Source organism: Solidesulfovibrio fructosivorans JJ], from assembly GCF_000179555.1.
Taxonomy (GTDB): Bacteria; Desulfobacterota; Desulfovibrionia; order Desulfovibrionales; family Desulfovibrionaceae; genus Solidesulfovibrio; species Solidesulfovibrio fructosivorans.
Window position 1 is genome coordinate 112,578 of sequence record NZ_AECZ01000008.1, and the last position, 46,079, is coordinate 158,656.

Below are 46,079 nucleotides of genomic sequence, written 5' to 3' on the forward strand. Positions count from 1 at the left end.
ATCCAGGCCACGAAGCGGTCCCGTTGCGCGGGCCCAAGGACCTTGCCCAGGGCGATTTCGCGCATGGAGCGGGCCATGGCCTCGGGCGTGGACGTATCGTGCGGATCGCCGGGAATGGCGGCGTTGAGGTCGGGTTCGAGGTGGTCGAGACGGAAGGCCGTGTCGCCGAGACTACGCGCAAAGGCGTTGACCGCCCGGGTGCCGCCGAGTTGTCGGATGAGCAGATTGGCGGCCGTATTGTCGCTGACCTGCAAGGCCGCCGCGCACAGTTCGGCCACGGTCATGCCCCGCGCAACGTTTTTGCGCGTCACCGGCGCATAGGACAGCAGGTCCCCTTCCCCGTAGCGGATGCGCGTATCGAGCAGCGCCGGGTCGGCCAGGCTTTTTTGGAGCACCGCCGCCGCGACCAGAAACTTGAAGGTGCTGCAAAAGGGAAAGCGTTCCTGGCCGCGGTAGGTGAAGGCAAGAGCGCCCGAGGCATTGAGAAGGGCGACGCCGAGATGGCCATGGGCGCGCTGCTCAAGGGAGGCGATTTGGCGCGTTAAGGACGCGTCCCCGGCGGCAGCGGCATGCCAAGGGCCGGTCAGCTGCATGGCGCTCAAGAAGAGCAGAAGGGCCAAGAGGCGTGTTGCGCGCATAACTGGACACCTCGCAGCGTGTCTGCGGAAAGGGGGTTATTTGTCGGAAAGTTCCTGCAGCGCCTGCATCACGGTTTGGCCGCTCGGCAGGGTGGCATTGGGATTCTTGGCGGCCAGGATCTTCAGGGCGGCGATCGCGCCGGCCTTGTCGTGCTTGTCGTGTTCCAGAACGACGCTCTTGTTGTAGTACGCGATCACGTGGGCCGGGTTGATGGCGATGGCCTTGTCGAAGCTGGCCAGGGCTTTGTCGAACTGGCCGCTATCCCGGTACATGACGCCCTGGTCGGTCAGCACGTCGGGCTGGCGCGGGTCGAGGGTCAGGGATTTTTCGTAGGCGGCGATGGCCTTTTCGGGCTGGTGGGAGTCGAAATAGAGGTTGCCGAGTTGGGTCCAGGCGGCGGTATTGGCCGGTTCGAGCTGGGTCTGTTTTTCGATGGCCTTGATGCGGTCGACCATGGCCGTATCCACGGCGGGCTGGGCCGGGGCAGGAGCCTGGGCCACGCCGGGCGCGCCCGATTGCCGCCCCATCATGCCGTGAGCGGTGAATCCCAGGTAAAAACCAACCAAAAGGGCCAGGCAGCCGCCGAGGATGGCGGCGGTACGGCTGACAGTGGCCGTTGTTTGCTTTTTCTCTTCGCTCATGAGGTTCTCCTTGCGGCGTTTCGCCACGTGGGCCGGTGTCTAGCAATGTCGCGGGAAAATGTCACCGCATCAAAAAAGCCCGAAGCGGCGGGAAGCCGCTTCGGGCTGCGCGGAGACGGAGGGATGATGTCTGCGCTTTATCGAAACAACGCGGCTGGCGGGACCGGCCGCGTTGATGACGCATGGGAGGTTAGGATTCGACGGCACGCTTGAGGCGTTCGAACTCTTCCTCGGAGATGCTGCCCTCGGCCAGTCGGACGCGCAGGATGCGCAGCGCGTCGTCGCGGTCGGCCCGGGCGTTTTGTCGGGGGTGCGAATCGGGAATCAGGGTCCGGATGACCCAGATGGCCGCGATCACGATCACCACCAGCACGATCAGCCCGAAAAAGGGGAAACCGCCTCCGAAAGAAGAAAACGGGAATGAATTGAAACAACCCCACATAGTGTCGCCTGCATACTTTGTTGTCGCGTCAGGGGGCCGGTTGGATACCGACCCCCTTGTCATACGCTCGTTTTAGAAGCCGCCGCCGCAGGGGCCGTAGCCTGCGCCGCGATGGTGGAAGCCACCCATGCCGCGTCCGCCCCAACCCATGGGGCCGATTTCCTTGTTGACCTGGATGCGGAAGGTCGTGCGGGCGGCCAAAAGCTTGCCCTGCATGTCGCCGATTTCCTTGGTCAGGGCGTCGATCTTGGCCTGGTCGGGGTTCTGGGCCACGGCCAGGGCGTTGAGTTCGGCCCGCTTGACGCCGAGGTCGGCGCGCAGCTGGGCGGTCTTGGCCGCGTAGTCGTCATGCAGCTTCTGGAAGGCGGCCTGCTTTTCCGGAGTCAGCTGGGTCATGAAGCCGCCGCCGTAACCCGGACAGTCCGCAGGGCCGTAACCGCCGCCTCTGACGCCGGCGGGGCCGCCGGGGCGGGCCATGGCCAGGGAAGCGGAAAGGGCCAGGGTGGCCAGCGCGGTCAGGATGATGCCGAATTTCTTGCCGTTCATGTCATAAACCTCCGTATAATGTTGCGTGCGAAAGGTTGTGCCGCTTGGCCGGCTTGCTGCCGGTTTGGTTCCGCGGTGTTTGCAAGCGATAGAGCAGGGACCGTGCCATGTTTATTAAGTTAGTAAAATAAGTATGTTATGATATTGGCATGCGAAAGAGGACTGCGGACCTGGATAAAACGCGCACAATCGGGACGGAACGGAAGCGGTATCCTGTATTTTTTCCATACAGGGAAAGGTGGCCCGGCTGAAAAGAATAAATCAAATAAAATCTTCATGATGGTTGTTTGTGCGGGGAGTTTCGGCAGGAATTTCGAGGCACTTTGACAAGAAACTATCCACGTCATGGCCGGAACCGCCCATGCCCAAGGCGGCTTCGGCCCAAGGATCGGGGTCCTCGGGCAGGGGCTCGGCGGGTCGGGACAAAAACGGCCGCTCGAACATGGCCAGGCCGGCGCTTTCGCGGCCAAGCCGCCAGCCGACAAGCAAAAAAAGCAGGCACACAAAAGTCTGGACCAGCACGGCGATAAGGAAGTCGTGTTCCGTCATGGCATCTCCTGTCCGTCCTGGACGGCGGTCACGGCGTCTATGATCCGGGCCGCCGGCCGTGTTTCGGTTTCCCCGCCCCCCGGGGCCAGGGGCCGGGCCATGCACACATGGCAGGCTTCGTCGTAGATGTGGTCCTCGCCGGTGGTGTCGATGTCCTCCACATTGCGCCGGTCCGTGACCAGAAGCGGGATGGTGCGGATGAAGTGCTCGCACACGTCGTAGACCTGGAGCATGGGCGGGCCGTGGTCGCGGGGGCGCAGCCGCTCGTGGAACTGGCGGATCTTGGCCGTGCGCGAGGGATCGCCCGGGGCCAGGAACACGCCCGCCGCGGCAAAGACTTCGGCCGTGCTCGGGCCCTGGCCGCCGCCGCGATAATCGGGTTTTTTGGCGAAACAGTCCGGCCCGGCCAGCCTCGTTATGGCCCGGCCGGCGATGCCGTGGCGGGTTTCGCGCTCGCGGATGCCGTCGGCGATGCGCGAATCGGTCAGGCGCAGGCCCTGATTGGGCGAGCCGTTGGTGCCGTACCACTCGGCGAAGCGCAAAAGCCTCCCTTCCCCGTCCACCCACCACCAGCCCACGGAAAAGGGCGCGCCGTAGCCCCAGTCGAAAGTCATGAAAAGCGGGGCCGTCTCCGGCACGGGCCTGGGTTTGACCACATGCAGCCGCCTGGAAAAGGCGAAGGCCTGGCCCATGAACACGTCCCAGTCGCCGTCGCGGTAGGCCGTGCGGTACGGTTCGGGCAGGGCGTCGAGGCGTTTGGCATAGCCCGGGTCCCGGGCGAGCAGGATGGCGTTGTCGGCAAGCCTTCCCGGAATGTGGCAGCGCAGCATGCCCCCTTCCGCATCCGGGGCGCGCCGTGGCGTCATGGGCGGGGCAAAGTCCACGAACCGGGCCTTGACGAAAGCATGCCCCACGCCGCCGGGGTTGGAGGCGCAGACGATGCCCGGAATCTTGTGGCGCATTTCGGGAGGCGCTTCGAGGGTGCAGCGCAGCCGGCCCCGCAAATAATCGTACATGAATTCGGTAAAATGGGTCAGCTCGTCGATGAGCAGCAGATGGATCTCCGCACCCTGGTAGGCGAAGACGTCCGCTTCCCGGTGGCAGCTGCAAAAGGACAGGATCGAGCCGTTGATGAATTCGAAGCGGCTCTTGGAGGCGCGAAAGGCGCCGCTGGCCTTGGGGAACTGGGACAGGGCCGGCAGAACATGGTTGCGCTCCAATTCGGGCTGGGTGCGGCGAAAGAGAAAGGCCCGAAGCCCCGGCACCCGCAGGCAGGAAAGCAGGGCCTCGAAGCGCAGGGCATGGCTTTTGCCGGGGCCGGCCGCGCCCCCGAAAAGGATTTCGTTGGCTGGGCAGGCGTGCAGTGCGGCCTGGCGCGGCTGGGGCTTGTAATCGATGACGATGCGATCGCCATGGCGCGCGGGATTTGCCGGTATATCGTCAAAATGTCGCAATGCAGCGCTCCACGAGTTTCAGGGAAAGGAAAAACACTTTGGAATAAAAGGGATTTTTTCTGGCACGGTTTGGGCAAGCGCCAGAGTGAACAACAGGTCTACGACCTGGAGGTATCGGTCATGGCTAAGGTTTGGCCCAAACGTCCGCTGGTATTGGCCCTGGTGCTGGCGATTGCCGTCTGCGTCGGGGCGGCGGCATCGGCCGGCCGGCGGGGAGCGGGGCTTGGCGCCTATGCCAGGGTGCTCAAGGCGGCGGAGGCTTCCCGGCAGACCGCCCCCGACCCGGTGGCCGACTGCCTGATGGCCGCCCGGCTGCTCCAGGCCGCAGGCGGCGACGGGGCAACCGTGGACGCGACGGATTTCGAGGCGTTGCGGGCGTATTGCCGCGCGCAAGCGCGGGAGGCGGCATCGCCCAAGGCGGATGCGGGCGGGAAGCACCTGTGAAAAAGGGGGGAGCCTCTCCCGCGCCTTCCCCTGCCCCGGCTCTTACCGGGGCGCGCACCGCGTCTTTTTACCGGCTATGATGCGCAAGAGTTCCCCCCGTCACCCCTGGCGGCTTCCGACGACGTTTCGGGCAGGGGATCGGGCGGCGGCACGCAGGTGACCACGGTGACGGGGCGCGCGCCGGAGGCTTCTTCGGCGGCTTCGCGTCCGCCCAGATGCCGGGCCAGGGCGGCCAGGGCCTGGGTCTTGCCGTGGAGCTTGATGCGCAACCCCTTGCCCGCTTTGCCGGCATTTTCCACGATCTCGGCCACGCAGGCGGTCTGATCGGGCGTAAGCTCCCGCGAGGCCCGAAGCGTGACGCCGCCCGCGTCCCAGTCCACGAATTCCCTGATATCGGCAAAGGCGATGCGGGCCAGTTCCAACACCACCCGGTCCTGGGTGATGCCGAGGCGTTTGCTGCGCTCTCCCATGGCCTCCTCGATGGCGGCGCGGACGTGGGGCAGGTTTTTGACCCGGTTGCCGGCCGCGACGGCGTATTTCGCGTTGTAACCGGCCCGCAGCGCCGCCGCCGCCGGGCGCAGGTCGACCAGATATTCCTCGACGAAGCGGCGTTGCCGGTCCGTCAGGCGGGTTTCCCGCCCGGATTTGCTCATGACGGCTCTCCTCGTGTGGGCGTTTGATGGCAGTGTCTGTGGGGCCTGGTCCAAAAAAGGAGCAAACAAGCAGGCATGTCGGTTGGCGGGGAGGGGGTGTGGCGGACACGCGCGGCGCATATTTGAAGAATACGCCTTCGCGTCCGCCACACCTCCTCCCCGCCCCTGGCCGCCCGCCCCATATTTGGGCGGATTCCAGCGTTCGGTTCCCCCTGCTTCCCCGCAGCCTGTATGATTCCGCCTGGCAACAGGGTTGGTGGAAGGGAAAAGGATAATCTCCGTCAACCACACCAAAAAAGTGAAAGTTTTTGGGAGGGGAGAGCGCGAGAGGGGAACCCTTTTTTCAAAAAGGGTTCCCCTCTCGCATGCATTCCCGCCCTCCGTCCTCCCTCCTCCCCTAATGCAGGCGCTCGGACGGGCCGGTCCAGCGCCACAGGGCCAGGATGTCGGCCAGGGTGAGGTGGGGGTTGAGGGCGAGCAGGCCGTCGAGGCTGACGGCGCGGATGGGGGCGTGCGGCATGGGAAAGACCTCCATGGCGGGTTGGGGACGTCAGGCCGCGAGATCGCGTTCTTCCAGGATGGTCAGGCGGGTGGCGTGGTTGTCGAGCCGTTCGACGGCCCGGTCCATTTCGGCCCGGGTGGGATGGCCCAGGGCCATTTCCAGGCGGCAGTCGGCCTGGCTTTTTTCCAGCTCGCGAAGCCTTTCGTCGAGGCTGTCGAGGCTGCGGGCCACATCGGCGATCCAGCGGCGGGTGAAAAAAAGAGCCAGCCCGGTCAGAAACGAGATCCAGGCCGGCAGGAACACGTTTTCAAGAGCCATGGCCGTCGGTTGCCTCCTTGGCGTTGCCGGTCGCCGCGTCGGTTGCCGGCACGGACCGGGTGAAAAGCGGCAGCGCGCGCTCGGCCAGGTCGATGCCGGCCTGGGAACCGATGGCGGCCAGGGCGATATCGGTTATGGACTGGATTTCGTCCGGCGTGAGGCCAAGGCCCCATTTGCGGTTGGCGGCCACGGCCGCGATGGCGAAGACGGCGGCCAGGAGCTTTCGCGAGGCCAGGCGCTGCATGGAGCTCATGACAACCGCCTCGGCGGCATGGGCCGGGACTGGGGTTCGCCGCAAAACGGGCAGGCCGGCGGGCCGTCGAAAGCCGCGCGGTAGGCGGATGCGACAAACACCGTGCCGCAGTCCGGGCAGGCGCGGTAGACCTTGTCGCTGACGAAGCACAGCGTACCGTCCTCGGTCACGCTGGCATAGTGCGAAAGGGTCGCGCCGCCGATCGAGGCGGGAAATACCGGCAAGGTCGTATTCGTCGTGTGCATGGCGCACCTCCCATGGCTCCAAAGGGATCATGGAAGGCGGACAGCGACCAGACAGTCTATGTCAGAAACAAAATAAGCGTTATTTTTTGGCCAAGATTCAGGTGGAACAATCCTTTACAAGTACGATGGCGTCGGGCACAGGAAATGAAACCGTCTCCGAGGAGCCTGCCATGCACCCCCGGCCGTACTTCCCGCGCCGCCTTTCCCTGGTCTTGTCCCTGGCCATCCTTTTGACGGGCGCGGCCCTTTTGGCCGGCTGCGGCGCGGGCGTGAGGCCAGCGGGCGACGGCAGGGGCGCGCCGCCTATGTCGGTCAAGGAATTCTACGAGTTCTGCTCGACCCTGCCCACGCCGGGGGCCTGCCTGTCCGATCCCATTTGCGTGCGTTATCGCACGGAGTTGACCTCGCCCCCGCCGGACCTCACCGGTTGCCTGTCGTTGTGCCGACAAACCCAAAACGCGCTCTACGTGGACAACCTGACCAACGGCTGCGGCCCCGTCCTCGATCGCGCCGCCGACCTGTGCGACCAGTTCTGCCGCCGCCGGGCCTCACGCTGACGATTTCATTATTTCCCCCTCACTGGCCTTGCGCAGTCGTGACGGGGCGTTGCGCGCCGCGCGGCGGCGCGCAACGCTGGGCAGTCCTTTTTTGTCCAAGATGTGGTTGCGGGGAGGCATATGCCCGCGTATAGTGGCAGGAATCGAAAAATTTCCATGCCGGTTCTCCCGCGAGGAATGCCATGGTCGGGCCGCGACAGGGCGATACGGATGCCGTTGGTGGCAAGACGGCACAACCCGCTGCGCTTCGGGCGTTTTCCACGGCGCTTTGCGCCTTCCAGGATTTCGTCCATGGCCAGACGGTTCTTTCCTATCGCACCGACGCGGCGGATCGCCTGACCTGGGTTTCGCCGGGCGCCCTGCGCCAGCTCGGCTATGAGAGCGCGGAAGCCCTGGTGGGGCGTAAGGCCGGGGAGGCGCTTTATCACGATCCCGGGCAACGCCAGGCGTTGCTCACCGCCCTGAGTTCGGGCGTCGTGCCCATGTGCCAGGAGGAGTTCTTGCGCCGGGCCGACGGCTCCTCATTGACCGTGCGCACCCGGGCGGCGCCGCGAGCGCAGGGCGGGATGGAGGCGCATTGCCTGGTGCTCACCGGCGAGATCGAGGCCCGCATCAGCCTGGCCAAGGCGCTTCGGGAGATGGAAATCGTCTTCGACAATGCGCTGGTGGGCATGATTTTGTCCCGAAATCATCGTATCGAGAAGGTAAACGCCCGCGGGGCCGAAGTGTTCGGCCACCCGCCCAGCGATCTTGTCGGTACGGACGCGTCATTCCTGTTCGCCACGCCTGAAACGTATGCGGATTTTTACCGCGCCTCGACCAAGGATCTGCGGGAATCTGGCATGCACAGCGGCGAGTACCGGATGCGCCGGGCCGACGGCGCCACGATCGTCGTGCGCTCCCACGGCAAGAGCCTGTCCCCCGAAGCGCCGGAGGAAGGCGTTGTCTGGGCCTTTGACGATGTGTCCGCACAAAGGCGGCTGGAAGCGGAGCTGCGCGCGTCCAAGCAGGCGGCCGAAGCGGCGAGCGTGGCCAAGACCCAGTTTCTGGCCAACATAAGCCACGAGCTGCGCACGCCGTTAAACGGCATCATGGGGCTGACCCAGCTCATGCTCGACGGCGTGGCGGACGACGAAACCCAGGAATATCTGGGCATCATCCGACAATCCGCCTCCATTCTCATGCACATCGTCGGCGATTTGCTCGACCTGTCCAACGTCGAGGCCGGCCGGTTGATGCTCGTCATGCGCGAATTCGACCCGCAGGCGGAATTGCTTCCCCTGCTGCGCAATTTCTCTACCCAAAGCATGCTGCGGCCCTTCTCCTTTGGCTATCATTTCGATCCGTTGTTGCCTGCCCGGCTCATCGGCGACCCCAACCGCATCAAGCAAATCTGCATCAATTTGATCGACAACGCCTTCAAATACACCAAAAAAGGCACCGTGAGCGTGCGCATCGGGCTTTGGGAGAATCCGGGCAACGAACCGCCGCCCGACGTCGCGCCGGAACGCATCCGGCTGCATATCGCCGTCTCCGATACGGGCGTGGGCATCGAGCCATCGCGCCAGAGCGCCATTTTCGAGCCCTTCGGCATCGGCGAGGACTATCTGACCAAGAAGTACAGCGGCGCGGGGCTGGGCCTGACCGTGGCCCGCCGGCTGGCCGGCATGATGGGCGGCGACATCACCGTGGAATCCGAGCCCGGCCAGGGCAGCACTTTTTACCTGACCCTGGAGTGCGGCCTGCCCGAAGCCGGCCGGAAGCGGGACGCGGGGAAAAAATCCGTTGTGCCCAAAATCCCGGCCGGAGCCGGGCTGCGCATCCTTTTGGCCGAGGATGAGCCGGTCAACCGGATTTTTACCGTGCGCGCCCTGACAAAGCTCGGCCATCAGGTGGAAACCGCGGTCGACGGCCGGGAGGCCCTGGCCCTGCTCGGCCGCGCGCCCTTCGATCTGGTGCTCATGGACATCCAGATGCCACGGCTAAACGGCCTCGACGCCACGCGCATGATCCGTTCCGGCCAGGTGCCGGGGCTGTCCGCGTCCATCCCGGTGGTTGCCCTGACCGCCTACGCCATGGATTCGGACCGGGAACGCGGCCTGGAGGCCGGCATGGACGAATACGTCACCAAGCCCTTCGAACCCCAGGAGCTGGTGGCGGCCATGGAGCGGGCCTTGCGGAAGGAATAAGGGAAATGAGGAAGCGATATGCGAGAGGGGGACCCTTTTTGAAAAAAGGGTCCCCCTCTCGCGCTCTCCCCTCCCAAAAACTTTTTAACGGTTACAGTTGTGGTTACGGTAAGGCTCTGTGCCCGTTGAGAGTCTTTGGGAAGGGGGTCCGGGGGGAACCCTTTCTGCAGAAAGGGTTCCCCCCGGTCTTCCTCTTCTCAATGAACGCGCGCCACAATGCGGCGCAGATGCCGGTCGGACAGGCCGAACTGGTCGCGCAGGGCGAAGAGGTCGGCCCCGGCCTGGTACATGCGCCGGATTTCGTTGTCGCGGCGTCTCTTGCGCGAACTCGTGCCGTTGGGGATATCCAGCCGGCACCCCCCCCATTCGGCGATGAGGGCGTCCAGGGCGGCCCGGGCCGCGGCTTGGCCCAGGCTTTCCGCGAGCTTTGCTTCCAGTTCGAATTCGCGCATCAAAACCGTCTCCGTGACAAGGTGGCATGGCCGGGCTTGTGCTGACGGAATCTACGAGTATTCCTAACTGGAATATTTGTCAAGAATAATATTCCAAAAAAGGAATGGACATTCCCCCCCGGGCTAAGGCAAAAAACAAGGATGATGCGCGTTATGCCCCCTGCCGCCCTCTCCGAATCCGGTTCGCCGCGTTCTGGAGAAGAACAGTGCTTCTGGAAGGCGCTGGTCGATCTGGCGGCCATGGAGAACGCCAACCAGGCGGGTCTGGCGGCCTTTGTCGGCGTCAGCCAGGGGTATGTCAGCAAGATACTGTCGGGCAAGCAGATGCCAAAGCATGGGCTGCGCCGCCGGTTTGCCGCCTTTTTCGAGCTGTCCTACGAGGAGATGCTGGCCCTTGGCCGGGAGCGTTTGGAAAATCAGGCCTACTTGCCCGAGGGGGAAGGCTCGCGGCGCTACCATGTCCGCGAGCCCCAGTACGGCGGCGAGGCGACGGGCCGGCCCGCTTCGACCGGCGCGGACAATGCCGCGCTCAAATCCATGCTGCGCGACATCCGGGCCAGGGAGATGCACCAAGTCTATTATACCGAGGTGCCCCTGCGCGAGGCAACGGGCTCCATGGGCGGCGGCTCCACCGAAACGGGCGACCGGACGCTCACCTACCTGAGCTTTCGCACCGAATGGATACGCTCCAAGGGCAACCCGGAATACATGACCGTCATCCGGGCCTTCGGCGACAGCATGGACCCCACCATCACCGACGGCAGCGTGGTGCTCATCGACGAAGGCCGCCGGCAGTTCGTGAAAAACAAGGTCTATTACCTGCGCTACAACGGGCAGATGTACATCAAGCGACTGGTGGAGCGCGAGGGGCATCTGGCCATCGCTTCGGACAACGACCCCAATGTGCTTCTGGTGTCCGATGCCGACGATTTCGAGATCATCGGCCGCTGCATTTGGACGGCCAAGGATCTGGATTGAGCCGCAAGATGTTTCCTAAGGAATATTTGTGGCCGTCATATTCCAAAAAGGAATGCTTTTGACGACAGCCTCGCGACGGAGCGTCGTCGAAACGCTTCGTCGCGAGGCCCGGCGCGCGCGTTAGCAGTCCGAACCGACGCAATTATCCCTGAACGCGGACACCATTTCCTCCAGGGCGTCGACCTGCCTGGTCATGTTCTCCACCACGCTCGAGGATTCCCGCATGCCCCGGGCGATATCCCCGGACAGGCGGCTGACGTCCTCCTCGGCCCGGCTGATCTGCTCGCTGGCCGCCGATTGTTCCTCGGCCGCCGTGGCGATGCCCTGCACTTGCTCCGAGGTCTCGTCGACCAGATCGACGATGGCGCGCAGCGCCGCCTCGGATTCCCCGGCCAGCTCCGTGGCGTTGGCCACGGCCGCTGTGGCCTCGTCGACCTTTTGCATGCTGTCCCGCGCCCCGGTCTGGATGGCGCCGATGGATGCCCCCACTTCCTTGGTGGCGACCATGGTCTTCTCGGCGAGCTTTCGCACCTCGTCGGCGACGACCGCGAAGCCCCGCCCGGCCTCGCCGGCTCTCGCCGCTTCGATGGCGGCGTTGAGGGCCAGCAGGTTGGTCTGGTCGGCGATGTCGGAAATGACGTTCATGATGGCGCCGATGGCCTGCGCCTTTTCCCCCAGCGCGTCCATGCCGGCTTTGACCTCGCGGGAGACGGCGTCGACGCGGCTTATGGCCTCCAAGGACTTTTCCACCACGTCGCGGCCTTCCAGGGCCTGGCTGCGGGCCGAGGCGGCCTTGGCCGCGGCCGCGCCCGCGTTCTTGGCCACCTCGAGCACGGTGGCGTTCATCTGCTCCATGGCCGTGGCGGTTTCCGCCGTGCGCCGCTCCTGCTCTCCCACCGAGGACACCACGGTGGCGACTTCCTCGGCCAGCTGGGACGAACCCTCGGTCAGGGCCTGCATCACGCCCTGGAGTCGGTTGGCGGCTATAAGCAGCCCCTGGGTCTTGGCTTCTTCGGCCGCGGTCGTGGCCTTCCTGGCCTCTTCCAGGGCCTCGGCCGCGCGGGCTGCCTGGGCGATGGCCTCCTCGCCCTTGGCCTTGGCCTCGCCGAGGCTGGCCATGATGCTTTCATTCATGGAACTCAGCGCGTCGCCAAGGGCTTGCAGCTCGTCGCGGCTGTGGATGTCCAACTGGTGATCGTGTTGGCCCCGGGCCACGGCGGCGGCGAAATCCACGCACCGGCGCAGGCCGCTGAGGACGAACACGCGCATAAGGATGATGATGGCGGCCAGGATGGCCAGGGTGACACCCAGGGCGATGAGAATGTTTTGGCGCGTGGCCGCGCCGGTGATGGCTCTAAATTCGGCCAGCGGGGTTTCGACCGCGAACAGCCAGCCGGTCTTGGGCTCCTTGGTGACGGCGACCAGGTGGTCCCCGGCGGCGTCGTGATAGGCGAGCACGGCGGTCCGGGTCGTGGCCAGGATGCGCTTGCCCGCCTCGGTCGTGGCGAAGTCGGTCTTCATGAGCAGGGACTTGTCCGGATGGGCCAGGACCATGCCCTGCCCGTCGAGGATGAAGGCGTAGCCGGTCCGGCCGATCTTGGTGGCGGCAAGGTCGTTGGTCAGCGACTCGAGGTCCATGCCGCTATTGAGCACGCCCACGAGCTTGCCCGAGGCGTCGCGGATGGGCTGGGCCAGGACCACGGCCGCCTTGCCGGTGGTGCGGCTGACGATGGCCTTGGACACGACGTCGGCCTTGTCCTCTTGCGTCACCATACGGAAGTAGTCCCGGTCCGGCACCTTGATCTTGCCCACGCTTTTTTCGTTTGTCGAGGCGACCGAGGTTCCTTGCGGGTCGAAGATATTGGCGTAGTCGGCTCCGGTCATGCCGGCGACCATGGTGTCGAGCATGGCGTTGGCCGCCGCGGCGTCCTGGCCCTTGGCAGCGCTGATGAAAAGCGGCGTCTTGGCGAAGCTGGCCAGGATCTTGAGGTTGGAGGCCACGGTGCCGGTGATGTCCTTGGCCATGGACTGGCACAAGAGCGTCATGGACTGGCCCTCGACGTATTTCAGCGCGGAGTTTGTCGTATGGTCGTTTACCGCGACCAGGACCGCCATGCCGATGACGACGATGGCCAAAATAGGCGTGAAGAACTTGGTGCGAAGTGACAGGCGCATACCGTTCCCTCCTGACGGGGTTGCGGAAATGGCCGCGGGAACGCAACGGCGGGGGTTACACCATGCCACGAACCAGGTTTTGTGTCCATGAATCAGTATATGATAAAGATGTTACCGAAGCTCCCCGGCCTCCTTTCTGTTGTGTGCCCCGGGGTGGTCATGGCGTTATGGTTGTCGCCGCGTTTGGGCCGCCATGCCCTTGCCGCCGGTTCGTCGCGCATTGCAGGGTGAAAGGCTGGAAAAGCATTGCGACCGGAGTGGTTATGGCCATGTCGTGTTCCATTGCCAGTCATACATTATTGGCTGCTCCGGGATTGCGTATGCAGCTGACCGGTCTGCGCCCTTTCCCTGGACCATTTTCTGGTACAACCACGGTTTGCGCTTTGCGGCGTATTGTTTGGGGCGCGCTTGCCCGGCAAGATGCCCATCGCATCGCTCCACCGCCTGGAGGGCGTCAATGCGGCTCGGCTCGTCCGTTCGCCGCGTCGCGGGCGTGCATTGCGGTACGCGCCGCATCGACCCGCAAGCAGGCCCGGACGCCACGGCTGCATTCCGCCAGCATTTTTTCAGGCGAATGCTTGCCTTTCCTCACTGCTCCTATTACTGTATCCATGAAATCCAAAAAAAATATACGCTATTACTCGCCTTTATCTCTTTAGATGCTATCGCGTCGCAATAAAACGGGGCGGCCCGCCCTGCGGGCAAAAGCCCGACGCAGGAACGACCATGGAAGAGCATAGGGAAGGTGGGGTTTTTATCAGTTATTGCCGGGAAAATACTGATATCGCGAGTATTCTTATTGAGTGCTTTGAGGAGCTTCGAGTCCCTTTCTGGATAGACAAGCGCAATATAGGAGGCGGCTTAGCGTGGGCGGACGAGATTTCTTCCGCTTTGAAGTATTGCGAAGTAATGGTTCTCCTTTACTCGTCCGAGTCGAATAAATCGACTTATGTCCGTAATGAAGTGACGATAGCATTGGAAAAGGATAAAACTATTATCCCGATTCGCATTGAGGATATTTCGATCTCCGAAAATTGGGAAGTCCTTTTAAAGCATTGTCAATTTGCGGATGCATTTAAAAATCCAAGGGATGAGCTTCGAAAGATAGCGGAGCATGTTTATCATACGTTGCAGAGGATAAAAAATCAGCCGTACGATGATAAGTTGCTCCATAAATACAACAAGAAGTGGACGCGAAAGAGCAAAGTTCTCCTTGCCGCCGCGACAATGGCCACCGTGGCCATTGTGACTATTCCTGTTCTCACGCTCCATTTCAATGTCGCGACCCTGACCACGAGCGAGGCCACGGTACCGACGCCAAATGTCGGGACACAGGCCGCCGCGACGCCCACAGCCTCCATCCCCATTGCGGCGAAAGCTCCCGCGCCTGTCCGGGAAGCCGCTGTGGCCGCGCCCGCAACGCCTCCGGCCGTGCGGGAAGCCAAAAAACCGGAAGTCACGGTTGCCGCGCCAGGGCGGCAGTACGCCGCCCTCACGCCGCCGCCCACGACGCAACCGGCCCAGACCCGATTGCGCGGCGATTTCGACGTCAATGCCCGCATCATGCGATTTTTGACGAACTATCTGAGCAACTACAACCATGGGAGCGTCGCGGACGTCATGGGCGCCTATGCGCCCCGAGTCGACTTCTTTGGTACGCCAAACAAGAGCAAGAGCAGCCTGTATAAAGACATGGCGGCGTATTTTGACCGCTGGCAAAAAAGAAGAAGCAGGCTGCACGATGATGTGCGCATCGTGAACACTGACGATCCGACCGTGAAGCGGGTGACGTTTTCCTATGATTTTTACCGGGAGCGCGGTGAAAAGGAAAAACAGAGCATCCAGACCAGGGGCTACTATAAAAGCCCAAAGGACAACAGATGGTGCTCTTCCGGCCTTGCCAATGATACGCTGACATTGAGGATTCTGAATAATTCCATACAAATCATCGGCGAAACGCAGAACGCCGTCACACTCGACAAGCCGAAAAACACCTGCAACGTCATTCCGTAATGTGGCGACGGGCATGATCGTCGCTTTTTCGATCGGCCGCGCCATGTCCGCCCGGGCCGAAAACGCCGCGCCCGCCGCTGCCCCGTTGCCTCGGCCTTCGCGTGTGGCCCGCCTTTTTTCCGGCCTCCCCGCCGTCGCCCATCTCGACGCCGGCCGGCCTTGATGCTACTTGCTTGCCATGCTTTGCGGCATCGACGTCGGCGGCACCCATACGGACGCGGTCCTGATCGGGCCGGAAGGCATCGTGGCCTGCGCCAAGCTGCGCACAAACCACGACGACCTGCTGGCTTCCGTGCACGAGGCCCTGTCCGGCATCGTGGCCGTGTCCGGGCCGAGGACCATCACCCGGCTCAATCTCTCCACCACCCTTTCCACCAACGCCATTGTCGAAGGCACGGCCGATCCGGTGGGCATGCTGGTTTCCGGCGGCCCGGGCATCGATCCCGAGGCCTACCGCCTGGGCGGGCATTATTACGTCCTGCCCGGGGCCATCGACCACCGGGGCCGGGAAACCGCCCCCCTCGACATGGCCGCCGTCGACGCCGCCGTGGCCGCCTGCCGCGCCGTCGGGCTGACCGTCCACGCCGCGGTGACCAAGTTTTCCACCCGCCACCCCGAACAGGAACTGGCGCTTCGCGACCGGCTTGCCGGCGCGTCCGATTTCGTGTCCCTGGGCCATTCCTTTTCCGGTCGGCTGGGCTTTGGCCGGCGCATCGCCACCGCCTATTGCAACAGCGCCGTGTGGCGTCTCTACAACCGCTTTTGCGACGCTGTGGAGCAGTCCGTCGCCGAACTCGGCCTGTCCCCGGACATCATCAACGTGCTCAAGGCCGACGGCGGCACCATGCCGCTCGGCGTCTCGCGCGCCCTGCCCGTCCAGTCCATCCTGTCCGGCCCGGCCGCCTCGGTCATGGGGATCATCGCCGTGTGCGACATCGCCGAGGATTCGGTGATCCTCGACATCGGCGGCACCACCACCGACATCGCGGTCTTCGCCGCCGGCGCGCCCCTGGTCGAAAACGAGGGCATCGCCATCGCCGGCCGGCCGACCCTGGTCCGGGCCCTTCGTACCCGGTCCATCGGCGTGGGCGGCGACTCGGCCATCACCGTCGACCGCGAGGCCGTGCGCGTCGGCCCAAGGCGACTGGGGCCGCCCATGGCCCTGGGCGGTCCGGTTCCGACTCTGGTCGATGCGCTCAACATCCAAAACGTCATCGCCCTGGGCGATCCCCGCGCCTCCTTCCGGGGGCTGGCCGCCGCCGGCGAAGCCATCGGCATGGAGCCCGACGAGGTGGCCGATGCCGCGATCATAAGCGCCGTCAACCACATCCGTTCCGAAGTGGCGGCCTTTGTGCGCGAGATAAATGACCGCCCGGTCTACACCATCTTCGAACTGCTCGAAGGCCGGCGCGTGGCCCCGAGCCGCGTCTACGTCATGGGCGGCCCGGCCCTGGCCCTGTCCGGCCTGCTCCAGGACGCCTTTTCCGAGGAAGTGGTGGTGCCCGAGAGCTTCGCCGTGGCCAACGCCATCGGCGCGGCCCTGGCCCGGCCGACTTTTTCCGTGGAGCTTTTCGCCGATACCGCCGCCGGACGCTTGACCATCCCCTCGCTTGGGCTTTCCCGCACTGTGGCCGACAACTACAGCCCGGCCGCGGCCGAGGGCGAGGCCGCCTCGAAACTGCGCGAATACCTGGAGAGCCTCGGCGCGGATCTCACCGAAACGCCGGTGGAGACGGTCGAGTTGTCCTCCTTCCCCATGGTCGAAGGGCAAACCCAGGTCGGGCACAACATCCGGGTGGCCTGCCAGGTGCGGCCGGGCGTGCTGGCCGCGTACAAAAAGGCGGTGTCCCAGTCATGCTGAAGGCCAAAAACACGCTCGGCATCGTCTTTTTCCCGGCCTTCGACTGGGCTATCTCCCCCACCCATCCCGAACGCCAGGAACGCCTGCTCTACACCCAGGACCAGCTGCGCGAGGAAGGCGTTTTCGACATCCCCGGCATCACCGAACTCAAGCCCGACCTGGCCACGGCCGCCGATGTCGCCCGCACCCACTTCTGTTTTCCCGACGTCGCTTCCGTGACCACCCACTCGCACATGATCTCCGCCGGCGGTGCCATGCGCGCCGCCCGCACCGTTCTCGACAAGGAGGCCAAAAAAGCCTTCGCTCTGGTGCGCCCCCCCGGCCACCACGCCATGAAGGTGGTCCATGGCGCGCGCGGCTTTTGCAACATCAACATCGAAGCCGTCATGGTCGAATGGCTGCGTGAACATTACGGCCCCCTGCGCGTGGCCATTGTGGATACCGACTGCCACCACGGCGACGGCACCCAGGACGTCTACTGGAACGACCCGGATACCCTCTTCATCTCCCTGCACCAGGACGGCCGCACCCTCTACCCCGGCACCGGCTACCCCTATGAAATGGGCGGCCCCGGGGCGCTCGGCAAAACCGTCAACATCCCGCTTCCCCCCGGCACCTCGGACGAAGGCTTCCTCTTTGCCGTGCGCGAAGTGGTCCTGCCTCTTTTGGCCGATTTCAAGCCCGACCTGGTCATCAACTCCGCCGGCCAGGACAACCACTTCTCCGACCCCATCACCGACATGGCCTTCTCCGCTCAAGGCTATGCCAAGCTCACCGAACTCCTCGGCGCGGACATCGCCGTGCTTGAAGGCGGCTACGCCATCCAGGGCGCGCTGCCCTACGTCAACCTCGGCATCGTGCTGTCCATGGCCGGCCTCGACTACTCCCACGTGCGCGAACCGAACTTCGACCCCGAAGCCATCCGCCAACCGGCCAAGGTCACGGGCTATATCGAAGAAGTCTGCCGCGACATCCTCGCCCTGACCCGCAACCCCAAGCCCCCCAAAGGCGAAACCGTCAACGGGTGGTTCTCGCGCCGCAAGACGCTGTATTACGATACGGACGCCATAACGGAATACCAAACCGAATCCGTGCGGCTGTGCGACCATTGCCGGGGCGTGGTCAAATACGAGACCGAATCCACCCGCAACCCGCTGTGCCTGGGCGTCGAAGCGCCCATCGGCGCCTGCGGGAAATGCGTGGAAGAAGCCTACCGCATCTACGAGGCCGGCCAGATCAAAGGCGAATACCGCCACCTGCAACTTATCGACCGCGTCCACAAGCACTACGCCAGTTACACGGGCTAACCGGGCGGATGAAGCGGGGGCTCTGCCCCCGAGCCCCCGGCAGAGGCTCCGCCTCTGCACTCCGCCGGGAGGCCACGGGCCCCCCGGACCCCCCGTCCGGTGTGCTTTGGCTGGGCGGGGATGGGTTGACTGGCGAGAGGTCAGATCGCTGGAAGATGGGGGCGGAATTTGTCGGGACGGTGCATGTCGCTTCGCGACAAGCTCGTCCCAGGCAAATTCCGCCCCCACCACGCCGGTCGCCCCTTTGGGGCGACATTTCAGAAAAAGTGATTGTTGTTTAAATGCGGCGCTTCGCCGCTGGCGCGGTTGTTGCCGCAATCGTGTCGGCGTCGAGGCGCGAAGCGTCTCGTGTCGCCGGGCCGATTTCGGCGACAAATATTCGAGTTCCCGCCACCCCGCAAAAGCTCCACCCGGCAAAGCGTAAAAGGGGGTCCGGGGGACATCAAGTCCCCCGGCGGAGAGGTGCAGGAGAGGCAGAGCCTCTCCTGCCGGGTCCAGGGCAGCGCCCTGGCGGGGTGCAGGGGCGGAGCCCCTGCCTTACGGACGCCAGTCGGACAGCACGCCGGTTTCGTTGTGGGCAAGCCATTCGCGCATGCTTTCGGGGTCGCGTACGCCGCCTGTGACGACGGCCCGGTAGAGGTCGATGGACAGGAAGTCGACATCCGGCGTTGTGGCGCGCCAGGCTTTGAGTTCCAGGATGGTCCGGCGCAGTTGCGGGGTCATGGCCTGGCGCAGCGGGCCGACAAGGTGTTCGCCGCGCGGCAGGGCGTAGTCGTCGGGGGCGCTCCACATGTCGATTTTCCAGGTGGTGTCGTCGGCGTCCTGGAAGCGGATCTGCCAATAGAGGGCCTTGTCCGGGCCGTACATGTGGTTTTGGAACAGGGTTTCGCGCACGCCCGGATGCTCGGCGGCCGTGGCCAGGACGGCGAAGCCGTCTTGCTGGCGCAGGGTTTCGCAGTAGACTTCGAGGTCGATGTCCGGGTCGAGGGCCAGGTCATGGGCCACCGCGCCGACCAGGACAGGGCGGCCGAAGCGGCTCCAGGAGCGCATGAGGCCGAGGGCGTCGACGATTTCCAGGGCACGGTCGCGCATGGCGCGGCTGCGTTCCAAAATATCCGTTGTCGCGGACACTTGAGTACCTCCTCGTGCATGCGGTTAGGGGGAGGCGGTGGTAGGCGCTGCGGCCCGGATTGTCAAAAATTCGGGCTGGGGCTGCCGGGATCGTTTTCCTGAGGCGGCTTTTGAGTTTTTCCGCCATCGGCTGCCGGGCGCTTCGCGACCAGTCCGGCGGTCTTGAGCTTTTCCATGACGCCGGCGAGCATGGCGAAGGATTCGATGAAGCCTTCGGTGGTCATGACGAGGCGTTGTTTGCGTTCCTTGGCCGGTTTCCCCTTGCCGTCCAGGCTGTCGGCGGAAAGGGCGAAGAAGTCGATGCGCACGGCTCCTTTACCGAAGCCGATGCCGGAAATGCCGTCCACGAACAGTTCGTCGCTCATTTTGTCATCGCTCCGTAGTCTTAGGGTTCGCGCAGGCTCTCGTCGAACGAGCGGATCAGCGGATAAAGCAGGTAGGTGATGACGCGGCGTCGGCCGACCTTGATCTCGGCGGTGACGGCCATGCCGGGGAAGAGGTGGAAATCCGGGGGCACGTTGGTGAGCGCCGCTTGGGTGATGGCGGCGCGCACGCGGTAGACGAGGCGTTGACCTTCCTGGGTCTGCTTTTCGAAGGCGTCGGGGCTTATGGTGCGCACCACGCCCGTGGCGGTGCCGTGGCGCTGGAAGGGGAAGGCCTCGAATTTGAGCCGCACCTGGTCGCCGATGCGCACGCGGCCGATATCCTGGGCGGCCACTTCGGCTTCGGCCACGAGGTCGTCGCCGCGCGGGACGATGGTGAGGAGCGTTTCGCCCTGGCCGGCCACGGCCCCGGCCGCTTTGGCGGCGACGTCCAGGACGAGGCCGTCTTCCGGGGCGCGCAGGATGACTTGGTCGCGCAAGTGCTCGGCCTTGCGTTTTTCCTGGTCGGCGGCGGCCAGGGAGCGGCTGGCCTCGGCCAGATCCTTGGCCGCCTCGGCCTGCCAGTTGCTTTCGAAATCGCGGGCCTGGGCTTCTGCCCGGGCCAGGGATTCGCGCAGCTCGGCGGCTTCGCTGGTCAGTTTGGTCAACTGGCCCTCGGCGTCGATGCGGCTGCTTTGGGCCTTCATGTATTCGACCTTGGAGCTTGCGCCCTGCTTGTAGATGTCGGCGTACATCTTCTCCAGGTCGCGGGCCAGGGCGATTTGCTTTTTGTTCTTGGCGGCTTCGGCGGCGTTGGTGGCCAGCTTGGCCGAAAGTTCCCGGACCTGTCGGGCCAGGGATTCGGCCTTGGCGGCGTGTTCCTGGCGTCTGGCCAAAAGCAGGCCGCGTTCCAGGGCCAGATCGGCTTCGGTCAGGCCGGCCGGCGGTTTGCAGCTCCCGCCGGTTTCGCAGGTCAGCCGCCAGACCTTGGCGGCGAGGCTTTGCCAATCCTTTTCGCGCTCCACCAGCCCGGCCTGGGCCAGGGTGGGGTCCAGGGCCACCAGCGGGTCGCCCTTGGCCACGGACTGTCCGGCCGAGACGTAGATCTGGCGGATGACGGCGGTTTCCAGGGCGGCCACGGTGACGTTGCGCCTGGAGGAAACGAGCTTTCCCGGCGCGGCCACGATGCGGTTCACTTTGGCCAGGCAGGCGAACAGCAAGGCACAGAGGATGAAGGCGAGCAGCAGATAGAGGGTCAGGCGGTAGCGCACCGGAGTGGGCGCAACCATGATTTCCAGGGCGTCGGGCTGAAAAGCGGCGAAACGGGCGGCCGGCGGCATGGGAGTGCCGGGAATGGCCGGAGGCGCGGCCTGTTTACGCTTCCACGGCAGGATCACTGGCGTCCTTTTGAAAGTTTTTGAAGGGGGTCCAGGGGGAAACTTTTTTCAAAAAGTTTCCCCCTGGCCGCCGGAGGCATTAAAACTTCACGCCACGCGCGGCGTCGAGGGTGCGGGCGAAGTCGTCCTCGGTATGGGCGAAGGACGTAAAGGCGCATTCGAAGGCCGAGGGGGCGAGGAAGATGCCGGCTTCGCGCATCTGCTTGTAGTAGCTGGCATAGCGCGCCGTATCGCCCTTTTTGGCGTCTTCGAAGTTGGTGACCGGGCCTTCGCGGAAAAAGAGCGTGAAAAGCGATCCCGCCTGGTTGAGCCATACCGGCGCGCCCTTGTCGCGCAGGATGGCGGCCAGTTCTTCGGCCAGGGCCTTGGTGCGTTGCGCAAGCCCGTCGTAGTCGGCGTTTTTGAGCGTCTTGAGGGTGGCCAGGCCGGCGGCCATGGCCAGCGGATTTCCGGACAGCGTGCCGGCCTGATAGACCTCGCCGCAGGGGGCGATGCGCTCCATGATGTGGCGCTTGCCGCCATAGGCCCCGACGGGCAGCCCGCCGCCGATGATCTTGCCGAGGCAGGTGAGGTCCGGGTCGATGCCGAAGACGCTTTGCGCGCCGCCGTAGGCGATGCGGAAGCCGCATATGACCTCGTCGAAAATGAGCAGCGCGCCGTTTGGGGCCGTCACCTCGCGAAGCCCCTCCAGGAAGCCGGGAGCCGGGGGCACGAGGCCCATGTTGCCGGCCACGGGCTCGACGATGACGCAGGCGATGTCGTCGTTGGCCGCAAAAAGGGCCTTGACGGCTTCCAGGTCGTTGTAGGGCGCAAGCAGGGTGTGGCGCACGGTGTCGGCCGGAACGCCGGGGGTTCCGGGGATGCAGAAGGTGGCGAGCCCCGAGCCGGCGGCGGCCAGGAAGGCGTCGGAGTGGCCGTGGTAGCAGCCCTCGAACTTCACGATCTTGGACCGGCCGGTAACGCCCCGGGCGAGGCGCACGGCGCTCATGGTGGCCTCGGTGCCGGAGTTGACCATGCGCACCATCTCGATGCCGGGCACGGCGTCGACCACGGCCTGGGCCAGCCCGACCTCGTCCGGGCAGGGCGCGCCGTAGCTGGCCCCCTTGTCGGCGGCGGCGTGGATGGCGGCGGTCACGTCGGGGTGGCGGTGGCCGAGAAGCATCGGGCCCCAGGACATGACGTAGTCGATCAGTTCCCGGCCTTCGACGGTGGTCATCTTCGACCCCGAGGCCGAGGCGATGAAAAGCGGATCACAGCCGACGCTGCGGCAGGCCCGCACAGGGCTGTTGACGCCGCCGGGAATGAGTTTCTGGGCTTTTTCGAAAAGGGATGCGGAATCGGTCATGCCGTGGGCTCCGGATGGTTAATGGTCCTGGTCGGCGTCGCCGGAAAAGGTGAGGACGTAGCCGTTGACGTCTTGGAGGCTGCATTCGCGCGCGCCGTAAAACGTGACGTGGGGGGCCTTTATGAAGGGCGTGCGTTCGCTGACGCGATCGTAGAAGGCGTCGAGGTCGTCGCAGGTGAGCACGATCACCACCGAGCCGCCGATTTTGGCCTCGCCCAAACGGGGCAGTTCGGTGGTCAGGGAGGCCCGGGACTGGAAGATCAGGCGGGCTTGACCGCTTTTGACCTCGGCCAGGGCGAGCCGGCCGGAGGCGGGGGGTCGGTCGACGACCTGCCGGGTGTCCTCGGTGACGCCGCAAACGAATTCGAAGCCCAGGACGTCCCGGTAAAAGGCCACGGAACGGGCAACATCCTCGACCATGAGCTTTGGCGCGGCGCGGGTGACAGGCATTGGTGCACTCCTTGACCCGCCGCGGCCATAAGCGCGCCCGGGTCGCGGCGCATGGTAGCCGTGCGGGACGCCCGGCGCAAGCCTGTCCGGCCGGGGCCATTTTCAACTTGCAAAAACAAGGGGCTACGTTGCGCGACCACGGTTGGACCTTCAGTCGTCTCGAAAGAAGTTTTTCCGTATGAATTTTATAATATATTGAAATAAATATATAAAAATTTTCAAACCTCCCGCCGGAACCGGCCGGTTTCGGCTTGACAAGCGCCTGCCGCTCCACTAGGTAGCGACGCTTCAAAACGGACCGAGAATCCTCCGTATCATCCTCGCGGCGCGCTTCATCTCAGAGAGTATTCCTCGCATCGTCGTCAACACGTCGATCCATGGCTGCCGCACCAGGGATCGATCCGCCAACAGCTTTGACTCTGCCTATTACCGCTATGTGTCATTGCTTGAATACTGCATGGAGGTACATGCAATATGAGAGTTGCTTTTATTGCCATTGCGGCTATTTTTCTGACTGTGACAGCCCATGCCGCCACGCATAAAAATATGCTCCCCAAAAGCTCCCGGCCCGGGAAAAAAATTCTGGCCACCATCACCGTCTACACGCCCTCCCCTCGTGAAAACAACGGCCCCGGCACCAAGTCCGGCACGGCCATCGGCACCCGCATCCGGCCGGGCATCGTGGCCGTCTCCCGCGACCTGTTGCATGCGGGCTGGGACTATGGTGATAAGGTGCGCATCAAGGGGCTCGGCACGTTTATTATCGAGGACACCATGCACCAGCGCTTCCGGCGCACCATCGACGTGGCCGTGCCCAACCTGGCCGCGGCCAAGAAGATCGGGAAACTCCGGAATATCGAGGTGACGCTGCTGGAAAGCGAAGCGCACGACGCGGATAGTTAAGGGAAGAATAAAGAACCGGGGGGAAACTTTTCTGGAGAAAAGTTTCCCCCCGGACCCCCTTTCCAAAGACTTTAACAGTTACAATGTATCATCGTTACCGCATCTGTAACCGTGAAAAGTTTTTAGGAGGGGAGAGCGCGAGAGGGGGACCCTTTTTCCAAAAAGGGTCCCCCTCTCGCATCTTCTTCCTTCTTAAATCTTCTTAACCACGACCAGGGTCACGTCGTCTTCCTGGCGGCAATCGCCCCGGAAGGCGGTCAGGTCGGCCAGCACGGCGGCCAGGATATCGGCGGCGCTGCCCGCGGCGGCGCGCCGGATCGAAGCATGGAAGCGCGCCTTGCCGTACATTTCCCCGGACGGGCCGCGCGATTCCCATATGCCGTCCGTGCCGATGGCCAGCACGAGGCCCGGCCGGGCAAAGGGCATCGCGCATTCCGCGTAAGGGTAGGCCGGGTCAATGCCCAGCGGCACTCCCTTGCCCGGCCATTCCTCGAAGGCGTCCGTTTCCGGATCGTAGAGCAAGGCCGGGTCGTGGCCGGCCCGCACGTATCGCGCCTCGCCGGCTTCGGGCCGGATCTCCATGGCCAGGAGCGTCATGAACCGTCCCGAGTCGCCCACATCGCGGCACAGCAGCCGGTTGGCCCGGCGCACGCGTTCGGCCGGGGTCTCGCTGTCTTCGGTGGCCAGGAGCAGTGCCCGGGCCGTGGCCATGAGCAGCGCCGAGGGCACGCCATGGCCGGTCACGTCGCCGACGGCCGTGTCCAGGCAGATTTCCTTTCCCCGGGCCACGGCCCGGTAATCGAAGTAATCGCCTCCGGTTTCGTCGCAGGCGATGGCCGTGCCGGCGATGTCCAGGCCCGGCACCGCCGGCGGCGCGGCCGGCAGCAGGTTTTGCTGCACCTCCTGGGCCAGATCCAGGGAGCGTTGCAGCCGCAGATGGTCGGCCATCATCGGCCCGGCCTCGTTGAAGGCGTCGATGAGCTCCTGGCGCTCGTCCCCGACCCGCAGGTCGAGGCGGGCCGAAAAATCGCCGGCCGCCAGCCGTTTCCAACCGTCGAGCATGGCGAGCAAAGGCCGCAGGAACAAACGGGTCATGGCGATGGCGGCCAGGGTCACGGCCGCCAGCACGACGACCATGGCCGCGCCGGACAGGCGCACGATGGCGGCCGTGGCGTCGAGGATGTCCTGTCCGGCCCGCTCGGCCAGGGTGGACAGCATGGACTTGGGCACGATGCACAGGAAATAGGTCCCGGTGGTCAGCCGGGCGAAGGCCCAGAAGGCCTCCTCGCCCTTGTAGGGCAGGTCGGCCGCACCGGATTTCGTCCGTGCCATGGTGGCTAGAAACGCCTCGAATCCGGCCGTGTCGTTGGAGGTCAGCCGCTCGAAATTGATCACGGACTTCCAGTCCGGGGCGTGCTGTTCGTAGGAGCGCTGGGCCCAGACGTAGAGCGCCGAGGCCCCGGAGCGCGGGTCCGTGGCCGGAGCCACCACGAAGGTGCGCATGGCCTCGGACCACTGGGAGGCGATTTCCTGTTCCTGGAGCACCTGGGCCAGCGGCACGTCCAGGCTGGCCACCCCGGCGAAGCGGCCGTCCGGGCCGGCCAGGGCCTTGGACAGGGTCAGCGTCACCTGGCCGGTGGCGGCGTCCACGGCCGGATCGTTCCAGATCACGGCCCCGCCCGTCGGGGCATGGGGGGTGAACGCCGCCTTGGCCGCCTTGAACCAGGGGCGTTCGCGCGGATCATAGTCGGCCGGATAGCCGGCATGGCCGGGAAAGGACACGTGGCTGCCGTCGGCCAGGGTGACCGAGGCGAAAAGGAGCAGGTCGCCGAGTTCGGCGCGCAGCAGGGCGAAGGTGGGGCCGAGGCTGGCCAGCCGGGCGTCCTCGCCGTTTTTCCCCTTGGTCCCGGGCGGACGGTAGACGACCGGGCTTTCGCTGCTGATGGCCAGGCGTTCCTGGCCGCCGCCGGCCAGCCGTTTGGCGTAGCTTTCGCCCTGGCCGAGGTCCGGGGGGGCATTTTTGTCCGCGGCCACGTCCGTGGCCCGGTAGACCTCGGTGGCGGCGGCGCGTCCGGGCGGCTCGGCAAGCGTCCGTTCGGCCGCCGCCGCCAGCACGCTCAGGCTGAAATCCATGGCGCTTTTGGAACGTCGCAGCACCAGGGCGTAATCCTCGGCCGTCTGGCGCAGCTCGTTTTTGACGATGGCGGCGATGAGCGTGCGGCCCTCTCCGGCAATGGCCCGGCCGAGCTGCACCACATGGCGGCGCGTGATCCCCGTGACCACCACCAGGGGAATGAGGCTGAAGGCCAGCAGGATGAGGAAAAATTTCCAACGAAGCCGCATGGGTCTCTCCGACTGGAAGCCTACGGGACAGTCGCGGCCGGCGCAAGCCCGTCTCCGGCTCGGCGAGGCCTTCGTTCTAAGGGGGCGCAATTGACAAAAAGGGTACTCTCAAGCACTCTAAGGCATTCTGGACCGTCGTGAAGTCCGCTATTTCCGGCTGCCGCGAGACGGCCGTTGTTTCTTTTGCGCCCGAGGAGGAGTCTTAGCGCCATGCCCATGATCGAATTCCACAACGTCAACAAATGGTATGGCGAGTTCCATGTGCTCAAGGGCATCACGGACAGCGTCGAGGCCGGGGAGGTGCTGGTCATCTGCGGCCCTTCCGGGTCGGGAAAATCCACGCTAATCCGTTGCGTCAACCGCCTGGAAGAGTACCAGAAGGGGCATATCCTTTTCGAAGGCCACGACATCCACGGCGACGACATCGACGTCAACCGGCTGCGCTGCGACATCGGCATCGTCTTCCAGCAATTCAACCTCTACCCCCACCTCTCCGTCCTCAAAAACATCACCCTGGCCCCGACCAAGGTGAAAAAGATGCCCCGCAAGGAAGCCGAGGAACTGGCCCTGGCCCTGCTCGAGCGGGTGGGCATCCACGCCCAGGCCAAGAAATTCCCGGCCGAACTCTCCGGCGGCCAGCAACAGCGCGTGGCCATCGCCCGGGCCCTGGCCATGAAGCCCAAGGCCATGCTCTTCGACGAGCCCACTTCGGCCCTGGACCCGGAGATGATCAACGAAGTCTTAAACGTCATGAAGGATCTGGCCCGCGACGGCATGACCATGTTGTGCGTCACCCACGAGATGGGCTTTGCCCGGGAGGTGGCCGACCGGGTGGTGTTCATGGACCATGGCGAAATCATCGAGGGCGCGCCTCCCGGGGAATTCTTCTCCAATCCCCGGCACGAACGCACGCAGCTTTTCCTCAAAGAGATTTTGTAGCGCGACCGGCGCGGACAAACGGCACGCAACCTCAAAAACCTTCACAAGGAGGCTTTCATGCGCAAGATCGCCTGGATTTCGACCCTGGCCTGCCTGCTGACCCTGCTCGCGGCCGCGGCCGCCACAGCCGGCAAGCTCGACGACATCAAAGCCCGGGGCGCGCTCGTCGCCGGCGTCAAGGATTCCCAGCCCCCCTTCGGCTACGTCGACGAGAAGACCAACCAGATCGTGGGCTTCGAAATCGACCTCATGCAGGCCCTGGCCAAGCGCCTGGGCGTGAAGCTGGAACTCAAGCCCGTGACCTCCTCCACCCGCATCCCCATGCTCGGCCAGGGCGCCGTGGACATCGTGGCCGCCACCATGACCCACAAGAAAGAGCGTGAGGACCAGATCGACTTCTCCATCACCTATTTCATGACCGGCCAGAAGCTGCTGGTCAAAAAGGGCGGCGGCGTCCAATCCGTGGCCGACCTGAACGGCAAGAAGGTGGCTTCGGTCAAGGGCTCCACCTCCGAGCAGAACGTGAAAAAGGCCCAGCCCGGCTGCACCGTCATTTCCTTCGAGACCTACCCCGAGGCCTTCCTGGCCCTCAAGCAGGGCAAGGTCCAGGCCATGACCACGGACGAGTCCATCCTGGTCGGCATCAGGAACAGCGACGACCATCCCGAAAAATGGGAGATCGTTGGCGACTATATCTCTCCCGAACCTTACGGCTTCGGACTGCCCGAAAACGATTCCGACTTCCGCGACTACGTCAACCTGGCGCTCATGAACATGTGGGAGACCGGCGAATACCAGAAGATCTACGACAAGTGGTTCGGCAAGGGCAAAAAGGACTATCTGCCCCTGACCTGGAAGATGGAACTCTGGCCGTAGGCTTCGCGGCGAAGAGGGAACGATTTGTCCGGACCCGGCGGGCTGGGGCGCATTCCCCGGCGGCCGGGTCCGGTCGATGACGGCGTCGGCGCACGCCGCTTTGGAGAGGGACTTTGGCGTACCATTTCGATTTTACCCAGGTCGTCACCGGCGAATACGGGCAGTGGCTGGTCACGGGCCTTGTCACCACGCTCAAGATTTCCGCCGTTTCCATCGTGCTGTCCCTGGTCCTGGGGACGCTTGTCGCCGTCATGCGCCTGTCCAAGGTGCGCCCGCTCGTCTGGGCCAGCGCCACCTACACCGAATTTTTCCGCAACACCCCGCTCCTGGTACAGATATTTTTCTGGTATTTCGGCTCGTACAACGTGCTGCCGCAGTTCGTGAACGACTGGCTCTACAAGCAGGACTTCGAATTCGCCTGCGGCGTCATCGCCCTGACCGTCTACACCAGCGCCTTTATCGCCGAGGAGATCCGTTCCGGCGTCTTCTCCATCCCCAAAAACCAGCTCGAGGCGTCCCGGGCCTGCGGCCTGTCGTTTACCCAGGCCATGGTCTACGTCATTTTGCCCCAGGCCTTCCGGGTCATCATTCCGCCGCTGATTTCCCAGTTCCTGAACCTCATCAAGAACTCGTCCCTGGTCATGACCATCGGCGTCATGGACCTGACCTACATGGCCCGGCAGATCGAGGCCCACACCTTCCACGGGTTCGAGGCCTTCACCGTGACCACCTGCATGTACCTGTGCATTTCGCTTGTCGTTTCGGCGGGCGTCACCCTTTACAGCCGGCGCGTGTTGCGCGTGCGCTCGCACTAAGGGGAGGGCCGGGGCATGCATTGGAACGTCATCTACAACAACTTCGACTATTTCCTTATCGGCGGCTATCCCCGGGGGCCGCTCGGCGGCCTGGCCATGACCGTGCTTCTGGCCGTGGGCGGCATTTTCGGCGCCTTCTGGCTGGGGCTCGGCTGCGGGCTGTTGCGCATTTCCAAGAAGCCGCTTTTGCGCTGGCCGGCCTTGATCTACATCGAGATCATCCGGGGCATTCCGCTGCTGATGGTCGTCTTCTGGTTTTATTTCCTGGCCCCGGTGCTGTTCGGCCATACCCTGCCCGAGGCCCAAAGCGCGCTGATCGCGCTGATCGTTTTCACCAGCGCCTACATCGCGGAGATCGTGCGGGCCGGGGTGCAGGCCCTGCCCAAGGGCCAGATGGAGGCGGCGCGCGGCACGGGGCTGTCCCATTTCCAGGCCATGACCCACGTCATCCTGCCCCAGGCGCTTTTCAACATGATCCCGTCGTTCGTGAACCAGTTCGTGTCGCTGACCAAGGACACGTCCCTGGCCTTTATCATCGGCGTCAACGAGCTGACCAAGGCGGCCACCCAGGTCAACAACCGCACCCTGACCGCGCCGACGGAAATCTTCATCACCATCGCCCTGCTCTACTTCGTGATCTGCTTTTGCCTGACGGAACTGTCGCGCTGGCTGGAAAAGCACATCAACCGCTACCAGGCCCGCACGCGCTAAGGGGCCGGCCGGTGGAAACTTTTTGTAAAAAGTTTCCACCGGACCCCCGTCAAAAAAGTTCAAAAGGGATCTCCAGGCGATGCCCGAGGCATGTTGCGGGCGTCGGCTTCAGGCCGGGAACGCGATCTCGAAGCGCGCCCCGCCTTCCGGGCTTTGGGCGATGCGCACTTCGCCCTCCAGCTGGCGGGCCAGCTCCCTGACCAGGGTCATGCCCATGGTCGCCAGCGCGGTGTGGTCGAATCCCTCCGGCACGCCCCTCCCCGTATCCTCCACCCAGAAGCGGGCCTGGCCGTTTTCCAGGCGGCAGCCCACGCGGAGCTCGCCGCTTTCCCCGGGGAAAAAGGCGTGCTTGCAGGCGTTGGTGATAAGCTCGGTCAAAAGCAGCCCGCAGGGCACGGCGGCGTTGAGGGACAAGGGAAAGGGCCGCGCGTCGCAGACAAGGCGCACCCCGGCCGTATGCTCCTTGAACACGGACAGCACGCCCTGGGCCAGGCTTCGGACGTATTCGCCCATGTCGACCGTGGCCGCGTCGCCGCGGTTGTAGAGTTGCTGGTGGACCAGGGCCATGGACCGGATGCGCGCGCCCAGAAGAAGGAGGCGTTCGCGCTCGGCCGGGTCGGCCGCCTCGTCGGCTTGCAGGCTGATGAAGCTCAGGATGATCTGGAGATTGTTTTTCACCCGGTGGTGGATCTCCTTGAGCAGGATGCTCTTGTCCACCAGGGCCTTTTCCACGGCTTCGCGGATGCGCTCGCTCTCGGTGACGTCGTCGAGGCGGATGACCACGCCCTCGGCGCCGTTGGCCACAAGGGGGTAAAACAGCATGTTCATGAGGTGGGGGGCGCCGTGCTGCGGCAGGAGCTGCTTTTCCACGACCTGGGAGCGGCGTTCGCGCAGGGCCGTTTCCACGTTGGGCATGTAGCCGGAGAGCTGCGGCAGGGATGCGCCCACCTCGCGTCCCAGGGCGTCCTCGGCGTCCAGGCCGAAAAGCTCCCGGGCGTTGCCGTTGATGTGGGTGACACGGCCGGCGGGGTCGATGCCGATGATGGCCGAGGGCATGGACTCGAGAATGTTGGAAAGCATGGCGCGCATGCGCCCGAGCGCCGCCGCCGTCTCCATCAGTTCGCGTTCGCGGAGTTCGATGGTCTCGGCCATGGCGTTGAAGCTCGCGCCGAGGCGGCGGACCTCGAGGCTGCCGGTTTCCGCCGCCTTGTCCCGGGCGAGCAGATCCCCGCCGGCCAGGCGTTCGGCCGCGTCGACCAGGCTGGCGATGCCCCGGCCAAGGGCCGCCCGGCCGGCCACCCGGGCGATGACGAGGGCGAGCAGGGTGGCGATAAGGGCCGAGAGCAGGCCGCGGCGCAGCTGCTTGTCGGCGTCGGCGAACACGTCGTAGCAGGCCGCGGAAACGAGGATGGTCATGTACGGCGGCTCGCCGGGTGCGAGCCGCAGCCGGGTGAAGCTGAACAGGCCGTCTCCGCCGGTGTAGCGCGGCGCGATGAAGGTCCCCTCGTCGGCGGTTTCCGCGGCGAGTTGCGCCCAGAGCCGGGGAACGAGCCGCCCGCCCATGGGAAAGAGCTCTGTCGGGGGATAGGCCACCATGCGCAGTCCGTCCGGGTCGAGTAAGGTGATCCGGGAGTTTTCCGGCAGCTCGATGCGCTTTAAGAACTTGTCGTAGCCTTCGAGATAGTAGGACATGCCGATGACGCCCAGAAGCCGCCCGTCGGCGTCCATGCGCGGCAGGGCGAAGACCAGGATCGGCTTTTTCGTGGCCCGGCCGTAAATGAACTTGCTGACGCCCAGCCCACGGGTGGTCATGGCTTCCTGGAAATACTTCCGGTCGGCGAGGTTCACGCCGAGAAAGGCGGGCAGGCCTGAGGCGACGACCGTGCCGGACGCGTCGGTGAGAAAGACGTTGGAGAGTTCGGGATGGTCGCGCAGCAGGTTGGTAAAAAGCCGGTTGCAGGCGGCGAGTCGCCGGCCTCGGACCTCCTCGGTATGGTCGAGGGCCACGAGCACGCCCCGGGCCTGGCGCAGCACGCCCCGCTGGAGGGCGATCAGACTGCGGGTCAGGTTGCGGATGTCGTCCCAGGCCCGGAGTTCGGCCTGATGGCGCGCCTCGAAGCTCGAGGCCACGATGACGCCCATGGCCGGCAGCGCGGCGAGCAGGACAATGCCGGTCAGGATTGTGGCAATGGAACGGTTCAGGAACCATTGCCAGGGGCCGTGCCGGACTTTTCCCATCGGAAATCTACACATCATTTCCGGGAAAATGTCCAGGCGGCGGAGCCTGCCGGCCTATCCGGCCGCGAACCGGGGCGGGTGGCGCGTATAGACCGCGCGCAGAAAGCCGTCGGCTTCCGCAACGTCGAGACGCCAGCCGGACACGGTGGCCAGCTGGTCCTCAAGAACGGGGCGGGCGCTTGTCGCGACCAGAAATTCCAGCACGTCGGCCCGGGAGAGGCGGAGATACCAACCTATCTCCAGTCCCAGCCCTCAGCACTTCTCGCGCAGGTCGCAGACGACCGTTTCCTGTGCCATGCCGCTTTCCCCTTACAGTTTATCGAAATAGATCAGCGCGCCCATGACCACGAAGGCCACGGCGGCGACTTTCTTGATGATCTCCGGCGAGACGAAGTTGCAGATGAATTCCGCGAAGATGACCCCGAGGAAGCTGGTGGCCACCAGGGCCAGCGAAGAGCCGGCGAAGACGATCCAGGGCCTGCGGGAATCGGCCGCGGTCAGCACGCAGGCCAGCTGCGTCTTGTCCCCGAGTTCGGCCACGAAAATGGTGGCAAAGGTCGTGAAAAGCAGTTTCCAGTCCATGCATCCCTCGTCATTGACTGCCGTATTCCAAGTTCATCCTTGAGAGTTTTTCGGGAGGGTGGGGGCCCGGGGGAGGGAACCCCTTTTTGCAAAAAGGGGTTCCCTCCCCCGGTTCTTTCGCCTCTTACTCCTCTCCCGGCAGGCCCATGCCCGGGTGCATGACCCGGCCGGACCAGTCCGTGCCGTAGCCGCCGAGCGCCCGCACCTGTTCCTTGAAGGCCTCGCCGGCGATGACGGAGATGACGGCTTCGATCTTGGGGTCGTCGCGCAGGGCCTCGGGAATGACAAGGTCGTAGCGTTCCCGGGCCAGGGGCACGAAATCGAGCCCCAGCGCCTTGGCCGCCGCGTACACGCCCAGGCCGCAGTCCGCCGCGCCGGTCTTCACGTTGACGGCCACGGCCATGTGGGTGTGTTCCTCGCGCTCGTAGCCGAGGATGCGGTCGGGAGCCAGTCCGGCCAGGGCCAGGTGGTGGTCGAAGAGAATGCGCGTGCCGGCCCCGCGCTGGCGGTTGATGTAGCGCACGCCGTCGCGGGCCAGATCGGCCACGCCGACGATGCCCTTGGGGTTGCCCGGGGCGACGATGAGCCCCTGCTCCCGGATGGCCAGGTTGACCACGAGCACGTCCAGGCCGGGCAGGTACTTGGCCAGAAACGGGAAGTTGAAGTCCCGGGTGTCCGGATCGAACAGGTGGGAGCCGGCCAGCATGGCCGAGCCGTTTTTGAGCGCGATAAGCCCGCCCATGCTGCCCACGTGGCTGGAGACCAGCCGCATGGACGGATCGCGGCGCATGAGCATGTCGGCCAGGATGTCAAGGGTGTTGTCGTGGCTGCCCACGCAGACCAGGGTGCGGGCCAGTTCGCCGGCGTCCACCAGCAGCTCGGCCGCGACCACGGTCCCGGATTCCAGCCCTTCGGCCTCGGGCGGCAGCTGGGTCACGGCCTGGGCCTTGGTCATGGAGGAAATGCTCCCCGCGCCGCGCGAAAGGGGCAGGGCAACGTAGCTCGATCCCACCTGCCCCACGGACAGGCGCAGGAAATCGGTCATGCCGATGCGCGAAGGCACGCTGCGGGCCAGCGTCGCGGCGATGGTCTGCCGGGTCCTGGGCTCGGACCGGGTCAGCCAGCAGGCCAGGGGATAGAGCAGGCGCTCGAAGCAGACCACGGAACTGACCGGATAGCCCGGCGCGCCGACGATGAGCTTGCCCCGGGCCACGCCCAGAAGCGACGGCTTGCCCGGCATGGCGGCCACGCCGTGGACCAGCACCTCGCCGAATTTGGCGATGGTCGACTTGGTGAAATCCTTGCTGCCGGCCGAGGAGCCGGCCACCATGACCACGATGTGGGCGTCGGAATCGAGCCCCTCCTCCAGGGCCCTGGCCAGGGCCTCGGGATCGTCCGGCACCGGGGGCACGCGCAGGCAGTTCATGCCCCATTCGTCGGCCAGGGCGGCAAGCAGCATGGAGTTGCTCTCCACCACCTGCCCGGGGCCGGGCGTGGGCCGGGCCGTGAAGTCCATGACCTCGTCGCCGGTGGGGATCACGCGCATGCGCACGCGCTCGTAGACCGAAATCTCGAACGCCCCGCAGGACAGGAGCGCGCCCACGTCGTAGGGCGAGATGCGCCGGTGCCGGGGCAGCACCATCTCCGTGGCCACGATGTCCTCGCCGATGCGGCGCACATGGGCGAACGGCGCGACCGGGGCCTCGATGGTGGCGGCCTCGCCGTCCATGACCACGTTTTCGATCATGACCACGGCGTCGAAGGCGCTCGGCAGCGGATGGCCGGTATTGACGAAGACGAAGCCCTTTTCCGGCGTCAGGCGCACGGGCGAGCCTTCCCGGGCCATGAAGGTGTCGGCGGCGCGCACGGCGATGCCGTCCATGGCGGCACTGTGGAAGGTCGGCGAGGAATAGCGGGCGATGACCGGCTCGGCCGTGATGCGCCCGGCCGCCCGGTCGGCGCCGATGCGCTCGACGCCGAGGAGCGCCTTGCGGTCGAGAACGGCCTTGACCCGGGCCAGGGCCTCCTCGATGGGAATGGTACGGAGGTAAATATTGCGTTTCATGGAGTTCTCCTTGGCTTACTCCCCGTACAACCGGCACAAATCGCCGTAGGCGTCGATGCGGCGGTCGCGCAGAAAAGGCCAGTGGCGGCGCTGGGTTTCGACGACCTGGGGGTCGATGACGGCGGTGATGATTTCTTCCTCGGCCACGCCGGCCTGGGCCACGATCCGGCCGGACGGGTCGGCCACGAAGGACGAGCCCCAAAATTCCAGGGTCTCGCCGTAGCCCGCCCCGCCGCCTTCGATGCCGACGCGGTTTACGGCCGCGACGTAGATGCCGTTGGCGATGGCGTGGCCGCGCTGCACGGTGATCCAGGCGTCGCGCTGGCCTTCGCCGTATTCGGCCTTCTCCGAAGGGTGCCAGCCGATGGCCGTGGGGTAGCAAAGGACCAGCGCGCCCCTAAGCGCCGTGGCCCGGGCGGCCTCGGGAAACCACTGGTCCCAGCAGATGAGCGTGCCCACCCGGCCGAACGGGGTGTCGAAGGCCTTGAAGCCCAGGTCGCCGGGCGCGAAGTAGAATTTTTCCTCGAAACCCGGGTCGTGGGGGATGTGCATCTTGCGGTAGACGCCGATATGCTCGCCCTCCGGACCGAGCACGGCCAGGGAGTTCTGGTGGCAGCCCGGTCCCCGGCGTTCGAACAGCGGCGCCACGACCACCACGCCGGCCTTTTTGGCGGCGTCGGCCATGGCCCGGGTGGTGGGGCCGGGGATGGGCTCGGCCAGGTCGAAGGCGGCGTGGTCCTGGTTGCGGCAGAAATAGGGCGTGGCGAAGAGTTCCGGCAGGCAGACCACATTGGCGCCGGCCCTGCCCGCCTCGGCCACGCGGGCGGCGGCCTTTTCGAGGGAATCGGCCACGGTTTTTTCCGGGGCCATCTGGATGAGCCCTAAGCGAAACGGGGCGGCCATGGCATCACCTTCCTGGCGGTTTGATCGCGCTGTGCACGGACATTTAGCACAATACGGAGGAACGCGGCAAAGGACAATGGCGGATCAGGGCTTGCCGAGCAGGGAAAGCCCGTCCCGGGCGAAGACGAAGGCGAAGTAGAAAAGCGACAGCCCAAGGACGGCCATAAGCAGCCGGTAGGCGCGGCTCCCCAGAAACCGGCGGAAGCGTCCGGCCAGCACGGCGGCCATGATCTTGGCCCCGACGATGGCCGCGTAGAAAACGCCTAAGAACGTAACCACGGCGGCCGTGCCCGAGCCCGCCGCGTCGATGAGCATGGGCACTCCCACCGTGGTCCAGAAAAGATAGGGGTGGGGATTGGTGAAATTGGCGGCCACCCCGCGCCAAAGCGACCTCGGGGCCGCTCCCGGCTTCCCGGCGTCCGGGGGCGGGGCGTGCAGGCATTCGATGCCGTAGCGCACCAGCAGGCAGGCTCCGGCCACGGACAGCAGGCCGAGCACCGTGGGCGCGCCGTGGGCGGCGGAAATCGCCAGCCAGGCGGCGATGATGATCGGGGCGTCGGTTATAAGCGGGGCCAGCCCCACCTTGATGCCTTCGGCCGGGCCGTGGGCCAGGGTCTGGGACAGGACCAGGGAGAGCAGCGGTCCGGGCGAAAGGCCGGCCGAGAGTCCCAATGCGGCGGCGGCCAGGGCGATGGAAGCGGGAGTCTGGGGCATGCTTGCGTTTCCGGGCGCGCCCCGGCAAACTACCGACGGCGCGACGGCACCGTGCCGGAAAAACCCCCTTCTTTCAAGGAGGAGCCATGACGACGCAGGGCGCGGCGTTCCCCAAACACATCCTGGCCGCGGACATCGGCGGAACGCATAGCCGGTTTGGGCATTTCACGCTTTCGGCCTCCGGCGAACTCGCGCTCGGGGCGTCGGTCTGGGCCTCGACCAACGCCGCCTCCTCCTTTCTCGAACTGCTCGAAAGCCTGCCCCAGGCGGGATTCGACCTCGCGCCCCGGGCCGCCGACGCGGCCGTGTTCGCTATTCCAGGCGCGGTGGTCGGGCGGCGCATCAGCTTCGCCAACATCGACTGGGACCTCGATCTGGACAGCCTGGAAAGCGCGTACGGGCTTTCCAGCGCCGTGTGCATCAACGATTTTCTGGCCCAGGCCCACGGCTGCGCCCTTCTGGTCGACGAGGCCGAGGCGGTGCTGCCCGGGACGATGGACGCTTCCCGGGTGCAGGCCGTCATCGGGGCCGGCACGGGATTCGGCCACGCCGTGCTCGTGCCCATGGATGACGGAAGCCGGCTGGCCCTGGCCTCGGAAGCCGGCCACGCCTCGGTGCCCTTTTTCGGCGAGGCGGAACAGGCCTTTGCCGCCTTTGTGTGCCGGCGGACCGGGGAGAACTACGTGCGCGGCGATTCCGTGCTGTCCGGCTCGGGCCTGACCGCCCTGCACGAGTTCCTCACCGGGGAGCGCCTGACCCCGGCCGAGGTGGGCGCGAGCCTGACCCCGGAAAGCCGCACCACCGAGCTTTTCGCCCGCTTCTACGGCCGGGCCGTCCGCGATTACGCCCTGACGGTGGTGGCCGCCGGAGGGATCTACATTTCCGGCGGCGTGGCCGCCAAAAACCCCCTGCTCGTCAGCCATCCGGCCTTTGCCCGGGAGTTCTACGACTCCCCTCCCTTTGGCGGCCTTTTGCGCCGCATCGGGGTGCGCCTGGTGCGCAACGCCAACACCGGCCTTTTCGGCGCGGCGAGCGTGGGCAAAAGCCTGCTCTGGAAGACGGGTTAAAAGGATCCAAGCCCCATGCGCGAGGGATTTTTCCGGGCCGTGTCCACGGCCGAATTTACAAAGCTGCTGCGGACCTTTCCCCCCCTGCCCGCCGAAAACGTGCCCCTCGACGCGGCCCGGGGACGGTTCCTGGCCGGGGACGTCCTTGCCGGCGAGGATCTCCCCGCCGCCGGACGCGCCGCCATGGACGGCTACGCCGTGCGCGCGGCCGAGGTGTTCGGGGCCACGGAGAACAGCCCCGCCTACCTCGACCTGGCCATGGACATCCCCATCGGCATCATCCCCGACCAGCCGCTGCCGCCCGGCCGCTGCGCCCGCATCGTCACCGGCGCGTTTCTGCCCCAGGGAGCCGACGCCGTGGTCATGGTGGAATACACCGAGGACCTCGGGGCCGGGGCCATCGAAATCCGCCGGCCCGTGCCGCCCGGGGAAAACATGCTCTTCGCCGGCGAGGACGCGGCCCTGGGGCAGCGCATCCTGGCCGCCGGCACGCGGCTGCGGCCCCAGGAAATCGGCATGCTGGCCGCCCTGGGCCAGACCGTGGTGGCCGTGGGCCGGCGTCCCTCCGTGGCCGTGCTCTCCACCGGCGACGAACTGGTGCCGGCTTCGGCCACGCCCCGGCCGGGCCAGATCCGCGACGTCAACACCCATACCCTTTCGGCTATGGTCGAGGCCGCCGGAGCCGAACCCCACGCCTTTCCCCTGGTGCCCGACGACCTGCCCGGCATCACCGCCGCCCTGGCCGACGCCACCGCCTCCCACGACCTGACCCTGCTCTCCGGTGGCAGCTCCGTCGGCGCGCGCGATTTCACCCTCGACGCCCTGCGCGGCCTCGGCGCGGACATCCTGGCCCACGGCGTGGCCATAAGCCCGGGCAAGCCGACCATCCTGGCCAGCCGCGCCGGCCGCCCCGTCATCGGACTGCCCGGCCAGGTCACCTCGGCCCAGGTCGTCATGGCCGTCTTCGGCGCGCCGCTTCTGGCCCACCTGGCCGGCGACGTCGCCGCCTTCGACCGGCCGGTGCGAACCTTTCCGGCCATCCTCTCGCGCAACATCGCCTCCAAACAAGGCCGCGAAGACCACGTCCGGGTGCGCCTGGAACCGCGCCCCGGCGAACTGCCCCTGGCCCACCCCGTGCTCGGCAAATCCGGGCTGCTCAAGACCCTGCTTCTCGCCGACGGCCTCATCGTCATCCCCGCCGACCTGGAAGGCTACGCCGGCGGGCTCGAGGTCGCGGTCCGGCCGATCTAGGCGGCGGCCGGGAGGCGGGGCTCCGCCCCGCACCCCGCCAGGGCGCTGCCCTGGACCCGCCGGGGGGCTTGATGCCCCCCGGACCCCCCTTCACGCTTTGCCGGGTGGGGCTTTTGCGGGGTGGCGGGAGTTCGAATACTTGTCGCCGCAATCGGCCCGGCGGCGAAGCGCCGCATGAAAAAGCAAAGTGGTGGGAAGGTGCTTAACTTTTAAGAGTTTTTTTGGAGGGTGGGGGTCCGGGGGAGGGGACCTTTTTTTGCAAAAAAAGGTCCCCTCCCCCGGTTCCTCTCCCCTCTTCCTACTTACACAGCCACAAGGACGCGCCTTCGATGCCGCGCAGGATCTTGAGGCTGGTCGTGGCGAAGATGTGTTTGAGGGTCGAGGGCTTATGGCTGGTGCGGCCGATGGCCACGGCGGCGTATTTATTGGAATCGGCTTCGTGCAGGATGGTGCGCGCCGGGTTGGACGAGGTCAGGACTTTGATGCTGATCCGGTCGTCGGCGATGTCGTTGGCTTTGACCTCGGCCAGGGCCCGGCCGAAGATTTCCTCCGCGTTGACGCAGCGGTCGTCGGAGCACACGTGCAGCAGCGTGATGTCGTGGCCGGGTTCGTTTTTGAGCATGAAGCCGGCATGGTCGGCCACGCGCATGGATTCCTCGGAGCCGTCCACGCACAGCAGCACGTTTCGGCGGTCCTTTTGCGGATTGCGGCAGATCCAGATGGGGAACGTGAGTTCTTCCCAGAGGATGCGGTGCGACACGCTGTCGCTGACCATTTCCTCGAACCATGACAGCCCCCGCCGGCCGAGCACGGCCGCGTCGTAGAGCCCTTCCTCGGATTCCTTGACGATCTCTTTGACCGTGCCGAGTTTTCCGTGGGAAAATTTGACGAACACCTGGTCCTTCGAGAACCCCATGGAGTGGAGCCATTCCTTGGCCTTTTCCATGGCCGGCACGCCGTGGACCTGCTTGTCTTCCTCGATATGGATGATGGCCTCGGGATTGGCCTCGAGGTTGATGGGGTCGAGCCGCCAGTCCGGGCGGCGCGGGACGACGTAGAACAGCGTCAGCTTGAGCTCTTCGCGGTTGGTGAAAAAATTGTGTACGAAGCGCAGGCTTTGCGAGGTATGAAATTCGTCGCTGACGGCCACAAGCAGGTGTTTGTCCATGGGGCGCGTCCTTGGCGCGTGCCGTTGGGAACGGTGGCAGCGCGGGTTCGAGGGTGTTGTTTTTTAAGACGATAAAACATGTTGCGCGAATTTGGAAAGGGCTTATTCTTTAATTCGAAGTTGAATTTCATTTTCAAAGAGAGGCCTTCATGGACAAACTTATTGTCTTTTTGATCATCGCCGTGGCGGCCGGATATGTGATCCGGCGATTTTTCTTTAAGAAGAGCGGCGGTTGCGGCTGCGGCTGTTCGGGCTGCGATGGCGGGGCGCCAATCAAGGGCGAAGGCTCGTGCTGTCAGGACGGACAAAAGCTGCAATAGCCCGGGCGGCGTACGCCCTGCCTGTGCTGCTGCTGGTCCTTCTGGCGGCCGGCCCGGGGAGGGCCTGCACTCTCTTTGGCCTTGCCGGGTCCGACGTGGCCGGCGGCGGCACGCTGCTGGTCAAAAACCGCGACTGGCGGCCGGTGCAGGCCCAGCGGCTCGTGCTGGTCACGCCCGGGGAGGGGCATCGCTATCTGGGGCTTTTTGCCGAAGGCGGCGGCGCTTCCGGGCTCAAGGCCGGGGTCAACGAGGCCGGACTCACCGTGGTTTCGGCCACGGCGGGCAGCGTTCCCCGCGAGGCCCGGCGGGGCAAGAGCCCCATGAGCGGCTTGTTGCGCCGGTTGTTGACGGACTGCGGCAGCGTCGCCGCGGCTGTGGCCCGGGCCGATCTTTTCGGCCGGGGCAAGCCGTGCATGCTTCTTTTGTCCGACCGGCACGGGCTGGCCCGGGTGGAAGTGGCCCCTGGCGGCCGCTACGCCGTTTCCCGCACCGCCGACGGCGTGCTGTGGCAGACCAACCATTATCTGGAGCCGGCCCTTGCCGACGCCAATGTCCGCATCGGCGCGTCGAGCCGGACCCGGGCGGCGCGCATCGCCGGGCTTCTGGGCGATCTGCCTCGGCCCGCGAATCTCGCCGCCCTCCTCGCCCTGTCCCGGGACACGGCCGACGGGCCGGAGGACGGGATCTGGCGCACGGGCGGCAGGCCAAAGGCCGTGCGCACCGTGGCCACCTTTGCCGTGGCCATGCCGCCGTCCGGTCCGGGCAGGCTGTATCTGCGCCTGGCCGATCCCGGCACGCCCGAATGGACGCGGACCATCACCCTGGACGCGGCGGCTTTTTCGGAAAACACCCCCGCGCCCTAACGCCAGACAATGGACAGGGGCTTTCGCGGCGGCAGTCGTTTGAGGGCGAAGCGCGGAAAGCCGACCATGAGTCCCCCGTACATCTCGTGGCCCTGCGGCAGGCCGAGGAACTCCCGGGCCGGCGCGTGGGAAGCCACGGCCCGGCGCACGAGTCCGGCCCAGCAGGCGCCAAGTCCCAGGGCATGGGCGGCCAGCTCGAAATGGGTCAGGGCGATGACGCAGTCCGTGGCCGGCGGGATGGGCGCGGCCGCGTCGGCGTGGACCACCACCAGACAGGGGGCGCCCCGCAGAATGGTTTCCCGGCCGGCGTCGAAGGGCTCGATGAAGCGCTGGCTGCTTCCCGCGGCGCGGAAAAAGTCGGCGCACAGCCCGGCCAGGGTGCGGATGGCGGCCGCATCGGTTATGACGAGCCACTCGACCGGCTGGAAATTGAGGGCCGAAGGCGCGTAGCGCGCCGTTTCCAGGCAGGTTTCGATCAGTCCGCGCGGTACGCGCCGGTCGCTGAAGTTGCGTACCGAGCGCCGCCCGGTCATCCAGGCGCAAAGCGCTTCCGGCAACACGTCCGGCGTCCTTGGCGCGTCGGGCAGTTCGTCCGGGTCGATCCCGTCGATGCGCAGGCAGCCCTTGGCGCACACGGCCACGCAATGCCCGCAACCGATGCAGGACGCCTCCAGATGCGCCGTGGCCACGGGATAGCCCGCCTCGTCGATGTCAATGAGCGAGAGCGGACACTCCAGGGCGCATAGCCCATCCCGTGCGCACCGCTCCCTGTCGATTTCCAGAGAAGCCATGGTAGTCTCCTTTGAGGAAGGGAAGAAGGTGCGAGAGGGGAACCCTTTTTGAAAAAAGGGTTCCCCTCTCGCGCTCTCCCCTCCCAAAAACTTCTAACGGTTACAGCAGGTATGACGACAATATATTGTAATCATTAAAAGTCTTTGGAAAGGGGGTCCGGGGGGAGAACCTTTCTGCAAGAAAGGTTTCCCCCCGGCATCTCACATCCCTTTACCACTACTACAAATTCTGCCGTACCCAGGCCACGATGTCGGCCGCGCCGCGCGCGCCGGAGGTGCGGGCTTTTTCCTGGCCGCCGACGAACAGGGCCATGGTGGGCACGCCCTGGATGCGCATGCGGTCGGCGATGGCCAGTTCCTCCTGGGTGTCGCATTTGGCCAGGATCACCCGGGGGTGGAGCATGGCCGCCGCCTGGTCGAAGGCCGGGGCCATGGCCCGGCAGGGTGCGCACCAGGGCGCCCAGAAGTCGACCAGCACGGGCAGGTCGCTTTTGGACAGGAACGTATCGAAGGTGGCGCCGGTCAGGGTGACGGGGTGCGGTTCGAGGATGGGGGCGCGGCATTTGCCGCACACCGGCCCGCTGTCCAAACGGCCGGTCAGGACGCGGTTGACGGCGAGGCACTTGGGACACACGGCGTGGATGGCATCGGGCATGGCAACCTCCAAGGGGAAATCTAACGGGCCATTATCCTTTAAGTCCTTCTGCCGCCGTGTCCAGGTCAGGCCGGGGTTTCGGGACCCGCGCCCTCGCTCATGGCGAAATCCACCCGGATTTTGAAGAGCCGGTCGGCCGGGAGGTTCAGGATGGGGATGCCCGTTTCGGCGGTGATGGCGGCCAGGGCCTCGGCGATATGCTCGCGCGAGGGGCCGATCATGGTGAACCAGACATTGAGCGCGTGCTGGCGCAGGTAGTTGTGGGTGACGCCGGGATGGGCGTTGACGGCGGCAATGAAGGCGTCGAGCTTTTCCGGCGGGGCCGAGGCGGCGCACAGGGTCGAGCAAAAGCCGATCTTGGCCGACTGGAAGTTGGCCCCGATACGGCGGATGATGCCTTTGCCCTTAAGCGCCCGCACCCGGGCCAGGGTTTCGGCCTCGGTCAGCCCGACCGCCTCGCCTATGGCGGCGTAGGGCCGGGAGGCGATGGGGAAGCCGGTCTGGATGATGTCGAGAATGCGTTTGTCCGTGGCGTCCATGGTTCCCGTTACTTCTGTGTTAGGGGCGTCGCGTCGCGCTCCACCCTGTTGCGTCCGGAATTCTTGGCCCGGTAGAGCGCCTTGTCGGCCCGGCCCAGGGCGCGTTCGGGGTCCTCGCCGGGGACGCGCTCGGCCACGCCGAAACTGGCCGTGACCCGGCCCGTGGCGGCGAAATCCTTGTCCGCGACGGCCTGCCGCAGCCGTTCGGCCAGCTCCGCCGTCGCTTCGAGCCCCACTCCCGGGGCCACCACCACGAACTCCTCGCCGCCGAACCGCGCCAGCCGGTCCACCTGGCGCAGCGTGGCCCGCAACCGGCCGGCCAGCTCCACGAGCACCGCGTCGCCCGCTTCATGGCCATGGGTGTCGTTTATGGCCTTGAAGTGGTCGATGTCCAGCAGCACCACCGACAGCGGCGCGCCGTAGCGATCGGCCCGGGCCGCCTCGTCGGTGAGCACGTCGGCCAGCTTGCGGCGGTTGAGCGCCCTGGTGAGCGGATCGAGGTTGGCCAGGTCCAGCAGCTCCCGCCGCTCCAGCTCCAGCTCCGTCACGTCGGCGAGGGTCAAAAGCCGGCGGTCGCGGCCCGGAAGCGGCGTGACCGCGGCCTGGAACACATGGGCCGGCTGGCCGGGCCGGTCGGGATGGGTCAGGCGCAGCCGGTGTTCCCGGTCGATGGGGTCTTCCTCCAGCCGGCGCATCCAGGCGGCAAGTCCCCCCTGCGGCGGGGCGTCGGCCAGAAACCGTTCCAGCGAAAGGCCCCTGGCCGTGAATTCGTGAAAGGAGGTGAGCCCCATGAAGCGCAGCAGGGCCCGGTTGCAAAAGACCACCCTGGCCGCGTGGACTATGGCCATGGGCTGGGGCGCGTCGTCGAGCAGATGGCGGGTCAGGTCCCAGGCTTCCTCGGCCAGGCGTTTGGCGGCGATTTCCTCCAGGACTTCGTCGAAGGCCGCGCCGAGGGATGCGGGATCGAAGGGCCGCACCGCCACGCGCGCCCCCGGCAGGGACACGGTGGTCAAAACGGCCAGGATGTCCTCGGGCGCGCCGGTGAGAAAAACCGGCACGGGCGCGTCGTCCCGGCGCAGGGCCATGGCCAGGGAAGCCGCCCCGCCGGGCAGGTTCGCGGCCACGAGCGCCATGTCGAGCGGCGTGCCGGCCCGCGCCTCCAGGGCTTCCTCGAGGTTTGCCGCCGTGTGCACGGTCTCGAAGCGGGAGGCGAGCAGGGTCGCGAGGACCTCCCGCGCCGCCGGGTTGCCCTCGGCCAGCAGCGCCGCGCTTCCCCGGCCGCGCTCCGCGCCTTTTCCGTCCGTCATCGTCGCTCCTTTTGCCGATACGATAAAGGCGATCGCCCCTCTTGTCATCGTCGCCCGAATGGGTATCGTGTGAGAGTGTGTGTCCTGACAAGGAGGCGACCATGAAACGGCGTATCGCTTGGTCGATTTTGGCCCTGGTCCTGTCCTTGCCGATGGCGGCGAACATGGCGGCGGCCCAGCCCAGGCCCGGAGGCCCCGGCCCGGCGATACGGCCCGGCCCCATCGGCGTTCCCGGCCCTGTCGTGCGTCCCGGGCCCGTCGTGCGTCCCGGTCCCATTGTCGGGCCGGGGCCCGTTGTGCGCCCCGGTCCCGGCCCCGGCCCGTGGCCCGGCCCGGGCTGGCCGGTGACGGTCTATCCGGGCTACCCTGGCTACCCCTATTACCCCGGCTATCCGTATCCGTACTATCCGGGCTACCCCGTCTATACCGGTCCCGACGTCGTGATCGGCTTCCCCTGGCCCGCTCCCGGTCCCTGGCGCGGCCCCGGCCCGGCCGTCGGCCCCTGGCGCGGTCCCGGGCCTGGGATCGTCCCCGGTCCGATCGGGCGTCCGGGCCCAGGCCCGCGTCCCGGTCCCGGACCTAGGCGCTGACGCCGTTTTCCGGCACAGTGGCCGCAACCCCGGGGCGCGGTCGGACTCCGGCCGACGCCCCGCCAACCCTTTTTTGCCCGAGGAGCCTTTTTATGCAGCGTGTCGTTCTGGTTGCGGCCATGGTCCTGTTGCTCGCCGGATGCGGCGGCGCGGCCTCCAAAATGGAGCTTGCCGGCGAACCGACCGTCTATGCCAGGGTGCTCAAGGCGCCCGATCCCCTGCTTATGGGCTGCTACCTGCGTTCGCGCCCGTCGGAATATCACCGCCCCAACAGCTACCAGTACTGCCTGGTGAAAAAGGGCGATAAATACGCCGTGTATTACGACTGGCGCGACGGCAAGACCCTCGAGGAACACAAGGGCTGGATGCCGTTTACGATCAACGGCGACCGTCTGGTCAGCGACACCGAGCCGAGCACCTACCTCGTCAAGGACGGCAGCGTCTGGCACAACTACGGCGGCCGCACCGTCCTGCATAAAATGATCCGCCAGTAGGGCCGTTCCGTTTTCACGGGCAAAAACGGCTTTTGCCAAGGCCGGGCGGTTTCTGGTAACGCCTGTTGACGGCGGCTGCCGACAACGCGCGGCGGCGACGCCGTGCTTTTCCCGGATCGGCGGAGCTGGTCGGACGTTTCGAGGAGGCAGGCGCGCCGGAAGCGAGGCCCGGGACGGGGCCTGGCGTCGCCAACGCGGTCATGTGGGACAACGAGACAGCCAGGCGTTACGATGCCTGGTTCACCACCCCGACGGGGGAGTTCGCCCTCAAGCGGGAAATGCGGCTGCTCGAGCATATGACGGCCGGTTGGCCCCGTCGCGGCCAACGCCTGCTCGAGGTGGGCTGCGGCACGGGCATTTTCCTCGACGTCCTGCACAACGCCGGCTTCGACGTGACCGGCCTCGACGCCGCCCCGGCCATGCTGGAGGCGGCCCGGCAACGCCTTGGCGACAAGGCGGATCTGCATCTCGGCGACGCCGCCCATCTGCCCTTCGACGACCACGCCTTCGATTTCTGCGTGCTGCTGACCGTACTGGAATTTTGCCCCGACCCGGGCGCGGTCCTGGCCGAGGCCGGCCGGGTGGCCAGAAAGGGCATCCTGGTCGGCTACCTCAACCGCTGTTCCCTCTACGGCCTGTCCATGCGGTTTTTCGGCGGACGTCGCGGCGGACCGCTGCGCGAGGCCCGCTGGTTCTCGCCCTGCGCCATGGGAAAGCTCGTGCGCGCGAACCTGGGCAGGCGCTGCCAGCGCACGGCCTCGGTGCTGCCCGGTCCGAAATCCACCTGGCGCGAGAAAACGCCCTGGCGACAATGCAACTCCTTCCTCTGGCCCCTGCCGCTGGGCGCGTTTTGCGCCTGCGAAATCAACCTCGCGGGCACCCCCGCCATGACCTCGCTCCCGGCGTTCAAGGCAAAGACATGCATGGGATAGAGGGACTATCCGGGGGGAACCCTTTCTGTAGAAAGGGTTCCCCCCGGATCCCCTTCCCAAAGACTTTTAACGGTTACAATGTGTTGGCGTGGCTTCATCCGTAACCGGTA

General features: G+C 65.6%; 50 protein-coding genes (1 of these 50 only partly in view). 20 read left to right on the forward strand and 30 right to left on the reverse strand.

Features of this window, described 5'->3' with window-relative positions:
* From bla to DESFRDRAFT_RS07745, 6 genes are all read right to left on the reverse strand, one after another.
* On the reverse strand, window positions 1-593 hold the 5' portion of the coding sequence (bla, locus tag DESFRDRAFT_RS07720; protein WP_407918614.1) for a class A beta-lactamase. Its footprint begins 244 nt before the window's first position; the window shows 593 of its 837 coding nt (coding positions 1-593); it begins with the start codon at window positions 591-593; its stop codon lies beyond the left edge, outside the window.
* 81 nt (window positions 594-674) lie between these two features.
* Window positions 675-1,280: a tetratricopeptide repeat protein gene (locus DESFRDRAFT_RS07725; RefSeq protein ID WP_005992755.1), complete on the reverse strand. Its 606-nt coding sequence runs from the start codon at window positions 1,278-1,280 to the stop codon at window positions 675-677.
* A gap of 190 nt (window positions 1,281-1,470) precedes the next feature.
* On the reverse strand, window positions 1,471-1,722 hold the full coding sequence (locus tag DESFRDRAFT_RS07730; protein ID WP_005992756.1) for an SHOCT domain-containing protein: 252 nt from the start codon (window positions 1,720-1,722) through the stop codon (window positions 1,471-1,473).
* A gap of 72 nt (window positions 1,723-1,794) precedes the next feature.
* Window positions 1,795-2,268 (reverse strand): periplasmic heavy metal sensor, encoded by a 474-nt coding sequence (locus DESFRDRAFT_RS07735; RefSeq protein WP_005992757.1) that lies wholly within the window; start codon window positions 2,266-2,268, stop codon window positions 1,795-1,797.
* Window positions 2,269-2,529: 261 nt separating this feature from the next.
* Entirely contained in the window at window positions 2,530-2,817 is a 288-nt protein-coding gene (locus DESFRDRAFT_RS20715) for a hypothetical protein (protein ID WP_005992758.1), read from the reverse strand.
* Window positions 2,814-4,271, reverse strand: coding sequence for a phage terminase large subunit (locus DESFRDRAFT_RS07745; protein WP_005992759.1), 1,458 nt, complete (start codon window positions 4,269-4,271; stop codon window positions 2,814-2,816). The genes DESFRDRAFT_RS20715 and DESFRDRAFT_RS07745 overlap by 4 nt, the downstream gene beginning before the upstream one ends.
* Before the next feature lie 120 nt (window positions 4,272-4,391).
* On the opposite strand from DESFRDRAFT_RS07745, the gene DESFRDRAFT_RS07750 reads away from it, so the two are divergent.
* Complete coding sequence (locus DESFRDRAFT_RS07750) at window positions 4,392-4,715, forward strand: hypothetical protein (RefSeq protein ID WP_005992760.1); 324 nt, start codon at window positions 4,392-4,394, stop codon at window positions 4,713-4,715.
* A gap of 74 nt (window positions 4,716-4,789) precedes the next feature.
* Here DESFRDRAFT_RS07750 and DESFRDRAFT_RS07755 read toward each other — a convergent pair whose 3' ends face one another.
* From DESFRDRAFT_RS07755 to DESFRDRAFT_RS07770, 5 genes are all read right to left on the reverse strand, one after another.
* Window positions 4,790-5,368, reverse strand: coding sequence for a terminase small subunit (locus DESFRDRAFT_RS07755; protein WP_005992761.1), 579 nt, complete (start codon window positions 5,366-5,368; stop codon window positions 4,790-4,792).
* Between the two features lie 397 nt (window positions 5,369-5,765).
* Window positions 5,766-5,888 carry a hypothetical protein gene (locus tag DESFRDRAFT_RS23095; protein WP_005992762.1) on the reverse strand — a complete coding sequence of 41 codons (123 nt, stop codon included), beginning with the start codon at window positions 5,886-5,888 and terminating at the stop codon, window positions 5,766-5,768.
* A 30-nt stretch (window positions 5,889-5,918) separates the two neighbouring features.
* Entirely contained in the window at window positions 5,919-6,188 is a 270-nt protein-coding gene (locus DESFRDRAFT_RS07760; protein WP_005992763.1) for a hypothetical protein, read from the reverse strand.
* A complete protein-coding gene (locus tag DESFRDRAFT_RS07765) occupies window positions 6,178-6,441 on the reverse strand; it encodes a hypothetical protein (RefSeq protein ID WP_005992765.1) in 264 nt (87 codons plus the stop codon). Before DESFRDRAFT_RS07765 ends, DESFRDRAFT_RS07760 begins: the two co-directional genes overlap by 11 nt.
* Window positions 6,438-6,686: a hypothetical protein gene (locus DESFRDRAFT_RS07770; RefSeq protein ID WP_005992766.1), complete on the reverse strand. Its 249-nt coding sequence runs from the start codon at window positions 6,684-6,686 to the stop codon at window positions 6,438-6,440. Before DESFRDRAFT_RS07770 ends, DESFRDRAFT_RS07765 begins: the two co-directional genes overlap by 4 nt.
* Before the next feature lie 170 nt (window positions 6,687-6,856).
* Here DESFRDRAFT_RS07770 and DESFRDRAFT_RS07775 point away from each other — a divergent pair, with 170 nt between their 5' ends.
* Together DESFRDRAFT_RS07775 and DESFRDRAFT_RS07780 are read left to right on the forward strand one after the other, a co-directional pair.
* The gene (locus DESFRDRAFT_RS07775) at window positions 6,857-7,243 is read left to right on the forward strand and encodes a hypothetical protein (protein ID WP_005992768.1); all 387 of its coding nucleotides are present in this window, start codon (window positions 6,857-6,859) and stop codon (window positions 7,241-7,243) included.
* A 182-nt stretch (window positions 7,244-7,425) separates the two neighbouring features.
* Complete coding sequence (locus tag DESFRDRAFT_RS07780; RefSeq protein WP_005992770.1) at window positions 7,426-9,432, forward strand: PAS domain-containing hybrid sensor histidine kinase/response regulator; 2,007 nt, start codon at window positions 7,426-7,428, stop codon at window positions 9,430-9,432.
* 197 nt (window positions 9,433-9,629) lie between these two features.
* On the opposite strand, the gene DESFRDRAFT_RS07785 is transcribed toward DESFRDRAFT_RS07780, so the two are convergent.
* A complete protein-coding gene (locus tag DESFRDRAFT_RS07785; protein WP_005992772.1) occupies window positions 9,630-9,884 on the reverse strand; it encodes a Mor transcription activator family protein in 255 nt (84 codons plus the stop codon).
* 153 nt (window positions 9,885-10,037) lie between these two features.
* Here DESFRDRAFT_RS07785 and DESFRDRAFT_RS07790 point away from each other — a divergent pair, with 153 nt between their 5' ends.
* Window positions 10,038-10,862 carry an XRE family transcriptional regulator gene (locus DESFRDRAFT_RS07790; protein ID WP_005992773.1) on the forward strand — a complete coding sequence of 275 codons (825 nt, stop codon included), beginning with the start codon at window positions 10,038-10,040 and terminating at the stop codon, window positions 10,860-10,862.
* 120 nt (window positions 10,863-10,982) lie between these two features.
* Here DESFRDRAFT_RS07790 and DESFRDRAFT_RS07795 read toward each other — a convergent pair whose 3' ends face one another.
* Complete coding sequence (locus tag DESFRDRAFT_RS07795) at window positions 10,983-13,037, reverse strand: methyl-accepting chemotaxis protein (protein ID WP_005992775.1); 2,055 nt, start codon at window positions 13,035-13,037, stop codon at window positions 10,983-10,985.
* A gap of 457 nt (window positions 13,038-13,494) precedes the next feature.
* Between DESFRDRAFT_RS07795 and DESFRDRAFT_RS22085 the strand changes: the two genes are divergently transcribed.
* From DESFRDRAFT_RS22085 to DESFRDRAFT_RS07810, 4 genes are all read left to right on the forward strand, one after another.
* On the forward strand, window positions 13,495-13,716 hold the full coding sequence (locus DESFRDRAFT_RS22085; protein WP_005992777.1) for a hypothetical protein: 222 nt from the start codon (window positions 13,495-13,497) through the stop codon (window positions 13,714-13,716).
* A 47-nt stretch (window positions 13,717-13,763) separates the two neighbouring features.
* A complete protein-coding gene (locus DESFRDRAFT_RS07800) occupies window positions 13,764-15,050 on the forward strand; it encodes a toll/interleukin-1 receptor domain-containing protein (RefSeq protein ID WP_005992779.1) in 1,287 nt (428 codons plus the stop codon).
* A gap of 178 nt (window positions 15,051-15,228) precedes the next feature.
* Window positions 15,229-16,911 (forward strand): hydantoinase/oxoprolinase family protein, encoded by a 1,683-nt coding sequence (locus DESFRDRAFT_RS07805; RefSeq protein WP_005992781.1) that lies wholly within the window; start codon window positions 15,229-15,231, stop codon window positions 16,909-16,911.
* Window positions 16,905-18,218, forward strand: a complete 1,314-nt coding sequence (locus DESFRDRAFT_RS07810; protein ID WP_005992782.1) for a histone deacetylase family protein — start codon at window positions 16,905-16,907, stop codon at window positions 18,216-18,218. The genes DESFRDRAFT_RS07805 and DESFRDRAFT_RS07810 overlap by 7 nt, the downstream gene beginning before the upstream one ends.
* Window positions 18,219-18,755: 537 nt before the next feature.
* Here DESFRDRAFT_RS07810 and DESFRDRAFT_RS07815 read toward each other — a convergent pair.
* From DESFRDRAFT_RS07815 to DESFRDRAFT_RS07835, 5 genes are all read right to left on the reverse strand, one after another.
* Window positions 18,756-19,349, reverse strand: a complete 594-nt coding sequence (locus DESFRDRAFT_RS07815) for a hypothetical protein (RefSeq protein ID WP_005992784.1) — start codon at window positions 19,347-19,349, stop codon at window positions 18,756-18,758.
* Window positions 19,350-19,411: 62 nt separating this feature from the next.
* On the reverse strand, window positions 19,412-19,714 hold the full coding sequence (locus tag DESFRDRAFT_RS07820) for a hypothetical protein (protein ID WP_005992786.1): 303 nt from the start codon (window positions 19,712-19,714) through the stop codon (window positions 19,412-19,414).
* A gap of 20 nt (window positions 19,715-19,734) precedes the next feature.
* Window positions 19,735-21,108 carry an HlyD family type I secretion periplasmic adaptor subunit gene (locus tag DESFRDRAFT_RS07825; protein ID WP_005992787.1) on the reverse strand — a complete coding sequence of 458 codons (1,374 nt, stop codon included), beginning with the start codon at window positions 21,106-21,108 and terminating at the stop codon, window positions 19,735-19,737.
* A 79-nt stretch (window positions 21,109-21,187) separates the two neighbouring features.
* Entirely contained in the window at window positions 21,188-22,453 is a 1,266-nt protein-coding gene (gene hemL, locus DESFRDRAFT_RS07830; protein WP_005992788.1) for a glutamate-1-semialdehyde 2,1-aminomutase, read from the reverse strand.
* Window positions 22,454-22,471: 18 nt separating this feature from the next.
* On the reverse strand, window positions 22,472-22,903 hold the full coding sequence (locus DESFRDRAFT_RS07835; RefSeq protein WP_005992789.1) for a VOC family protein: 432 nt from the start codon (window positions 22,901-22,903) through the stop codon (window positions 22,472-22,474).
* A 474-nt stretch (window positions 22,904-23,377) separates the two neighbouring features.
* Between DESFRDRAFT_RS07835 and DESFRDRAFT_RS07840 the strand changes: the two genes are divergently transcribed.
* Window positions 23,378-23,806: a 3D domain-containing protein gene (locus DESFRDRAFT_RS07840; RefSeq protein ID WP_005992790.1), complete on the forward strand. Its 429-nt coding sequence runs from the start codon at window positions 23,378-23,380 to the stop codon at window positions 23,804-23,806.
* Between the two features lie 192 nt (window positions 23,807-23,998).
* On the opposite strand, the gene DESFRDRAFT_RS07845 is transcribed toward DESFRDRAFT_RS07840, so the two are convergent.
* Window positions 23,999-26,149: a SpoIIE family protein phosphatase gene (locus DESFRDRAFT_RS07845; protein WP_005992791.1), complete on the reverse strand. Its 2,151-nt coding sequence runs from the start codon at window positions 26,147-26,149 to the stop codon at window positions 23,999-24,001.
* A gap of 210 nt (window positions 26,150-26,359) precedes the next feature.
* Here DESFRDRAFT_RS07845 and DESFRDRAFT_RS07850 point away from each other — a divergent pair, with 210 nt between their 5' ends.
* From DESFRDRAFT_RS07850 to DESFRDRAFT_RS07865, 4 genes are all read left to right on the forward strand, one after another.
* Entirely contained in the window at window positions 26,360-27,088 is a 729-nt protein-coding gene (locus DESFRDRAFT_RS07850; RefSeq protein WP_005992792.1) for an amino acid ABC transporter ATP-binding protein, read from the forward strand.
* Between the two features lie 57 nt (window positions 27,089-27,145).
* On the forward strand, window positions 27,146-27,964 hold the full coding sequence (locus DESFRDRAFT_RS07855) for an ABC transporter substrate-binding protein (RefSeq protein WP_005992793.1): 819 nt from the start codon (window positions 27,146-27,148) through the stop codon (window positions 27,962-27,964).
* 113 nt (window positions 27,965-28,077) lie between these two features.
* Window positions 28,078-28,779: an amino acid ABC transporter permease gene (locus DESFRDRAFT_RS07860; RefSeq protein ID WP_005992794.1), complete on the forward strand. Its 702-nt coding sequence runs from the start codon at window positions 28,078-28,080 to the stop codon at window positions 28,777-28,779.
* A gap of 15 nt (window positions 28,780-28,794) precedes the next feature.
* Entirely contained in the window at window positions 28,795-29,490 is a 696-nt protein-coding gene (locus DESFRDRAFT_RS07865) for an amino acid ABC transporter permease (protein ID WP_005992797.1), read from the forward strand.
* Window positions 29,491-29,598: 108 nt separating this feature from the next.
* On the opposite strand, the gene DESFRDRAFT_RS07870 is transcribed toward DESFRDRAFT_RS07865, so the two are convergent.
* The 6 genes from DESFRDRAFT_RS07870 to DESFRDRAFT_RS07895 all read right to left on the reverse strand — a co-directional run bounded on the left by DESFRDRAFT_RS07870 (window position 29,599) and on the right by DESFRDRAFT_RS07895 (window position 35,992).
* Entirely contained in the window at window positions 29,599-31,728 is a 2,130-nt protein-coding gene (locus DESFRDRAFT_RS07870) for a histidine kinase dimerization/phosphoacceptor domain -containing protein (RefSeq protein WP_043794176.1), read from the reverse strand.
* A 54-nt stretch (window positions 31,729-31,782) separates the two neighbouring features.
* Window positions 31,783-31,932, reverse strand: a complete 150-nt coding sequence (locus DESFRDRAFT_RS07875; RefSeq protein WP_233489582.1) for a hypothetical protein — start codon at window positions 31,930-31,932, stop codon at window positions 31,783-31,785.
* 105 nt (window positions 31,933-32,037) lie between these two features.
* Window positions 32,038-32,310, reverse strand: a complete 273-nt coding sequence (locus tag DESFRDRAFT_RS07880; RefSeq protein WP_005992799.1) for a TMEM165/GDT1 family protein — start codon at window positions 32,308-32,310, stop codon at window positions 32,038-32,040.
* A 124-nt stretch (window positions 32,311-32,434) separates the two neighbouring features.
* Window positions 32,435-34,375 carry a molybdopterin biosynthesis protein gene (locus DESFRDRAFT_RS07885; RefSeq protein WP_005992800.1) on the reverse strand — a complete coding sequence of 647 codons (1,941 nt, stop codon included), beginning with the start codon at window positions 34,373-34,375 and terminating at the stop codon, window positions 32,435-32,437.
* Between the two features lie 15 nt (window positions 34,376-34,390).
* Complete coding sequence (locus DESFRDRAFT_RS07890) at window positions 34,391-35,278, reverse strand: carbon-nitrogen hydrolase (protein ID WP_005992801.1); 888 nt, start codon at window positions 35,276-35,278, stop codon at window positions 34,391-34,393.
* A gap of 84 nt (window positions 35,279-35,362) precedes the next feature.
* Entirely contained in the window at window positions 35,363-35,992 is a 630-nt protein-coding gene (locus DESFRDRAFT_RS07895; RefSeq protein ID WP_005992802.1) for a LysE family translocator, read from the reverse strand.
* Window positions 35,993-36,078: 86 nt separating this feature from the next.
* On the opposite strand from DESFRDRAFT_RS07895, the gene DESFRDRAFT_RS07900 reads away from it, so the two are divergent.
* The gene (locus DESFRDRAFT_RS07900) at window positions 36,079-37,059 is read left to right on the forward strand and encodes a glucokinase (protein WP_005992803.1); all 981 of its coding nucleotides are present in this window, start codon (window positions 36,079-36,081) and stop codon (window positions 37,057-37,059) included.
* Window positions 37,060-37,074: 15 nt separating this feature from the next.
* Window positions 37,075-38,310 carry a molybdopterin molybdotransferase MoeA gene (locus tag DESFRDRAFT_RS07905; protein WP_005992804.1) on the forward strand — a complete coding sequence of 412 codons (1,236 nt, stop codon included), beginning with the start codon at window positions 37,075-37,077 and terminating at the stop codon, window positions 38,308-38,310.
* Window positions 38,311-38,608: 298 nt separating this feature from the next.
* Here the strand turns inward: DESFRDRAFT_RS07905 and DESFRDRAFT_RS07910 are convergent, their stop codons facing one another.
* Window positions 38,609-39,478: a universal stress protein gene (locus DESFRDRAFT_RS07910; protein ID WP_005992805.1), complete on the reverse strand. Its 870-nt coding sequence runs from the start codon at window positions 39,476-39,478 to the stop codon at window positions 38,609-38,611.
* Window positions 39,479-39,627: 149 nt separating this feature from the next.
* On the opposite strand from DESFRDRAFT_RS07910, the gene DESFRDRAFT_RS21205 reads away from it, so the two are divergent.
* Both DESFRDRAFT_RS21205 and DESFRDRAFT_RS07915 read left to right on the forward strand, forming a co-directional pair.
* Window positions 39,628-39,798, forward strand: a complete 171-nt coding sequence (locus DESFRDRAFT_RS21205) for a FeoB-associated Cys-rich membrane protein (RefSeq protein ID WP_005992806.1) — start codon at window positions 39,628-39,630, stop codon at window positions 39,796-39,798.
* A 23-nt stretch (window positions 39,799-39,821) separates the two neighbouring features.
* Entirely contained in the window at window positions 39,822-40,661 is an 840-nt protein-coding gene (locus DESFRDRAFT_RS07915; RefSeq protein ID WP_052303457.1) for a C45 family autoproteolytic acyltransferase/hydolase, read from the forward strand.
* On the opposite strand, the gene DESFRDRAFT_RS07920 is transcribed toward DESFRDRAFT_RS07915, so the two are convergent.
* From DESFRDRAFT_RS07920 to DESFRDRAFT_RS07935, 4 genes are all read right to left on the reverse strand, one after another.
* Window positions 40,658-41,452 carry a nitroreductase family protein gene (locus DESFRDRAFT_RS07920; protein WP_005992811.1) on the reverse strand — a complete coding sequence of 265 codons (795 nt, stop codon included), beginning with the start codon at window positions 41,450-41,452 and terminating at the stop codon, window positions 40,658-40,660. The genes DESFRDRAFT_RS07915 and DESFRDRAFT_RS07920 overlap by 4 nt on opposite strands.
* A gap of 220 nt (window positions 41,453-41,672) precedes the next feature.
* Window positions 41,673-42,107 carry a thioredoxin family protein gene (locus DESFRDRAFT_RS07925; RefSeq protein ID WP_005992813.1) on the reverse strand — a complete coding sequence of 145 codons (435 nt, stop codon included), beginning with the start codon at window positions 42,105-42,107 and terminating at the stop codon, window positions 41,673-41,675.
* Between the two features lie 65 nt (window positions 42,108-42,172).
* Window positions 42,173-42,646: a siroheme decarboxylase subunit alpha gene (ahbA, locus tag DESFRDRAFT_RS07930; RefSeq protein WP_005992815.1), complete on the reverse strand. Its 474-nt coding sequence runs from the start codon at window positions 42,644-42,646 to the stop codon at window positions 42,173-42,175.
* Window positions 42,647-42,654: 8 nt separating this feature from the next.
* Window positions 42,655-43,953 carry a GGDEF domain-containing protein gene (locus DESFRDRAFT_RS07935; protein ID WP_005992817.1) on the reverse strand — a complete coding sequence of 433 codons (1,299 nt, stop codon included), beginning with the start codon at window positions 43,951-43,953 and terminating at the stop codon, window positions 42,655-42,657.
* Between the two features lie 101 nt (window positions 43,954-44,054).
* On the opposite strand from DESFRDRAFT_RS07935, the gene DESFRDRAFT_RS22090 reads away from it, so the two are divergent.
* From DESFRDRAFT_RS22090 to DESFRDRAFT_RS07945, 3 genes are all read left to right on the forward strand, one after another.
* Window positions 44,055-44,543: a hypothetical protein gene (locus tag DESFRDRAFT_RS22090; RefSeq protein WP_005992819.1), complete on the forward strand. Its 489-nt coding sequence runs from the start codon at window positions 44,055-44,057 to the stop codon at window positions 44,541-44,543.
* A 92-nt stretch (window positions 44,544-44,635) separates the two neighbouring features.
* Window positions 44,636-45,037 carry a hypothetical protein gene (locus DESFRDRAFT_RS07940; RefSeq protein ID WP_005992821.1) on the forward strand — a complete coding sequence of 134 codons (402 nt, stop codon included), beginning with the start codon at window positions 44,636-44,638 and terminating at the stop codon, window positions 45,035-45,037.
* A gap of 200 nt (window positions 45,038-45,237) precedes the next feature.
* On the forward strand, window positions 45,238-45,969 hold the full coding sequence (locus DESFRDRAFT_RS07945) for a class I SAM-dependent methyltransferase (RefSeq protein WP_005992822.1): 732 nt from the start codon (window positions 45,238-45,240) through the stop codon (window positions 45,967-45,969).
* The last annotated feature ends 110 nt before the right edge of the window (window positions 45,970-46,079 follow it).

Bases quoted from the DNA above. Each gene is read 5' to 3' on its own strand.
- DESFRDRAFT_RS07810 (WP_005992782.1), top strand. From the start codon at position 16,905: ATGCTGAAGGCCAAAAACACGCTCGGCATCGTCTTTTTCCCGGCCTTC.
- DESFRDRAFT_RS07890 (WP_005992801.1), bottom strand. From the start codon at position 35,278: ATGGCCGCCCCGTTTCGCTTAGGGCTCATCCAGATGGCCCCGGAAAAA.
- DESFRDRAFT_RS07855 (WP_005992793.1), top strand. From the start codon at position 27,146: ATGCGCAAGATCGCCTGGATTTCGACCCTGGCCTGCCTGCTGACCCTG.
- DESFRDRAFT_RS07820 (WP_005992786.1), bottom strand. From the start codon at position 19,714: ATGAGCGACGAACTGTTCGTGGACGGCATTTCCGGCATCGGCTTCGGT.
- DESFRDRAFT_RS07880 (WP_005992799.1), bottom strand. From the start codon at position 32,310: ATGGACTGGAAACTGCTTTTCACGACCTTTGCCACCATTTTCGTGGCC.
- DESFRDRAFT_RS07865 (WP_005992797.1), top strand. From the start codon at position 28,795: ATGCATTGGAACGTCATCTACAACAACTTCGACTATTTCCTTATCGGC.
- DESFRDRAFT_RS07805 (WP_005992781.1), top strand. From the start codon at position 15,229: ATGCTTTGCGGCATCGACGTCGGCGGCACCCATACGGACGCGGTCCTG.
- DESFRDRAFT_RS22090 (WP_005992819.1), top strand. From the start codon at position 44,055: ATGAAACGGCGTATCGCTTGGTCGATTTTGGCCCTGGTCCTGTCCTTG.
- DESFRDRAFT_RS07790 (WP_005992773.1), top strand. From the start codon at position 10,038: ATGCCCCCTGCCGCCCTCTCCGAATCCGGTTCGCCGCGTTCTGGAGAA.
- DESFRDRAFT_RS07730 (WP_005992756.1), bottom strand. From the start codon at position 1,722: ATGTGGGGTTGTTTCAATTCATTCCCGTTTTCTTCTTTCGGAGGCGGT.
- DESFRDRAFT_RS07735 (WP_005992757.1), bottom strand. From the start codon at position 2,268: ATGAACGGCAAGAAATTCGGCATCATCCTGACCGCGCTGGCCACCCTG.
- DESFRDRAFT_RS07750 (WP_005992760.1), top strand. From the start codon at position 4,392: ATGGCTAAGGTTTGGCCCAAACGTCCGCTGGTATTGGCCCTGGTGCTG.
- ahbA (WP_005992815.1), bottom strand. From the start codon at position 42,646: ATGGACGCCACGGACAAACGCATTCTCGACATCATCCAGACCGGCTTC.
- DESFRDRAFT_RS07925 (WP_005992813.1), bottom strand. From the start codon at position 42,107: ATGCCCGATGCCATCCACGCCGTGTGTCCCAAGTGCCTCGCCGTCAAC.
- DESFRDRAFT_RS07760 (WP_005992763.1), bottom strand. From the start codon at position 6,188: ATGGCTCTTGAAAACGTGTTCCTGCCGGCCTGGATCTCGTTTCTGACC.
- DESFRDRAFT_RS07935 (WP_005992817.1), bottom strand. From the start codon at position 43,953: ATGACGGACGGAAAAGGCGCGGAGCGCGGCCGGGGAAGCGCGGCGCTG.
- DESFRDRAFT_RS20715 (WP_005992758.1), bottom strand. From the start codon at position 2,817: ATGACGGAACACGACTTCCTTATCGCCGTGCTGGTCCAGACTTTTGTG.
- DESFRDRAFT_RS07780 (WP_005992770.1), top strand. From the start codon at position 7,426: ATGGTCGGGCCGCGACAGGGCGATACGGATGCCGTTGGTGGCAAGACG.
- hemL (WP_005992788.1), bottom strand. From the start codon at position 22,453: ATGACCGATTCCGCATCCCTTTTCGAAAAAGCCCAGAAACTCATTCCC.
- DESFRDRAFT_RS23095 (WP_005992762.1), bottom strand. From the start codon at position 5,888: ATGCCGCACGCCCCCATCCGCGCCGTCAGCCTCGACGGCCTGCTCGCC.
- DESFRDRAFT_RS07840 (WP_005992790.1), top strand. From the start codon at position 23,378: ATGAGAGTTGCTTTTATTGCCATTGCGGCTATTTTTCTGACTGTGACA.
- DESFRDRAFT_RS07755 (WP_005992761.1), bottom strand. From the start codon at position 5,368: ATGAGCAAATCCGGGCGGGAAACCCGCCTGACGGACCGGCAACGCCGC.
- DESFRDRAFT_RS07765 (WP_005992765.1), bottom strand. From the start codon at position 6,441: ATGAGCTCCATGCAGCGCCTGGCCTCGCGAAAGCTCCTGGCCGCCGTC.
- DESFRDRAFT_RS07785 (WP_005992772.1), bottom strand. From the start codon at position 9,884: ATGCGCGAATTCGAACTGGAAGCAAAGCTCGCGGAAAGCCTGGGCCAA.
- DESFRDRAFT_RS07870 (WP_043794176.1), bottom strand. From the start codon at position 31,728: ATGGGAAAAGTCCGGCACGGCCCCTGGCAATGGTTCCTGAACCGTTCC.
- DESFRDRAFT_RS07835 (WP_005992789.1), bottom strand. From the start codon at position 22,903: ATGCCTGTCACCCGCGCCGCGCCAAAGCTCATGGTCGAGGATGTTGCC.
- DESFRDRAFT_RS07910 (WP_005992805.1), bottom strand. From the start codon at position 39,478: ATGGACAAACACCTGCTTGTGGCCGTCAGCGACGAATTTCATACCTCG.
- DESFRDRAFT_RS07775 (WP_005992768.1), top strand. From the start codon at position 6,857: ATGCACCCCCGGCCGTACTTCCCGCGCCGCCTTTCCCTGGTCTTGTCC.
- DESFRDRAFT_RS07795 (WP_005992775.1), bottom strand. From the start codon at position 13,037: ATGCGCCTGTCACTTCGCACCAAGTTCTTCACGCCTATTTTGGCCATC.
- DESFRDRAFT_RS07945 (WP_005992822.1), top strand. From the start codon at position 45,238: ATGTGGGACAACGAGACAGCCAGGCGTTACGATGCCTGGTTCACCACC.
- DESFRDRAFT_RS07845 (WP_005992791.1), bottom strand. From the start codon at position 26,149: ATGCGGCTTCGTTGGAAATTTTTCCTCATCCTGCTGGCCTTCAGCCTC.
- DESFRDRAFT_RS07770 (WP_005992766.1), bottom strand. From the start codon at position 6,686: ATGCACACGACGAATACGACCTTGCCGGTATTTCCCGCCTCGATCGGC.
- DESFRDRAFT_RS07895 (WP_005992802.1), bottom strand. From the start codon at position 35,992: ATGCCCCAGACTCCCGCTTCCATCGCCCTGGCCGCCGCCGCATTGGGA.
- DESFRDRAFT_RS22085 (WP_005992777.1), top strand. From the start codon at position 13,495: ATGCGGCTCGGCTCGTCCGTTCGCCGCGTCGCGGGCGTGCATTGCGGT.
- DESFRDRAFT_RS07900 (WP_005992803.1), top strand. From the start codon at position 36,079: ATGACGACGCAGGGCGCGGCGTTCCCCAAACACATCCTGGCCGCGGAC.
- DESFRDRAFT_RS07725 (WP_005992755.1), bottom strand. From the start codon at position 1,280: ATGAGCGAAGAGAAAAAGCAAACAACGGCCACTGTCAGCCGTACCGCC.
- DESFRDRAFT_RS07800 (WP_005992779.1), top strand. From the start codon at position 13,764: ATGGAAGAGCATAGGGAAGGTGGGGTTTTTATCAGTTATTGCCGGGAA.
- DESFRDRAFT_RS07885 (WP_005992800.1), bottom strand. From the start codon at position 34,375: ATGAAACGCAATATTTACCTCCGTACCATTCCCATCGAGGAGGCCCTG.
- DESFRDRAFT_RS07940 (WP_005992821.1), top strand. From the start codon at position 44,636: ATGCAGCGTGTCGTTCTGGTTGCGGCCATGGTCCTGTTGCTCGCCGGA.
- DESFRDRAFT_RS07905 (WP_005992804.1), top strand. From the start codon at position 37,075: ATGCGCGAGGGATTTTTCCGGGCCGTGTCCACGGCCGAATTTACAAAG.
- DESFRDRAFT_RS07920 (WP_005992811.1), bottom strand. From the start codon at position 41,452: ATGGCTTCTCTGGAAATCGACAGGGAGCGGTGCGCACGGGATGGGCTA.
- DESFRDRAFT_RS21205 (WP_005992806.1), top strand. From the start codon at position 39,628: ATGGACAAACTTATTGTCTTTTTGATCATCGCCGTGGCGGCCGGATAT.
- DESFRDRAFT_RS07850 (WP_005992792.1), top strand. From the start codon at position 26,360: ATGCCCATGATCGAATTCCACAACGTCAACAAATGGTATGGCGAGTTC.